Here is a 54,288-nt window from a genome sequence, read left to right on the forward strand (position 1 = left end):
GCCAGGAGCCTGGCTCAGGTGGTCGCCTCGGACGGCTCCGGCGGTTGATCACCCCTTCTCGTGCGGCGGCGTCGCGAGGAGTAGCGTCACGAGGATGACGGACCGCCAGACGATCACCCTCACCGGCGCGCAGGAGACCCTGCTCGCCACCCTGTACGGCAAGGCGCTCGACACCCGCGCCCGCAGGCCCATCCTGGGTGACCAGGAGGCCGTCAGGGTGATGCGGCGGATCGACTACGACTTCCGCAGAACGGGAATGACCGCGACGACGGCGGCGGGGGTGGCGCTGCGCGCCAGGCAGCTCGACGACTGGATCGTGGAGTTCATGACCGCCCGGCCCGAGTCGACCGTGCTGCATCTGGCCTGCGGCCTCGACACCCGGCCGCACCGGCTCGCCAGGCCGGCCACCGTCCGGTGGGTCGACGTCGACTATCCGGAGGTGGTCGCGCTGCGCGAGCGCCTCCTGCCGGTCCCCGAGGGCGACTACCGGCAGATCGGCGCCTCGGTGACCGGCGAGGAGTGGCTCGAGCAGGTACCCGCGGACCGTCCGGTCGTGGCGGTCTTCGAGGGGCTGTCGATGTACCTGCGGGAGGAGGAGGGCAGGCGGCTCATCCAGCGCATCACCGGCCGCTTCCCCGGCGGGCAGCTGCTGTTCGACGTCTACGGCTCGATGGGCATCAGGATGCAGAAGCTGGTGCCCGCCGTCCGCAACTCGGGGTCGACGCTCCACTGGGGCGTCGACGACCCCCGGGTGATCGAGGGGTGGCACGAGGGGCTGGTCTGCCTCGACGCGCTGCGCAGCGTCGACATGCCGGGCCTGGAACTGCTGCCCGCGGTGGGCAGGGCGCAGATGTGGGTGCTCGCGCGCATCCCCCGGCTCAGGGACGTGGGGCGGATTCTTCGCTACCGCTTCTGAGCGTGGCCGTGGCGTAGGCGTAGGAGGTCTGGACGAGGCTCCAGACGACCTCCAGCTCCTCGCGGTCGCGCGGGCCGTACACCATGACGATCGTGGGCGGGATCAGGCCCGTGCCCGCGAGAGGGTGCGGCTCGGCCCAGCCGTGCTCGATCGCGTGGCTGGCTTCGGCCCTCGGCAGCGTGAGGTGCAGGCTGCCGTCGCGCGCGCCGTGCAGGTGGGCGAACTCGGCGCCGATGAGGTACGCGTTCGCGGGCCCCGACGCCTCAGGCAGGTGCAGGGCGCGGGTGTCGGGCAGCGAGATGCCGCTGCGGCCGGTGCGCACGCCCGGCAGGCCGGCCATCCTCAGCCACAGCTCCTCCTGCAGCGGCGCGGGCGCGGTCTGGTCGAGCTGCTGGTGGGGCGTGGCAGGGCGGGTGGCGGGGCGGGGCCCCCGCCGGCGGGTGAGTGTGATCATGTCTGCCACGTTACTATTTTGAGGATAGTAGTTACCAAGGAGATAGTAATGACCTTCGATCCCTGCCCTGTGACGCCGGTGGCCGAGCTGGTGTTCGGCAAGTGGACGACGCAGGTGCTCTGGACCCTCGCCCACCACGGCCGCACCCGCTTCACCGAGCTGCAGCGGCTGGTCCCCGCGATCACTCCCAAGGTGCTGGCCCAGCGGCTGCGCCAGATGGAGCGCGACGGACTGGTCGGCCGCACCTACCACGCCGAGATGCCGCCCAGGGTGGAGTACGAGATGACCCCGCTGGCCCGCACCCTGCTGCCCGTCTTCCACACGCTCGTCGACTGGTCCGACACCCATCTCGGCGAGGTGGAAAGGGCGCGCGAGCGCTACGACGCCGCGCTGTAGCCCGGTCGCGAGCCTCGACGGGCGGCCCGAGTCTCGCGCGGCGGCGGATTTCGTCGGCGGCCTCTCCTAGCATGGCCCGGTGACTTCCCCCGAGCGCGGTCCCCAGGCAAGCGACGTGCTGCGGCGCGTCTTCGGCTACGACTCCTTCAGGGAGGGGCAGCAGGAGATCATCGACCACGTCGTCGCGGGCGGCGACGCGCTGGTGCTCATGCCGACAGGCGGCGGCAAGTCCCTGTGCTACCAGATCCCCGCTCTGGTACGGCAGGGCACGGGCGTGGTGATCTCACCGCTGATCGCGCTCATGCAGGACCAGGTCGACGCCCTGACCACCGCGGGCGTCAGGGCCGGCTTCCTCAACTCCACGCAGGAGCAGGGCGAGCGGGCCGCGGTCGAGGAGGCGTTCGTCTCGGGCGAGCTCGACCTGCTCTACCTCGCCCCCGAGCGGCTGCGGTCGGAGCAGACGCTGCGCCTGCTGGCCAGGGGGGCGATCTCGCTGTTCGCCATCGACGAGGCGCACTGCGTGGCGCAGTGGGGCCACGACTTCAGGCCCGACTACCTCACCCTGTCCACGCTGCACGAGCGCTGGCCCGAGGTGCCGCGCATCGCGCTGACCGCCACCGCCACCCCCGAGACGCACAAGGAGATCACCGCCAGGCTCGGCCTCGAGCGGGCGCGGCACTTCGTGGCCAGCTTCGACAGGCCCAACATCCAGTACCGCATCGAGCCGAAGAACGAGCCGAAGCGGCAGCTGCTGCGACTGATCCGCACCGAGCACGAGGGAGAGGCGGGCATCGTCTACTGCCTCTCGCGCGCCTCGGTGGAGAAGGTCGCCGCGTTCCTGCAGGAGAACGGCGTGGGGGCGCTGCCGTACCACGCGGGTCTCGACGCCCGCACGCGCGCCGCGCACCAGGCCCGCTTCCTGCGCGAGGACGGCATGGTCATGGTGGCCACGATCGCCTTCGGCATGGGCATCGACAAGCCCGATGTGCGCTTCGTCGCCCACCTCGACCTGCCCAAGTCCGTGGAGGGCTACTACCAGGAGACCGGCAGGGCGGGGCGCGACGGGCAGCCGGCCACCGCGTGGCTCGCCTACGGCCTGCAGGACGTCGTGCAGCAGCGCCGCATGATCGACACCTCTGAGGGCGACGACGCCCACCGGCGGCGCCAGGCCGCGCACCTGGAGGCGATGCTCGCGCTGTGCGAGACGGCCTCGTGCCGCAGGGTGCGGCTGCTGGCCTACTTCGGGCAGGAGGGCGCGCCCTGCGGCAACTGCGACACCTGCCTCAACCCGCCGGAGACCTGGGACGGCACGGTCGCCGCGCAGAAGCTGTTGTCGACCGTGCTGCGCCTGCAACGTGAGCGGGGGCAGCGCTTCGGCGCGGGGCAGCTGATCGACATCCTGCTCGGCAGGCAGACCGAGAAGGTGCTGCAGTTCGACCACGCCTCGCTGACGGTGTTCGGCATCGGCACCGAACTGCGCGACACGCAGTGGCGCGGGGTGGTGCGGCAACTGCTCGCCATGGGGCTGCTGGCGGTGGAGGGCGACTACGGCACGCTGGTGCTCACCGAGGCGAGCGCAGGGGTGCTGAGGGGAGAGCGCCCGGTGATGCTGAGGCACGACCCGGTGGCCAAGAAGGCCGACAGGCCGGCGAAGTCCGCCAAGCAGGCGGCGGCGGCCGAGCTGCCCGCGGAGGCGCAGCCGGTGTTCGAGCTGCTGCGCTCGTGGCGGGGAGCGACGGCCAAGGAGCAGGGGGTGCCCGCCTACGTCATCTTCCACGACGCGACGCTGCGCGAGATCGCGGCCAGACGCCCGGCGACGCTGGGGGAGCTGGCGGGGGTGTCGGGGGTGGGGGAGAGCAAGCTGGCCAAGTACGGCGAGCAGGTGCTGGCCGCCCTCGCCGAGGCTCCCGCGTAGGAGCGGGGAGCCTGCAAAGTGCGGAGGCCTCGGTGTCCGGGTCAGTGGGTGCGATCCAGAAGTGAGGTGATCAGCGCGCGGAGGTCACGGGCCTCCGGGAAGGCGGCGTCGAGCGTGTCGAGGGCGCGGGAGGCGTGGTCGGCGGCCATGGACAGGGCCCGGTCGCGGCCGCCCTCCTTCTCGATGAGGTCGGCGGCCAGCCGTACGGCGTCCTCGTCCTCGGCCCCCGAGGAGAGCAGGAGCGCCAGCTCGCGGCTCGCGGAGGTCCCGGCGGTTCCGGAGGATCGCGGCACAGAGGGGGCCAGGGCGGCCAGCACGGGGAGGGTCTTCTTGCGCCGGCGCAGGTCGCCGAAGACCGGCTTGCCCGTGCGCGCAGGGTCCCCCCAGATGCCGAGCACGTCGTCCACCATCTGGAAGGCCAGGCCGAGGTCGCGGCCCATGCCGTACATCCGGGTGGCGAGGACGGCAGGCGCGCCGGCGAACGTCACGCCGAGGGCGGCGGCGCAGCCGATCAGGGAGCCGGTCTTGTCGGCGGCCATCGAGGTGTACTCGGCCACCGTCACCGCCTCGGGGCCCGTCCACGGCCGCTCCTCGAAGGCCATGTCCAGGGTCTGGCCGTGCACCAGCTCCACCAGCGCCGACGACAGCAGACTCGCGGCCGCGGCGGCGTGCGGGCCACTGGCGGCGGACCTGACGGCCAGGGCCAGCAGCGCGTCACCGGCCAGGACGGCGGGCCCGACCCCGTAGGCCTTCCACACCGCGGGCCGGTGCCTGCGCCGCTCGTCGCTGTCGATGATGTCGTCGTGCACGAGCGAGAAGACATGCACCAGCTCCACCGCGACCGCGCCGGGGACCGCCGACTCGAACGTGCCACCCGCGGCCTCGGCGCACAGCATCGCGAGGGCGGGCCGCAGCCCCTTGCCGGTGTCGGCCTCGACGGGTGTGCCGTCGATGTCGGACCAGCCGAGCGTGAAGGCGGCCATCCGCTCGGTCCAGGGATGCAGATCGGCCACGGTCGCGCGCATCGCCGGCTCGAGCAGCTGCCTGCACCTGGCGAGCGCGCCGGCGGGAAAGCCGATGTCAGGCATCGATCCTCCGATGAATCGGCGCGAAGTCAGCCGACGATCCTCCGTTGAACCGGCAAGTCACCATAAATAACCACCAATCCCCAACCTTGATCAGTAACAGCCGATCATGTGATACTCCACGCGAACCATCATGAAGTTTGTGAAGTAGGAGTAAATGTCGACCGGTCGGGTCCGTACGCTGCCCTTCTGCCTCGCTCTCGCCGGACCCGCCCGCCACCCCGTCAAGGCGCTCGAACAGGCCGGATCCGAGGCCGGAGGCGCACACGTCAAGCTTAGTCTCGGCCCCTTGCGCCCCTTCCTCGCCACCCATGGGCGGCACGTCCTGAGTGCCAGTCAGGCGAACCACCTACGTGAGGGTACGTTCTGGGATCCGATGATTCCGCTGTCCGGCGACGGCATCCACGCCGGCGGCCCGGCCCGGCGCGACAGCGGCAAGGCGTCGCGGCCGCTGTTCACCGCCAAGCGCCTCAGGGGCACCTCTCCGCGCACCGCGCTCCATCCGGAGCGGCAGATCGGCTTCACCATCGGCTTCCACGGCAGCGCCGACACCTGGAGAGAGCTGTGAACGACATCGCCTCGGCGGCACGAGAGCTGGTCGACGGGCTGATGGCCAGGCCGTGGGGCCAGGTGACCGCCTCGGTCTACGAGACAGGCCGCCTCGTCACACTGGTGCCGTGGCTCACCGGCCACGCCGAAAGGGTCGACTACCTGCTGCGCACCCAGCGGCCCGACGGCGCCTGGGGCCCGCCCGACGGCTACGACCTGGTGCCCACGCTCAGCGCGGTCGAGGCGCTGATGTCCGAGTGCCGCCGTACCTCCGGCGCGTCCGACACCTCGACCGGCCCGCGCGCGGACCTGTCCGCCGCGGTCCTGCGCGGCCTGGAGATACTCCCCGTACGGCTCGGCGCGGGCCACCCGCTGCCCGACATGCCCGCCGTCGAGCTCATCGTCCCCTTCCTCGTCTCGCTGATCAACGAGCACCTGACAGGGCTGGGCGCGCCGCTGCCGCTGCCTCAGGGGATGGACCACTCCAGGCTGGAGGCGGTGCGGGGCTGGATCGCCTCCGGCGCGAAACTGCCCGAGAAGCTGCTGCACGCCCTGGAGATCGCCGGCTCGGCCGCCAGGGGCGCGCACGCCGTCCGGCCTACCCCGATCGGCACCGTCGGCGCCTCACCCGCCGCGACCGCCGCCTGGCTCGCCGCCATCCAGGACGGACCCGTGCACGCCGACCTCACGGCCGAGGCAAGCGGCGCGGGCGAGGCGACGCTCGGGGCCGCGGCGGCGAGGCTCCATCTGGAGGCGGTGGCCAGGAGGCACGGCGGCCCGGTGCCCGTGGGCCTGCCGATCACGGTGTTCGAGCGAGGCTGGGTGCTGAGCTGGCTGGCCAGAGCGGGCATCGAGCTGGACGTCCCGCCCGAGATGATCGCCGACCTGCGCGCGGCGATCGGCCCCGCGGGAACGCCCGCGGGCGCCGGACTGCCGGCCGACGCCGACACCACCTCGGTCGCCCTCTACGCGCTGGCCATGCTGGGAGCCCCGCACGAGCCGGGCAGCCTGCTCGCCTTCGACCTCGGCACCCACTTCTGCACCTGGCAGGGCGAGGACGGCCACTCGCCGACCGTCAACGCGCACGTGCTCGACGCCCTCGGCAAATACGTGGAGCGCCGTCCCGCCGCGGGCGATCGTTACCGCCCCGTGATGGCGCGTCTGAGTGGCTGGCTGGCGAGCAGGCAGCGGGCCGACGGGGCGTGGGACGACCGCTGGCACGCCTCGCCGTACTACGCGACCGCGAGCTGCGCGCTGGCCCTCGACGATTACGGCAGCCAGGAAAACGCGGGGTCGGTGCGCAGGGCGGTCACCTGGGTGCTGGACACGCAGCGGCCGGACGGCTCGTGGGGCAGATGGGAGGGCACGCCGGAGGAGAGCGCCTACGCGCTGCAGATCCTGTTGCTGACCAGGGCGGGCGACGATCCCCGCCTGGCGCGGGCGGCGGCCGAGGGCTACCGGTTCCTGCGCGGGGCCGACCTCGGCAGCCAGCCCGCGCTCTGGCACGACAAGGATCTCTACAGCCCTCGCGCGGTGGTGCGCGCGGCCGTCCTCGCCTCGCTGCATCTCGCGGAATGCGACCGGAGAGTGTCCATCCTGATACGATCATGAATCAGCGCCTCCGCTAAATGCCATTAAATCCGGCAAAAGCGACATTTACAGTTTGTTGTGTATTGAGTGAAGAATGTGGCGTTGCTAGGGTGTCCGGAGTGATGGGGCGCAAGGGTCCGTGATTGTCCTGTGATGAAAGACTTCCTCAGGTGTGCACATGCGCTTGCGTAACTTGCGGTTACGGACCAAGGTCACGGCTCTGCTCCTCTGCCTGACCGCGCTCTGGGCGTTCGCGGCGTGGGTGACCCTTGGCGAGGGCGCCGACCTGCTCCGGGCCGCCACGCTCAACCGCGGTGTCGCCGACCCGGGTGACGCGCTGACGGTCCAGCTCCAGCAGGAGCGCCGCCTGTCGCTGGTCCACCTGGGACAGCGGGGCGCCGGCGCGAAGGAGGCGCTGCGCATCCAGCGGGCCAGGACCGACGCCGCGGCGCACGCCTTCACCGAACAGGCCGGGTCCACCAGCGTGGGCCTGGCCGCCTCCGACACCCTCGACCTGCGCCTGCGGCAGGTGTTCAGGCGCATCGAGGGGCTGAAGGCGGCGCGTGTCTCGATCGACGCGGGGAAGGTCGATCGGGTCCGCGCCGCCACCACCTACACCGAGGTCATCGACTCGATCTACCGGGCCCACGACGCGCTCGCCGGAGTCGACGACGAGCAGATCGCCAAGGACGCCAGGACCTTCGCCGAGATGAGCAGGGCGACCGAGATCCTCTCGCAGGAGGACGCGCTGATCGCGGGCGCGCTGGCGGCCGGCGGGCTGACCGGGGCCGAGCGCGGCCAGTTCGCGCTGATCGTCGGCGCCCAGCGCTTCGCCAGGGCCGAGGCGGCGAACGAGCTGCCCCAGGCCGACAGGCAGCGCTACGACGAACTCGTCGGCGGCGCCGCCTTCACGCGTTTGCGCCAGCTGGAGGACCAGCTCGTCCAGGGCGGCGCCCCGCCAGGACCCGAGCAGTGGAGGGGCGCCGTCGACCCGGTCATGGCCGGGCTCGACAGCACCGTGCACAAGGGCCGTGACGGCCTCGTCGAGCGGGCCACGCCCGTCGCGGCCGGCGTGATCACCAGGCTCCTGCTGGTGGGCGGCCTCGGCCTCCTCGCCGTCATCGCCTCGATCGTGCTGTCGGTGACCACGACCAGGGCCGTCCTCGCCCAGCTCAAGAAGGTGCGCGACGCCGCGCGCGAGCTGTCGGACGAGCGGCTGCCGCGCGTGGCAGAGCGCATCGGCAGGGGAGAGGAGGTCGACGTGGCCGTCGAGGCGCCGCCGCTGACGTTCGGCGACGACGAGATCGGCGCGGTGGGCCGGGCTTTCAACACCGTCCAGGAGAGCGCCGTCAGGGTCGCGGTCGAGCAGGCCGAGCTGCGCCGCAGCGTCAGCGACATCCTGCTCAGCCTCGCCCGCAGGACCCAGGGCCTGGTGCACAGGCAGCTCACCGTCCTCGACGTGATGGAGCGCCGCGCAAGCGAGCCCGAGGAACTGCGCGACCTGTTCAGGCTCGACCACCTGGCCACCCGCATGCGGCGCAACGCCGAGAACCTCATCGTGCTGTCGGGCGCCTCGCCGGGCCGTACGTGGCGCAGGTCGGTGCCCATGATCGACGTCGTGCGCGGCGCGCTGGCCGAGGTGGAGGACTACACCCGCGTCCAGCTGCAGCTCACGGGCGAGGCGACGCTGGCGGGCAAGGCCGTCGGCGACGTCATCCACCTGCTGGCCGAGCTGATCGAGAACGCCGTCTCCTTCTCCCCGCCCTACACGATGGTGCAGGTCGGCGGGCAGGCCGTGGCCAACGGGTACGTCTTCGAGATCGAGGACTGGGGCCTCGGCATGACGCCCGAGGACCTCCAGGCCGCCAACGAGCGCATCGCCGAGCCGCCCGGGTTCAGGCGCACGGGCACCGCCCGGCTCGGCCTCTACGTGGTCGCCAGGCTGGCCGAACGGCACCAGATCCAGGTCCAGTTGAAGGCCTCGCAGTACGGCGGGACCACGGTGGTCGTCCTCGTACCGCGCGAACTGATCGGCACCGAGCCCGCCCCCGCGCCCGAGCCCGAGCAGGACCGGGACGGCGTTCCATCCATCCCGGCGCCCAGGACCGCGTTCGGCGCCGCTCCTGGCACTGCGCCTGGCACTGCATTGGGCGCCACGGCCACGGCGCTCCGGCCGCCACCCACGGCGCTCAGGCCGCCACCGGCCACCGCGCTGCGTCCACCGCCCGCGACCGGGCGGCCCGCGCGTCCGGTGGCCGAGGGGCCACCGGACCTGGCGGTCGGCGCGGGCCTGCTGAGCGACGGCCCGCTGAGCGACGGCCCGCTGAGCGACGGCTTGCTGAGCGACGGCCCGGTGCGCGACAGGCCGGTGCGCGACGCGGCTGTGAACGACGGGCCCGCGAACGACGGGTGGGGGAGCGGCGGGACGGCGCCTCTGAACGGGCCGGCCGCGGGGGTCGTCAAAGCACCGCTGCCTGTCGGACACGCAGCCGGGGCGGAAGCTCCCGAGACGCGCGTGCCGGCGAGCGTGGGCGTCCAGGACGAGGTGGCCGCCCACGGCGGCCAGTCCGGGGCGACGGGAGCGCGGGAGAGCGGGCAGGACGAGCCGGCCATCCCCGCCTTCACCCCCTCGGGCCTGCCGGTCCGCGTGCCGCAGGCCAGTCTGGCGCCGGGGCTGAAGACGGACGACGCCGCGCCGGCGCAGGAACAGGACGAAGACGAGCGCTCACCTGAGGAGATCCGCGCGATCATGGGTTCGTTCCAGTCGGGTACCCGCCTGGGCAGGGCGCAGGCGGCCAAGCTGACCGAGGGGGAGGCGTGAGATCTGGCTCTTCAACCGACCTGACCTGGCTCCTTGACGACCTGGCAGGCCGCATCAGGGAGGTGGAGCACGCGATCGTGCTCTCCTCCGACGGCCTGCTCATGGCCTCGTCCAAGGAGCTCGACCGAACCGACGGCGAGCACCTGTCCGCGGTCGCCTCCGGCCTGCAGAGCCTGGCCAGAGGCGTCAGCGAGCACGTCGGCGGCGGAGCGGTGCGCCAGACGGTCGTGGAGTGGAAGTCCCGCTACCTCATCGTGACGGTCGCGGGCGAGGGGGCCTGCCTGGCGGTCCTGTGCCTGCAGGACGCCGACATCGGCCTGGTCGCCTACGAGATGGCCATGCTGGTGGCCAGGGTCGGCCAGTACCTCACCTCTCCCGCGCGCAACGAGGCCAAGCGATGACGCACGAGGAATGGGTCGATCCGGAGATCGTCAGGCCGTACGTGGTGACACGCGGCCGTACCGAACCCGTCAGGGGCTCCTTCGACCTGATCTCGCTGGCCGTCGCCGTGGGCGGTCCGCCGGGCCCTGAGGCGGGCCTGGACCCCGAGCACCTGTCGATCGCCAGGCTCTGCCGCGAGCCGATCTCCGTGGCGGAGATCGCCGCCCGACTCGACCTTCCCGCGGGCACGATTCGTGTCCTGCTGGGCGACCTGTTCGACCAGGGGTTCGTCACCGTGCAGGATCCCCAACCCGAGGTGGACATGCAAGACGAGAAGATGTACAGGGCGGTGCTCGATGGTCTTCGGTCGCTCTGATCGGCGGCGGCTGCCGACCGCCATCAAGATCCTCATCGCCGGCGGGTTCGGCGCGGGCAAGACGACCATGGTCGGCTCGGTCTCCGAGACGCGGCCGCTGCGCACCGAGGAGACGCTGACCGACCGGTCCACCGGGGTCGACGACATCTCCGGCGTGGAGGCCAAGCGCACGACGACCGTCGCCATGGACTTCGGCCGCATCACCATGGGCGACGACTACATGCTCTACCTGTTCGGCACGCCCGGGCAGGAGCGCTTCTGGTTCGTGTGGGACGAGCTGGCGCTCGGCGCGCTCGGCGCGGTGATCCTGGCCGACACCCGCCGCCTGGCCGACTGCTTTCCCTCCGTCGACTACTTCGAGCGGCGCGGCACGCCGTTCGTGGTCGCCGTCAACTGCTTCGAGGGCTCGCCCGTCTACGAGCTGGACGAGGTGCGGCTCGCGCTGGGCCTCGACCCTTCGATCCCGCTCGTGCTCTGCGACGCCCGCAAGCGCGACTCCAGCCGCGAGGTGCTCATCCAGCTCGTCGAGCACGCGATGAAGCTGAGGGCGCAGCCGGTCGGGACCACCTCGTGACCATCTGCCGCTACCGTTGATCGGATGGAGGAGATCGACCGCAGGATCGTCACGCTGCTGGCCAAGGACGGCCGGATGAGCTTCACCGACCTGGCCAGGGAGACGGGCCTTTCGGTCTCCGCTGTGCACCAGCGGGTGCGCCGCCTGGAGAAGCGCGGGGTCGTGCGCGGCTATGCCGCGCTCGTCGACCACGACGCCGTCGGGCTGCCGCTGACCGCCTTCGTCTCCATCAAGCCGATCGACCCCGCCGCCCCCGACGACGCGCCGGAACGGCTGGCCCACCTGAGCGCGATCGAGGCCTGCCACAGCGTGGCGGGTGACGAGAGCTACATCCTGAAGGTGCGCGTCGCCTCGCCCCTCGCGCTGGAGGAGCTGCTGCAGCACATCCGCGCCTCGGCGAACGTCTCCACCCGCACGACCGTGGTGCTGAGCACGCCGTACGAACACCGCCCTCCCGAGCTGGGCGACGGCTGAGACCGCGCGGGCGGGGCGGCGGTGGTGCCCCGCCGTCCCGCCCGCGCGGCGCCGCCCGGTGGCCCGGGCGGCTTCACTCCGGCTCCTGGCCTGCTGGAGATGGTCTGCTGGAGAAGAGGTCAGAGCAGGTCGCCGAAGTGCCCGCGCAGGCGGGCCTTGGCCTCCTCGTCGGCGCCGATCCTGTCCAGGCCGTTGAGCGCGGCCCCCGCGATCGGCGGCAGGTCGGCCACGACCAGCTTGGCCTGCGGCGCCCGCGCCGTGAACCGCTCGTCGAGCAGCTCGCTCAGCAGCGGGTCGCGGGCGCGCAGCACGCCGCCGCCGAGCACCACCTCCGTCGGCGTCTCCAGCAGCTCCAGACGGCGCAGGCAGACCTCCGCCAGCAGCACGATCTCCTCGGCCATCCGCTCCACCAGCGACCTGGCGATCGGATCCCCCGCCGCGGCCACCTCGAACAGCCTGGGGGTGAGGCCGTGCAGGCTCGACTGCTCCAGCTCGCCGAAGTGCAGGGCGAGCGAGACCTCCTCGACGGTGGCGGTGCCGAAGTGCTCGGTGACCAGCGCGGCGAGGGCGGTGGGGCCGCCTCTGCCGTCCTCGGCCCTGACGGCGTGCCACAGCGCCTCCTCGGCCAGGCCGAGCCCGCCGCCCCAGTCGCCGCTGACCTTGCCGAGCGCGGGGAACCTGGCCACCCGGCCGCTGGGGGAGACCCCGACGGCGTTGACCCCCGCCCCGCACACCACCGCCACGCCCCAGGGGCCCGAGGCGCCCGCGCGCAGCAGCGCGAAGGTGTCGTTGCCCACCACGACGTCGGAGGCGAAGCCGCGCGCGGCGAACTCCTCGCGCAGCGCCTCCTCCTCCCTCGGCAGGTCCGCGCCGGCCAGGTAGGCCGACAGCAGGTCACCGTACGGCGCGGCGGGCGTGGTGCCGATGGCTCGTGCCAGGGGGCCGAGCGCCTGCCGTACCGCCTCCTCCACGACGTCGGCGGCCGCCGACACGCCCGCGCTCTGCGGCAGGAAACCTCCTCCGCGGCCGGTGGCGAGGACGGTGCCGTCCTCGGCCACCAGCGCCACGTCGGTCTTGCTGTTGCCGCCGTCGACCGCGAGCACGGTCCTCACGCCGACACCACCCACGGCAGGTGCGCCCTGTTGGCCTCGAGCAGCAGGCGCGTCAGCTCGCCCGCGACGGCCTCCTGGCCGATCAGCGGGTGCGCCAGCAGCGCGTTGCGGACCCTGTCGGCCCCGCCGTGCACGGCCGCCTCGAGGGCCAGGCTCTCGTAGGCCGACACGTTCGCGATCAGGCCCGCGTACAGCGGTTCCACGGCGGGCACCGGCAGCGGCGCGGCTCCCGCCGACCCCACGACGGCGGGAACCTCGATGACCGCCTCGTCGGGCAGGAACGGCAGCGTGCCCGCGTTGCGCACGTTCACTACCTGGGTGTCGCCCCTGTCGCCGAGCAGAGAGGCGATGAGCGCGACCGCGGCCTCGGAGTAGAACGCGCCGCCCCGCTTCTCCAGCAGCGCGGGCTTGGTGTCGACGGCAGGGTCGGCGTACAGCTTCAGCAGCTCGGCCTCCATCGCCGCCACCTCCGCCGCGCGCGACGGCTTGGCCCGCTGCTCCTCGACCACCAGGTCGTGGGCGTAGAAGTAGCGCAGGTAGTACGACGGCACCACACCGAGCCTGGTCACCAGCTCGAGAGGCAGCCCGATGTCGTCGGCGATCGCCCGGCCGTGCTCGGCGAGCAGCTGGGGCAGCACGTCCACGCCGTCGACGGTGACGGAGCGCTCCCACGTCAGGTGGTTGAGCCCGACGTGGCCGAGCGAGACGCGCGAGGGGTCGACCCCCAGGTGCCCGGCGAAGCGGCGCTGGAAGCCGATGGCCACGTTGCACAGCCCGATCGCCCTGTGCCCCGCGTCGAGCAGCGCGCGGGTCACGATGCCGACCGGGTTGGTGAAGTCCACGATCCACGCCTCAGGCGCGTGCCTGCGCACCTGCTCGGCCAGCTCCAGCACCACGGGGACGGTCCGCAGCGCCTTGGCCAGGCCGCCGGCGCCCGTGGTCTCCTGCCCGACGCACCCGCACTGCGTCGGTAGCGTCTCGTCCACGTTGCGCGCGGCCTGCCCGCCCACTCTGAGCTGGAACAGCACCGCCTGCGCGCCCTCCACGCCCTCCTGCACGGAGGTGGTGGCGACGACCTTCGCGCCGTGCCCCTCGCGGGCCAGCATCCTGCGCGAGAGGCCCGCCACCAGCTCCAGGCGGGAACGGTCCGGATCCACCAGCGCGATCTCGGTGAGCGGCAGCTCGTCCCTCAGTCGCGCGAACCCGTCGATCAGCTCGGGCGTGTACGTCGAGCCGCCCCCGACAACGGCGAGTTTCAACCTTTTACTCCTGTCAACGTGACGCCCTCGATGAAGACTCTCTGGGCGAAGAAGAACACGATGATCACCGGTGCGGTCACCAGCAGGGTGGCCGCCATGGTGAGGTTCCACTGGACGCTGTGGAAGGCCTTGAACGTCGACAGGCCCAGCGAGAGCGTCCAGTTGTCCTGGTTGATCCAGGTGTAGAGCAGCGGGCCGTAGTAGTCGTTCCAGCAGTAGAAGAACTGGAACAGCGCCACCGCGGCGATCGCCGGCCTGGCCATGGGCAGGATCACCCTGACCAGGGTCCTGAAGTCGGAGCACCCGTCGACCCTGGCCGCGTCGGTGTACTCACGCGGGATGGTCAGCAGGAACTGGCGGAGCAGGAAGATCGAGAACGCGTCGCCCAGCAGCATGGGCAGGATGAGCGGCCACAGCGTCTCGGTGAGCCCGAACCTGGCCCAGATCAGATAGATCGGCACCGCGACGACCTGGGGCGGCAGCATCATCGTCGTGATGACCAGCAGGAAGGCCAGCTTGCGCCCCCTGAAGCGGAACCTCGCCAGCGCGTACGCGACGGGGATCGACGAGACGAGCATGAACAGCGTGCCGAGCCCCGCGTACATCAGCGTGTTCAGCGTCCAGGTCAGCAGGTGCGACTTCGCGAAGACGTCGGCGAAGTTCGACCAGTTCCACGACTCAGGCCACAGGTTGGTGGTCAGCGCCTGCTCGTCGGTCATCAGCGCGGTCAGCCCGACCAGGACCACGGGCCCGGCGAACATGATCGCCAGCGCCACCGCGATGGCGTGGGTGGCGATCCAGTGCAGGACCCTGCGCCGTCTCGCCCCCGTGGCGGGCGCGGGCAGCGCCCTGGAGCGGCGGGGCGCGGTCAGCGTGGTGCTCAAGAGTGGACCTCCTCGGCCTTGCGGAACTGGCGGAGCAGGATCAGCGTGAAGATCATCGAGGTGGCGAACAGCAGCAGCGCCAGCACCGAGCCGTAGCCCATGTTGGAGTCGCGGAAGGCGGCGTGGAAGAACCACTGCGGCAGCGTGAGCAGCGACCCCTCCGGATAGCCGGGGGTGAAGGAGCTGCCCGCCGAGTCGGTGGCGCCAGAGGCGACCCTGGAGGCGATCATCGCCTGCGTGAAGTACTGCAGCGCGTAGATGACGGCCGTGACAAGGGAGAACATCAGCACCGGCGCGATGGTCGGCAGCGTGATGCTCCTGAACTGCCGCCACGCTCCCGCGCCGTCGATGGCCGCGGCCTCGTACATGTGCTTGGGCACGTCGAGCAGGGCCGCCAGGAAGATCACCATGGTGTTGCCGCAGCCCCACACCGCCAGCGCGGTCAGGCTCGGCTTGGACCACGAGGGGTCGCCGAACCAGTCGGGACCCGCGATCCCGGCCCACGACAGGATCTGGTTGACCGGGCCCACCGGGTTGAGCAGGAAGACGAAGGCGACGGTCCCCGCCACCATCGGCACCAGCGTCGGCAGGTAGAACAGGGTGCGGAAGAAGCCCACCCCCGTCTTCAGCTTGGTGAGCAGCTGCGCGACGCCGATGGAGAAGACCACCTGCGCGGGCACCATGAAGACCACCAGCCACAGGGTGTTCTTGGCCGAGACCCAGACCCGGTCGTCCTGCAGCAGGTAGCGCCAGTTGTCCAGGCCGACGAACTCCAGCGTGAACATGTTGTAGTTGGTGAAGGAGAAGTAGACGGTCGACGCCAGCGGGTAGGCGAAGAAGATCGAGAAACCCGCTATCCACGGGGAGAGCCACAGGAGGGCCCGCAGGCCCTCCCGCCGCTTCGGCCTGGCTCTCATCCGCCCGACAGCTTCAGCTTGTCGTTGATGCGCTTGTCGACGCCCTTCAGCCCCGCGTCGAGGTCCTTGACCGCGCCCTTCTCCCAGGTGACCAGGAAGGTCGAGAGGGAGTCCTGGTTGAAGACGCTGTTGACCGACGCGGGCAGCGTGCTCGTCTTCGGGTGGGCGAAGATGTCGAGGAAGGTCTTGAAGTTGGCGTCGGCGGCCAGCCGGGGAGACTCCATCGCCGCCTTGGTGGTGGGCACGTTGCGCAGCGCGTTGGACAGCGTCACCAGGCTGTCGGTGTCGGTGGTCAGGTGCTTGATCAGCTCCCACGCGTGCTGCGGGTTCTTGGCGCCCTTCGGCACGCCGATGACGGTGCCCGCGGTGAAGCCGCTGCCGTACAGGTCGGGCTTGTCGTCGGCGACGGGCAGCGGGGCGGTGCCGTAGTCGAGCGACTTGGCCTTGGAGTCGTTGGCGATCATGGCGTTGCGCCACTCGCCGTCGACGATCATCGCGACCTTGCCCTTGAAGAACGGGTGCGCCGAGCCCCACTCGTCGCCGAGGCTGCGGCGGAACTTCTCCAGGTTGGCGTAGCCGTACCAGTCGACGAGCTCCTTCTGCCAGGTCAGCAGCTGCTTCCAGGCGGGGTCGGAGCCGATGGCGGAGGTGCCGTCGTCGTTGTACCACTTGGCGCCGACCATGGGGGCCAGGTGGGAGGGGGAGTTCTCGTAGTACTGGAAGCTGGGGATGAAGCCGGCCACCTTGATCGTGCCGTCGGGGTCCCTGACCGTCAGCTCCTTGGTCAGCCTGGTCAGCTCCGAGAGCGTCTTGGGCGGCTCGTTCCCCTTCATCAGGGCCTTGTTGTAGAACATGCCGTAGGCGTCGGCCAGCAGCGGCATCATGCAGCGCTTGCCCTCGAACTCGGTGTAGGAGCGCGAGGCCGCAGGCAGCACCGACAGGTCGATGCCGTCCTGCTTGACGACCGCCGTGAGGTCTTGGAACGCTCCCGTCTTGCACCACAGCGCGACGTTGTCGGTGGTGAAGGAGGCCGCCACGTCGGGCGCCTTGCCGCTGCGGATGGCCTGGGTGATCTGGTCGTCCTGGACGGCCTTGGTGGTCTTGACGGTGATCTGCGGGAACTTCTCGTTGAAGCCCGCGATCGCCTCCTCGAAGGCCTTGACCTCGGCGTCGGTCTGGAAGCCGTGCCAGAGCTCGATGGTGGCGGCGGGCAGGGCCTGCGAGGCCGAGCCCGAGGGCTTGGGCTGGGCGCCGAGCGAGGGCGGCGCCTCCTTGCCCGCCGTACACGCGGTCAGCGCAAGAACGGTGAGTCCTGCGACCGCAAGGGGGACGAAACGCACGGGGGGTGCCTCCTGCAATCTAAGCGGTGGGGACGGTGGAGCTGAAGACCTCTTCACGGACGGCGTCGAGGGCGAGGTCGAGGGCGCCGGCCAGCACCGGGTTGCCCTCGACGGTCGACAGCCGCACGTGCGGCCTGGGGATGGTGAGCGCGTGGAGTTCGTGCTCGATGAGCTCGCGCAGGCTCTCGCCGCCGGACAGCACGATGCCGCCGGTGAGCACGACGAGGCCGGGGTCGAGCACGGAGGTGATGGCCGCGAGGCCCACGGCGATCCTGGCGGCGATGTCGCGCAGGCCCGCGCGGGCGTCGTCGGCCTTCTTGCCGCTGCCCGCCGCGGTTCGCACGGCGGCGGCGACGGCCTGGCCGAAGTCGCGGGCGCGCACGCCGTACGAGCGCAGCAGCTTGAGCACGGCAGGGCCGCCGGTGAGCGCCTGGTAGCCGTGGTTGGCGTAGAGACCAGCCTCGCGCGCGGTCGGCGCGCCAGGGGTGGGCATGTAGCCGACCTCGCCCGCGCCGCCCGTTGCGCCGCGGTGCATGCGCCCGCCGAGGACGACGGCCGAGCCGATGCCCTCGTCGGCCCACAGCAGGACGAAGTCCTGGTGGTCACGGGCGGCGCCGTGGGCCTGCTCGGCCACCGCCACGAGGTTGACGTTGTTCTCGACGTCGACGGGTACGCCGAGTCCCTCGCTCAGCGTGGGTACGAGGTTGGGGATCTGCCAGCCGGGCATGTCCTTGGCCGTGGCGTAGCCGAGGCGGCCCGTCGTGGGGTCGATCGCGGCCTGCACGCCGATCACCACCCTGCGCAGCGGGCCTGGCGAGCCCGCGCCGTCCAGGGCGCCGCGCAGCCTGTCGATCAGCCCGTCGCTGGGGCGGCGGGAGGTGGGGCGGGTGTACGTGCCGACGATCTGACCGGTGATGTCGGCGACGCACGCCTCGATGCGGTCGGGGGTGACGTCGAGCGCGGCGACGTAGGCGGCGTCGGGATTGATCCGGTAGAGCTCGGCCGTACGGCCGGGCAGACCCTCCCTGATGCCGTCGAGCACCACGAGACCCGCCTCCTGCAGCCTGGACAGCAGCTGCGAGGCCGTGGGCTTGGACAGCCCGGTGAGAGTGCCGATCTCGGGCCGGGTCAGCGGCCCCCGGTCCAGCAGCACCTGCAGAGCGGCGCGGTCGTTGATCGCGCGCAGCAGGCTGGGTGTTCCAGGAACCGGACCGTTCACTCGTGACTCCCACTGAGTTAGGAAACTTTCCTAACTCACAATGGACGGCAAAGCGCCATAGAGTCAAGCGGTGAAATGAAGACGTGATGTCAGCGGCTCGACGGACCTGATAAGGTTGCGATTTGTTGCCACAACAGTCAGAAAGGCCCGGAGCGTCCCATTACTACCAACACTAACGGTTCGACGGAGGCTCGTCAAACCGAGCTGGCCAGAGAGCAACGCTACGTCTCCCGGCTCTACGAGCGGCTCGACGTGCTGCGCGAGCGCACGCAGAAGCAGCTCAAGGAGGTGCTGGCCGCCGGCGCGGTCGGCACACAGCAGAACAGGTCCGAGCGCGACTCCTTCGCCGGCATGTACGCCGCCAGGCTGGCCAGATTGTGGGCCGTCGAGCGCGGCCTGGTCTTCGGCCGCCTCGACCACACCGAGGAGGGCCGACTCTACATCGGCAAGCTCGGCCTGAGCGACGACGAGCAGGACAGGCTGCTGATCGACTGGCGCGCGCCCGTCGCCCAGCCCTTCTACCGCGCCACGCCGACCGCCCCCATGGGGGTCACCCGCCGCCGCCACCTGCAGACGCGCGGCCGCGAGGTGATCGGCGTCGACGACGACCTGCTCGACCTCGACGGGCTCAGCGACGACGACAGGGCCACGCTGAACGGCGAGGCCGCGCTGCTGGCCGCCCTCGACGAGAAGCGCACCGGCAGGATGCGCGACATCGTGGCGACCATCCAGTCGGAGCAGGACCGCGTCATCCGCGCCGACCTCAACGGCGTGCTGGTGGTCCAGGGCGGCCCCGGCACCGGCAAGACCGTCGTCGCCCTGCACCGCGCCGCCTATCTCCTCTACACCCACAGGGAGCGGCTCGAGCGCCGCGGCGTGCTCATCCTCGGCCCCGGCCTCACCTTCCTGCGCTACATCGAGCAGGTCCTGCCCTCGCTCGGCGAGACCGACGTCATGCTGTCCACGGTCGGCGAGCTCTACCCGGGCGTCAGCGCCACCCGCAGGGACCGCCCCGAGGTCGCCGCGGTCAAGGGCGACGTGCGCATGGTGGAGGTGATCGCGCGAGCGGTGAGGGACAGGCAGCGCGTGCCGCGCCAGCCGATCGAGCTCCCGCTCGGCCGCCAGCGGCTCACCATCGACCGCTCGATGATGGAGAACGCCAAGAACAAGGCCGCCCGCTCGAGGCGCAGCCACAACCAGGCGCGCTCGGTCTTCGTGCGCTCCCTGCTCAACGCCCTCGCCAGGCAGCTGGCCAAGAAGCTCGGCAAAGGCCTCATCGACGACGACGAGCTCGCCGACCTGCGCGAGGAGCTGCGCACCGAGCCGGTCGTCAAGAGCGCGCTCAACAGGCTGTGGCCCTACCTGACGCCGCAGCGGCTGCTGATCGGCCTGTACGGCTCGCCCGAGCGTCTCGACTACGCGGCGGGCAACCTCAGCCGCGAGGAGCGCGCCCTGCTGCTGCGCACGTCCACCGAGTGGACGGAGGCCGACGTGCCGCTGCTCGACGAGGCCGCCGAACTGCTCGGCGACATCGACGAGCAGGTGCTGAGGGCCACCGCGATGCAGGCGGAGGAGGAGCTGGCCGCCGCCCGCGCCGCGGAGGAGCGGGAGAAGGAGTCGGAGCTCGCCTACGCCCGCGAGGTGCTGGAGCTGACGGGCCTGTCGGACATCATGGACGCCGAACGCCTCGCCGAGCGGCAGCGCGGCGACCAGCCGTACCTGACGACGGCGGAGAGGGCCGCGGCCGACCGCACGTGGGCCTTCGGCCACGTGATCGTCGACGAGGCGCAGGAGCTGTCGCCCATGGCGTGGCGGGCGGTGATGAGGCGCTGCCCGACCAGGTCCATGACGATCGTCGGCGACATCGCCCAGACCGGCTCCAGCGCCGGCGCCCGCTCATGGGGGCAGGCGCTCGACCCCTACGTGGCGGGGCGCTGGCGCGAGGAGACCCTCACCATCAACTACCGCACCCCGGTCGAGCTGATGGAGCTGGCGCAGCGGGTGCTGGCCTCCATCGACCCCGCGCTGCAGGCCCCCACCTCGGTGCGCGAGAGCGGCGCGGTGCCGTGGGCCGAGCCGCTGGACCGGCTGCCCGAGCTGGTGCTGAGGGAGACCGAGCACGGCGGGCGGGTCGCCGTCCTCGGGCCCGACGTGCTGCTCGACAAGCTCGCCGACCAGGTCGGCGGCGTCACGGGACGAGGCGTGCTCGAGGCCTCCGTCGCGGTGCTCGGCGTCGCCGAGGCGAAGGGGCTGGAGTTCGACTCGGTGATCGTCGCCGAGCCCGCCATGATCCTCGAGCAGTCGCCGCGCGGCGCGAGCGATCTCTACGTGGCGCTCACCCGCGCCACCCAGCGACTGGGCGTCGTCCATGATATGGAGCTGCCCGAGTCACTGGGCGGACTCGCGGGGAGTTAGGGCATTAGACTGGCCTCGCCGAGCATGTCCTACCTGCGAAAACTTGAGGTTTCCGCTGATCGGGACACGGTTGACATCTGAGTTGGAGTCGGTAGTTTGCTGCCCAGTCCAGCACGGGACTTGGCCGGTTGGCCGTCTCTGACATCGTCGGATCCTGCGTCCGTGACGGAGCGTGACTTCGTCCATACAGCCAGGTGCAGGGCCGTCGGTCCGTCGAGTCGGGGCACCCCAACCGGGCGGGGGGTTGGACCCGGGACGGGCCCGGTCGCCCAGTAGACAACGGAACCCCGCGCTCGCCGCCGACGAGACGGATCCGGTCCGAAGGGTTTCCGGGCCCTCTTCCCGCTCCCGTGCGCTCGGATCACACCGCTAGCGGGTGATCCCCTGGCCTCCGTCTGCCAAGGGATCACCCCGCCGGCGTGTGCCCTTTGGGGGTCGGCCACCTCGGGCGGTAGCGTTTCCGCAAGCAGCAGCTGATCGCGAGGAGAACCCCGGCCGTGGTGCAGGAGAAGCAGGGCGCCGTGACGCCGCCCCCCGCGCCGGACGGCGCGTCAGGCGGGCGGCTGTGGGCCAGGGCCGCTGCGGCCGTCGCCGGCGGGCTGCTGCTGTTTCTCGCCTTCCCGCCGCTCGGCTGGTGGCTGTGCGCGCCTGCCGGCATCACCCTGATCGTCCTCAGCCTGTACGGCACGCGCCCCCGCCGCGCCGCCTGGCTCGGCTACCTCGCCGCCCTCGTCTTCCTGCTGCCCGCGCTGGCCTGGGTCCGCCCGATCGGCGTGGACGCCTGGCTGGCCCTGGTCGCCGTCGAGAGCCTCTTCTACGCCGCCATGGCCGCGCTGGCCGCTCTGGTGTTCACGCTGCCCGCCTGGCCGCTGTGGTTCGGCGCGCTGTGGGTGGCCATGGAGTGGGCGCGCGGCCTGTTCCCCGTCGGCGGCTTCCCCTGGGCCAGGGTGGCCTTCAGCCAGGGCGAGAGCCTGTTCACCGGCTACGCCGCGCTCGGCGGCGTGCCGCTGGTCTCCTTCGCCGTCACCCTGTGCGGGGCGCTGGTCGCCTTCGCCGTGCTGCGGCCGCGCAGGGTCGTGCCGCTGGCGCTCGCGCTGGCGCTGCCGCTGCTGACCTTCGCCGTCCCGCGACCCGGCGACGAGGGCAGGACGGTCAACGTCGGCATCGTGCAGGGCGACGTGCCGGGGGAGGGGATGTACGCGCTGGGCGACGAGCCCGCGATCGTGCTGCGCAACCACGCCAACGGCACCCACGCGCTGGCCAAGGCCGCCCGCGAGGGCACGCTGCCCAAGCCCGACCTGGTGGTGCTCCCCGAGAACTCCACCGACATCGACCCCTACCGCGACGCGACCGCCAGGCAGATCATCGACGACTCCGTCAAGGACGTCGGGGTGCCCACGCTGGTCGGCGCGGTAGTGGCGATCGGCGAGGCCAACCGCGCCACCCGCAGCCTGGTGTGGGACCCGGTCACCGGCCCCGGCGCCTACTACGACAAGCAGCAGCTGGTGCCCTTCGGCGAGTACACCCCGTTCAAGGAGATCTTCCTGGCCCTGTTCGAGCGGGCCAACCTGGTCGGCAGGCAGTCGGTGGCGGGCGACAAGCCGGGCGCCCTCCGCATGGGGCCGGTCACCATCGGCGCGGTCAACTGCTACGAGGTGGCCTTCGACTGGGTCGTACGGCAGGCCGTCCGCGCGGGCGGCACGCCGCTGGTCGTGCAGACCAACAACGCCACCTACGCGTTGTCGAATCTGCCCCCGCAGCAGCTGGCCATGTCGCAGCTGCGGGCCGTCGAGCACAACAGGGCGGTCGTCACCGCCGCGACAACGGGGATCTCCGCCTATGTCACGCCAGAAGGTAGGGTCGCCTGGCAGACAAAGGAGCGCGTCGCCGACATGAACGTGGTTCAGGTCCCGGTGCGCACCCGGACGACGATCGCCACGCGACTGGGCGCGGCGCCGGAGTGGGCTTTGATGGTGTTGGGAGTGGCCGCGATCGGCGCGGCCGTGTGGCGTCGCAGGGGAGCGAACCGATGATGGAGCACACGCTCGGCCGGGTCCTCGTCGTCGTCCCCACCTACAACGAGCGGCAGAACCTGCCGCTGATCACCGAGCGGGTCCGCAAGGCCCTGCCGGGCGCGCACCTGCTGATCGCCGACGACAACAGCCCCGACGGCACGGGCGAGCTCGCCGACTCGCTGGCCGCCGCCGACGACCACGTCCACGTGCTGCACAGGCCGGGCAAGGAGGGGCTGGGGGCCGCCTACATCGCCGCCTTCCGCTGGGGCATGGCCGAGGGCTTCGACGTCCTGGTGGAGATGGACGCCGACGGCTCGCACCAGCCAGAGGAGCTGCCCAAGCTGCTCGACGCGCTGTCCGAGGGGGCAGACCTGGTCATCGGCTCGCGCTGGGTGCCAGGCGGCAAGATCGTCAACTGGCCCGCCCACCGCCAGTTCCTCTCGCGCGGCGCCAACGTCTACACCCGGCTGATGCTCGGGCTGCCCGTCCGCGACGCCACCGCGGGATTCCGCGTCTACCGCGCGGCCGCCCTGGAGAAGATCGGGCTGGCCAACGTCGAGTCACAGGGCTACTGCTTCCAGGTCGACCTCACGCTGCGCACCACCAGGCACGGGCTGCGCGTGACCGAGGTGCCGATCACCTTCGTCGAGCGGGCCCACGGGGCCAGCAAGATGAGCAGGAAGGTCATCTCCGAGGCGCTCTGGCGGGTGAGCGTGTGGGGCGTCACGGGGCTGCCCTCCAGGCTGCGCCGCCGCAGGGGCTAGGAACGTCCGAGCCCCGCCGGGCGTTGTTATCTTTGGCAATGCGGTCCGCCTGCGCGAATGAGGAAAACGATGGTCCGGCTCCTGCTCTTTCTGGCCTTCCTGGTCGTCCCCGTCCTGGAGATCTGGCTGCTCATCCAGGTCGGCTCGGTGATCGGAGGCTGGGCCACGGTCGGGCTGCTGCTCGCCGACAGCCTGCTCGGCGCCTGGATCGTCCGCCGCGAGGGCCGCAGAGCCTGGCGCAGCCTGCAGAGCGCCCTGCAGACCGGCAGGATGCCCGACAGGGAGCTGGCCGACGGCGGGCTCATCCTGGTGGGCGGCGCGCTGCTGCTGACTCCTGGCTTCGTCACCGACATCCTCGGCTTCCTGTGCGTGCTGCCGTTCACGCGGCCGTTCATGCGGCGGCTGGGATCGTGGTTCTTCGCCAAGCGGGTCAAGGCGATGGCGGCGGCTTCGCCGTACGCGCATCTCGGGGTGCCCTTCCAGCGCGCTGACGACGCCGGTGCGGCGCCCGCGCCGGGCACCAGCAAGGTGGTGCACGGCGAGGTCCTGCGCGAGGACTGAGCCTCCTCGCGGCCTCCTCGCGGCCTCCTCGCGGCCTCCTCACAGTCTCGCCCCGAGGCGGCGCGTGACGCCTCGCCCCGAGGCAACGCAAAACGCCCCGGACCGGGCAGGTCCGGGGCGCTCCAGCGTCACCGTGTGGAGGTCAGGCGCTCTTGCGTCGCTGTGCGCGAAGGATCGCCAGCCTCTCGTTGAGCACCTCTTCCAGGTCCTCGATGGACCGCCGCTCGAGCAGCATGTCCCAGTGCGTCCGCGGGGGCTTCGCCTTCTTGGCCTCCGGCAGCTCACCGTCCACGCGAACCGCGGTCGCGCCGCACATGCGGCACTCCCACGTAGCGGGGATCTCTGCCTCGGCTGCAAGCGGAACCTCGAAGCGATGCCCCTTCGAACAGGTGTAAGACACCTCCTGGCGCGGGGCCAGATCCGTGTTACGGTCGTTCTCGTAGCTGGTTGCCCCGAGCCTGGTGCCACGAAGTGCGCGCTCGCCCATGTTTAATAGCCTCCTACAGGGCCCCCATCGTGGGGGGTCTGTCTCCCACGGTGTCTAACGCTTGATACCGTGAGTGGATTCCCACCCAAGGCGTGATCCAATCGCGCTTTTTGCGATGAGAGCTCACGCCGGTGGTGTTCCTGGCCCACGAGCCCCCGCGCACACCCCTGTCCAGCAGGGCCGATCGGGTCTCACGCCCCTGTTTTCCCGCCCTCCTGAGAACTCGCGCGCCCTCGCGCGCTCGCGCGGCCCGTTAGATCCGTCCAGGACGGGACAGGAGAGAGGCGTTCTGACGGAAGACGTACGGGAGGGGTGGCGATGTTCACGCGAGGCAGGCGGAGAGTGGCGCTCGGCGTGGCGGCGCTGGCGGCGCTGACCGGGTTGGTCACGGGCTGCGGAGGCGACGGCGGCGACGACGACGGGGACGACCGTCCTGACGTGGTGAACACCGGCGACAACGACGGCGACGACGACTGAACCACGCGAAGCGGCTCCGCCGGTGCTCGTCCGAGCGCCGGCGGAGCCGCTTTCTCACATCTGTCAGCCCTTGGGTGGCACAGGGTCGTTGCCGGGGGCGATCGTCCGCTGGTCGCGGACCTTGCCGTCGGTGCCGTGGACGCGCAGCTCGCCGCCGCCGTCGCGCTGCAGGAGCTCGCTGGCCCGCTTGACCGCCTCCGCCTGGGTCTCCGCTGTGAACAGCGCCCGTTCGCCGTCCGGCCTGGTGACCGCCCAGCTGCCGTCGGGACGCTGGACGACGTCTCTGGAGTTGGCCTGACCTGCCATGGGGGATTCACCCTTTCTGGGTCGTAACGGTGGGATGCCTCGCCTGCCCCGGTTTTCGGGGTTCAGTCCCGGACCGTCATGACGCGTCGGCGGACCCTGGGGGTGTCTCAGGCGGTGACGGTGACCTTGCCCCCGGCCTCGGCGCGGGTGGCGACGTGGGACCGGGTCAGGGCGAAGGCCAGCCACAGCCCGCCGATCGCGATCAGCGCGCCATGGGCGACGCGCAGGCCGTAGAGGGGCGCGAAGAACTGCGGGATGAACAGGGCGAACCCCACCGCCAGCGGCACGGCGCTCCACCTGGAGACGGTGCCTGAGCGCCAGACGGCGACCGCGGTCATGATCGCGCCGATGCCCAGCAGTCCGAGGCCGATCGCGAACATCGTGGCCGCCAGCGCGTCGTAGCGGAACTCACCCGCCAGCTCCATCAGCTCGGGCGTGCCGTCGCGCAGGGCCCGCTCGGCGATGACGTTCAGGCCGAAGTCCTCCGCGCCGTAGTAGGGGAGTGTCAGGCCCGCGCCGATCCAGGTCACCACGGCGGCGCGCAGGGACAGTCGATCCTTCAGCAGCTGGTGGACGCCGAGGGCGGCCAGGCCGAGCAGGACGAAGCCGATCATCGCGGCCAGGTGACCGAGGACCCAGGCGGTGGAGGAGATGGCCGCGGCGTCGTCACCGGAGGGACGGACGGCGGGATAGATGAGGAAGAGCAGGCCGGTCACGGCGTAGGTCGCGGGGGTGAGCTTCACGGGGGAGCACTCCAAGGGGGGTCGTTGCTCTTGTATGTGAGCAATGCTCTCTGACGAGAGCGCCGGTGTCAAGAGCGGTGCTCTCGAGAGGAGGCGGGTGCTCACAGGATCGCGGAGCGAGTCCGTGTCGGAGAAGTGCCAGAATCACCCGCGGTGGTGCGCGGTGAGGATCAGTGAGCGGCACGAGGGCAGGCGCTCGCGCAGCAGCGCGGCGGCGCTGATGCCGTCGAGTGACGGCAGGTCGATGTCGATGACCGCGACGTCGGGCCGCCACGCCAGCGCCGCGGGCACGATCTCGTCGCCGGCCGGGACGCTCGCCACCACCTCGAGGTCGTCCTCCTGGGAGAGCAGTTCGGCCAGGGCCTCGCGCAGGATCCGCATGTCCTCGGCGAGAAGGACCTTCAGCGGCATGCTCTCATTGAGGCCTGCGCGCGGAGAGGCGCGGAACGCTTCGAGTTCACTTTAACAACTGACTATGCTGGGGTCATGAACAGGTTCGGGGAGATGCACTGCTCGATCGCTCAGGCGGTGGGGGTGATCGGCGAGCCGTGGACACCGTTGATCCTTCGCGACCTGTTCCTGGGCGTGCGCAGGTTCGACGAACTGGCGCAGGATCTCGGGATCTCCCGCAACCTGCTGACCGCACGGCTCGAACGGCTGGTCGAGGCCGGGGTGGTCGAGCGCAGGCCCTACCAGGAGCGGCCGGTCCGCTACGAGTACCACCTGGCAGAGGCGGGGCGCGAGATCGTGCCCGCGCTGATCACGCTGATGGCGTGGGGCGACAAGTGGTCGACCCCGCCCGGCGGCCCTCCCGCGCTGCTGGTGCACTCCTGCGGGCAGCTGTTCACGCCCGTCGTGACCTGCCCGCACTGCGGCGGGGAGGCCGACGCCGACACCATCACCGTCGTCGGGGGACCCGGCGCAGCCCAGGGCCCCGGCACCATGGTGCTGGCGGCTCCCCGGGAAAGCTGACCCGCTCACCCGTGCGGCGCGGGCCGTACGGCCGCGGCCACGATGTGCTCGAGGCGGTGGGCATGGGCGCCGCGCCAGTAGACACGGCCGCACGCCGCGCAGCGCGCGAAGACGTCGTAGCTGTGGCGGGTGCCGGGTTCGAGCAGGGCTTCGACGTCCGCCTTGTCCACGGGTGACAGGTGACCGTTGCACGCCGTGCATCTGGTCCATGGCGCCAGCGGCGGCGCGAACCGATCGAGCACGTCGGCGAGCTGCTCGTCGGCGCGCTCCCCTCGCACGTAGGCGCCGAGCCACAGCGCCCTGCGGCGCAGCAGGCCGCGGTCTCTGGTCAGCAGCAGCCTTCGCTCGGCGTTGGCCCACCTGACCAGGGCGTCGTCGTCACGGTCGTTGTGGTAGGCCGTGTCCACGCCGAGCAGGCGCAGCCGCCTGGCGAGCGTGCCGAGATGCACGTCGAGGAGGAAGCGCGGCGGTGCGATCGGCAGCGCCTGCGGCCGCGCCGCCGGCAGCACCCCGACGACGTCGCCGTCGCGCGGCCGATGGGAGGGCGGCACCGGCCTGCCGTCGACGACGAGCCTGCCGACCTCGGGCAGCGGGACACCGAGTGACTCGACCACGTGGCCGAGCGAGGAGGTGCCGTCGTAGGCCACGGGCACGCGCTCGCGCCGGTGCCGTGGCGCCAGGAACAGCCACAGGTCGGCGTCGAAGCGGATGCTCAGCTCCGGCCCTTCCATCCTCTCAGCATGCCCTCACAGGCGTTCGGGCACCTCGTTGCCCGCCGCGCGGATCGCCTTGGGCAAGTTCACGGCCGCCAGCAGCGCCCCGCCGAGCACGAAGAAGACGACCAGCGAGATGATCGCCAGCCGGTAGCTGCCCGACAACTGGTAGGCGAGGGCGAGCGTCATCGAGCCGAGGAAGGTCGAGCCCTTGTCGCTGATCTCGTAGAGGCTGTAGTACTCGGCCTCCTTGCCGCGCGGGATCACGTGTGAGAACAGCGAGCGCGACAGCGCCTGCGTGCCGCCCATGACGATCGCGATCGCGAAGGCCAGCGCGAAGAAGGCCGTCGCCGAGCCCTTGGGCAGGAAGTAGGCGACGCAGACCACGCCGGTCCAGGCCACCAGAGCCGCCAGTACCACCTGCTTGGCGCCGAAACGGACGGCCAGGCGGCTGAGCAGCAGCGCGCCGCCGAAGGCGACGAACTGCACCATGAGGATCGCGGAGATCTGAGTGGTCTTGTCCAGCCCCAGCTCCTCCTCGGCGAAGGTGGCGGAGAAGGAGATCACCGTCTGCACGCCGTCGTTGTAGAGGAGGTAGGCCACCAGGAAAGCCAGCGTCAGGGGGTAGCGGCGCAGGCTCATCGCGGTTCTGCCCAACTGGCGGAAGCTGCCGCTGATCGCCTGGCCCGCCGACTCGGCGCGCGGAGCCAACGCGTGCCTGTTACGCAGGCGCAGGAGCGGGATGATCGTGAACCCGCCCCACCACAGTCCTGCCGAGCTCAGCGCGATGCGCACCGCGGTGCTGGTGTCCAGGCCGAAACCTTCGGCGTTAAGGAACAGCGCCAGGTGGATGGCGAGCAGCAGACCGCCGCCCAGGTAGCCGAAGCCCCATCCCATCCCCGAGACCCTGTCGCGCTCGCCGGGCGTGGCGATCTCGGGCAGGAAGGAGTTGTAGATGACGAAAGCGCACGCGAAGCCGATGTTGGCCACCAGGAACAGCGCGCCGCCCAGGAGATAGCGCCCGTCGTTGACGAACCAGAAGCAGACGGTCGCCAGCGCGCCCAGCAGGGCGAAGAAGCCCATCAGCTCCTTCTTGCGCCCGGTGTGGTCGGCCAGCGCTCCCGCGATCGGCATGAAGATGATCTGCAGGACGGCCGCGACCCCCACCACGAAGGAGAAGTAGGCACCCGGCCGTACGGCCATACCTAGCACGTCCACGTAGGGAGCGCCCGCCGCGGCCGTCTTGGCGATGTCGATGAGATAGGGCCCCAGGAAGACCGTGAGCACCGTGGTCGGGAAGGCCGAGTTGGCCCAGTCGTACCAGTACCAGCCGCGCTGCTCACGGCGGCGCGCGGTGGGGGAGTCGTCGAAGACGGCAGGGGGGGTGGGAACTGCCAAGGGAGGGCTCCTAGGCTGCGAGCTGGCCGGGATGCCAGAGGCCGCGCCGGTCGAGGACGTCGCGCAGGCCGGAGATGTTGTCGGTCATGATGCCGTCGACCCCGAGGTCGAGCAGGTAGTCCATGCGCAGGGTGTCGTTGATGGTCCACACGTGGACCTGCATGCCGAGGGCGTGCGCCGTACGCACCAGGGCGCGGGTGGTGACCCGCAGCCCGCGAAAGCCGACCGGCACCTGCGCGCAGGGCACGCCCGAGCGGACCAGCCTGGTCAGCACGCGGCCGTAGCCCGAGGTGGCGGCGGCCGCGCGCAGGGAGGCGACGCCGCGAGGGCCGAGCGCCGAGCAGACCTCCCGGCCCATGGCCGCGCGCGCCCTGGCCAGGCGCTCGTCGGAGAAGGAGGTCAGGCAGATCCGGTCGTAGGCGTTGGTGCGCCTGACCATCTCGGCCAGCGGCCTGATCGCGCCCGCCTCCTTGACGTCGATGTTGAACTTCGCCGAGGGGAAGGAGCCGAGGAGGTCCTCCATCAGCGGGATCTCGTCGGCGCCGCCGATCCGGGCCTGCCTGACGGCGCTGTAGGGCAGCTCGGCGATCCTGCCCCTGCGATCGGTGACCCTGTCGAGCGTGTGGTCGTGAAAGGCCAGCAGCACGCCGTCGGAGGTCGCGTGCGCGTCGGTCTCGAGGTATTCGTAGCCCAACCGCACCGCCCGCTCGAAGGCCGCGGCGGTGTTCTCGTGCCCCTCCAGGGCTCCACCGCGGTGAGCGAAGGCCAGCGGGCCAGGATGGTCGAGGAAGGCGAAACGACGGCTGAGCACACGGCGAGTATGCCGCTTGTGAGCTCGGCGCGTCATGTCGGCGTGGTTACGACTCGGGCAATTTACTCCATTCCTGACGTCGCGTCTCCGAGAGCGCGATGGCCGCCGCCACACCGACGTTGAACGAGCCGACCCGCCCGACCTGCGGGATGTAGGCGGCCAGGTCGGCGGCCTCCAGCAGAGCGGGGGAGCAGCCATGGTCCTCGCTGCCGACCACCAGGCACACGTCGCGATCGAGGTTGGTGCGGTGGAGTGGCTGGGCCTCGCCGGTGAGCTCGATCGCGATCACCGTGTAGCCGTCGTCCCTGGCCTCGCGCACCGCGTCGAGCACGGGGACGGCCTCCTTCCACGCCACGAGCCTGTCGGTGCCGAGCGCCACCTTGGCGGCCTTGGGGTTGGTCGGCGGCGTGGCGTTGCCCGCCAGCCAGATCTGGTCGACGCCGAAGGCGGCCGCGCTGCGGAAGATGGAGCCCACGTTGAAGGGGCCCGTCACCGACTCCAGGATCATCGAGAGCCGGTTTCCCGTGCTCCTGCGCCAGGTGCGGTTGAGCCGCTTGACGTCGGTCGGGCGCAGTTGCTTTCTCATCGGGTCACCTTCAGGATTCGGTACGCGGCGCGGGAGGCCTCGCGGGTGGCCTGCCAGCCCTGGTCGGACAGCCAGCGCTGCAGGGAGTCGGAGCCGAGGTGCTTCTGCACCACGAGGTAGGCCACCCCTTCGGGGGTCAGCCTGGTCAGCCAGCGGGTCAGCATCTCGTGCATGGCCTGCTTGCCGATGCGGATCGCCGGGTTGGACCAGATCGCGGCGAACCGCACGTCCTCGGGAACCTCGTCGACGTGCGCGGGTCTGACCCTGCCAAGGGCGGCGGCCCTGGCGTTGCGCTCGGTCAGCTCGAGCGAGCGCCTGTTGACGTCGACGGCCCACACGGTGGCCGAGGGGGCACGCGAGGCCATGGTCAGCGCGATGGGGCCGTAGCCGCAGCCCAGGTCGAGCAGGTGGCCCTCCTGCGGGGGCGTGGGCACGCTCTCCAGCAGGACGCGGGTGCCGAGGTCGATCCTTTCGGGGGAGAAGACGCCCCTGTCGGTCTCGAGCCTCAGGTGCAGGTCGGGCAGGACCAGGTCGACGCTCGACGGTCTGCTCGCAGCCTGGGGCTGCTCCTCGAAATAGTGGGCCACGTGCGAAAAGCTTAGGGGATGCGGTGGCCGAGCAGGATGGCCGCCGCCGCGACGAGCAGGCCCGCGACGATCGCCGCGATGATGAAGTACTGGCTGATCTCCTGGCTGACGGTCTTGAACCCCAGCGACGTGCCGATCTGCTCGTAGACCTGGCGCAGCTCGTTGCCCGACTCGGCGGCGTAGGCGCGGCCGGAGGTGCCCTCCGACAGCGTCTGCAGGGTCGCCTTGTTCACCGGTACGGTCACCGGGCGCCCGTCGATCATGACGGTGCCCTCCTGCGTGCCGTACGCGATGGTCGAGACGGGCACCCTCGCCTGTTTGGCGGCGTCGACGGCCTCGCTCACCGAGCGTCCTGAGGTGTTGTCCCCGTCGGACAGCAGCACGATGGCGGCGGGCGGCGGGTCGGTGACCGCGCGCTGGTCGAAGGAGCGGATGGAGTCGAGGGAGTTGAAGACCGCCTCGCCGATGGCGGTGCCGGGACGGGTGTTGAGGTTGCCGAGCGCGGTGACGACCGCCTGCCTGTCGGTGGTGGGGGAGATGACCACGTTGGCGGAGCGGGCGAAGGAGACGAGGCCGACGTTGAAGCGTTCGGGCAGGCCGCGCACGAACGTCTGCGCCGCGATCCTGGCCGCGGCGATCCTGCTGGGCGGCACGTCGTCGGCGTCCATCGACAGCGACACGTCGAGCGCGACCATGATGGTGGCCCGGTCGCGCGGGACGCGCACCTGGTCGGCGGGCCTGGCCGCGCCGATGACCAGCAGGCTCATCATCACCAGGAACAGCAGGGGCGCGAGGTGGCGCCGCCAGCCGGGGCCGTGGGGGGCGACCATGTTCAGCAGGGCCAGGTTGGTGAAGCGCACGGTGTAGCGGCGCCGCCTGAACTGCGCCACCACGTAGGCCGCGACCACCAGCGCCACGAGCGCGAACAGCCACAGATATCCCGGCGCCAAGAACGTCACGGACTCTCCTGTCCCTGGTCGGCTTCCTCGCTCACGTTCCAGCCCTCCGGTGTGCCAGGTGCGCCATGCGCCGCTGGCGTAGCGCGAACTGCGCGATGTCGAACACCCAGTCCCTGTCGGTGCGCAGCACCAGGTGGGCCACCCCGGCCCTGCGCAGCGCGGCCCGGGTGCCCTCCCGCTGCAGGGCCGCCGCCTCTGCGTAGGCGGCGCGTACCCGCGGCGAAAGGTGTACCTCGCTTACGTGCCCAGTCTCAGGGTCGGTGAACGCCACCGTGCCGACGTCGGGAAGCTCCAGTTCGCGGGGGTCCATCACCTCGACCGCCAGCACCTGGTGGCGCGCCGCCAGGCGCCTGATCGGCCGCTCCCACGCCCGCTCCGCGCCGGGGTCGAGGCTCGGCCGCGCCTCGAGGAAGTCGGAGACCACCACCCGCAGCCCGTGCCGCCTGCGCATGGCGGCCAGCACGTCGATCCCCTCGGCCAGGTCGGGGGCGTCCTGCACGGGCCGCCCCCTCGGGGCGTCGAGCAGCGAGTGCAGCAGGCCGTACAGCGCGGGCCTGCCCGTCCTCGCGGGCATCCTGTGCAGCGCGTCGTCGTGCAGCACCAGCGCGCCGAAGCGGTCGCCCATCCTGCTGGTCAGGAAGCCGATCGCGCCGATCGCCGAGACCACCAGGTCGCGCTTGTCGGTGTCGGTGGTGCCGAAGTCCATGCTCGGCGAGAGATCGGCCAGCGCCCAGGTCTCCAGCTCCCTGTCGGAGACCAGGTCGCGCACGTGCGGGACCGTCGTGCGCGCGGTCACCGCCCAGTCCATCCGCCGCACGTCGTCCTCGCCGGGCACGTACACCCTGCTGTCGCCCGCCTCGCTGCCGGGGCCGGGCAGCAGGCCCTGGTGCTGGCCGTGCATCAGGCCGTCGAGCCTGCGGCTGATCGTCAGCTCGAGCCTGCGCAGCGCCTGCTCGGCCTGGTTGGTCATCGGCCCTGGTTCCAGACGACGAGCGGCGGCGGTACGGAGTGCAGGACCTGCCTGACCACGTTCTCGGGGTCGACGCCGTCGGCCAGCGCGTCGAAGGTGAGCATCAGCCGGTGGCCCATCACGTCGACGGCCACGTCGCGCACGTCGTCGGGCAGCAGGTAGTCGCGCCCGCGCAGCACCGCGAGCGCCCTTCCCGCCGCGACCAGGCCGAGCGTGGCGCGGGGGCTCACGCCGATCTCGATCGTGTCGGCCAGGTCGGGCATGCCGTACTCGGCGGGGGAGCGGGTGGACATCACCAGGCGCACCACGTAGTCGGCGACCAGCTGGTGCACCGAGACCTGCTCGGCCTGCCGCTGCAGGGCCATCAGCCGCTCGGGGTCGAGGATCGGCTCGGGCACCGGAGGCGTGACGCTCATCCTGTGCAGGATCTCCAGCTCCTCCTGCGCGGTCGGGTGCGGCACCCTGACCCTGAACAGGAAGCGGTCGCGCTGCACCTCGGGCAGCGGGTAGACGCCCTCGGACTCGATCGGGTTCTGGGTGGCCAGCACGATGAAGGGCTTGGGCAGCGGGTGGGTGACGCCCGCCAGCGTGACCTGGCGCTCGGCCATGACCTCCAGCAGGGCGGACTGCACCTTGGCGGGGGCGCGGTTGATCTCGTCGGCGAGCAGGAAGTTGACGAAGACCGGGCCGAGCTCGACGTCGAACTGCTCGCTGGAGGGATGGTAGACGCGGGTGCCGACGATGTCGCTCGGCACCAGGTCGGGGGTGAACTGAATGCGGGCGAACGTGCCGCCCACCACCGTGGCGAGCGTCGAGGCGGCCAGCGTCTTCGCCACGCCGGGCACACCCTCCAGCAGGCAGTGGCCGCGCGCCAGGAGCGCGACCACCAGCCGCTCCACCATGTGCTCCTGTCCGACGATGACGCGCCGGACCTCCTCAAGGGTCTGACGCAGCACGGCCGCGTCCGTACCTGTCGACAGCTCTTCGGCAGCGCTCATGTGTGCTATTCCACCAAACAAGGCTTATGGGTGCACGACCCGCCGCGCCGGGTATACCTGCTTTGATGACTCGCATGGCCGCTCCGCTCCAGTACGGTGACCCGCCAAGGCTCGGGGGGTTCGCCGTGCAGGCCCGCCTGTCCACGGTGCCGGCGGGGCTGGTCTACCTCGGACAGGGGCCCGACGGCAGGGCGGTGTCCATCGCGCTGCTCACCAGGGGCGCGGCGCTCGACCCCTCGGCCCGCGAACGGTTCGTCACGGCCATCCGCTCCTCCTCGGGGGTCAGGGGCTGGATGGCGAGGGCCAGAGGCAGGACCACCACGCTCGACGGGCCGCCCGTCGTGGCCGCGGAGCTGGGCGACGCACCGTGGGTGGCGGTGCCCTACACGCCTGGACGGCCGGGCGCCGAGCGCTTCCTCGAGCCCGTCATGGTGGGCGGCACGCTGATCGGCGAGGCGCACGGGCCCGACTTCGTGCCGTACTGGCTGGCCGACAGAGCGCCCGCGCTGCCGGCGCCGCCGAGGCCCAGGCCCCCGCTGACCGAGACGAGGACCAGAGTGCTCGTCGCCGGCGCGGTGCTGGCGCTGCTCGTGCTGCTCGGCGCGGTGATCGCCCTTCTGCTGTTCGGCGGCGAGGACGACAGCGCCCCGATGCCGCGGCCGATGCCGCCCACGCAGTACGTGCCGAGCCCGCCGCCGGTGCCCGCCTCACCCGAGCCGCAGGAGCCCCAGCCCTCGCCGTCGCCGGGGGAGACGGGCAGGAGCACGCCTGGACAGTCGCCCGGCGAGGACACCGACGAGGGCAACCCGATCTAGGCCTTGACGCCGGGCGGCCGGGTGTCAGCCGAACTGCTGCCAGCCGAGCCTGGCCACCATCGCCACCACGACGCACAGCAGCACGACGCGGACGAAGCCGGTGCCGCGCCTGAGCGCCATCCTCGCGCCGACCTGGGCGCCCGCGATGTTGCAGACCGCCATGCCGAGGCCGAGCGCCCACAGGATGTGCCCCTGGTAGCCGAAGACCAGCAGCGCGCCGAGGTTCGTGCCGGTGTTGATGATCTTCGAGGTGGCCGAGGCGTGGACGAAGTCGAGGCCGAGGATCGTGGTGAACGCGATGATCAGGAAGGTGCCCGTGCCGGGGCCCATGATGCCGTCGTAGAAGGCGATCAGCACCCCCGAGACCAGGATCGCCGCCCCCACTCGCGCGCGGGTGCGCAGGTGCGCCCGGGGGAGCGCGCCGAAGGAGGGCCGCAGGGTCACGAAGGCGGCCACGCCCAGCAGGATGACCATCACCAGCGGGCGCAGAACCTCGGAGGAGATCGCCGCGGCGGCGGAGGCGCCGAGCCCCGAGCACAGGACGGCGAGCACCCCCGCGGGGACGGCCACCTGCGGGTCGAGCTTGGTGGTGCGGACGTAGGTGACGGCCGCCGAGGCGGTGCCGAAGACGGACGACAGCTTGTTGGTGGCGATGGCCTGGATGGTCGGCACGCCCGCGACCATGAGGGCGGGCAGCTGCAGCAGACCGCCGCCGCCCACGACGGCGTCGATCCAGCCCGCTCCCGCGGCCGCCGCCAGCAGTACGACGACCTGTTCCAGCGACACCCCGGCACTCCCCGCAGCGACCCGTCCAATCCCTCAGCAGGGTATAGGCCGATATTTCGTGATACGCCCCTGGGGTGGGTGCCTCCGGGGATGTGCGCGCGCCTGGGGTGCGCGGGGTGGCTGATGTGCGCGGGCCTGGGGTGCGTGGGATGGCTGGGCTGGGCGGGTGGCCGGTGGCGCGGTGTGGGCCGCGCGGGATCCGGTCCCCGCGCGGCCCATCGTCGCGCGGGGACCGGAGAGGGCGCCCACCGTGACCTGCGGGCGCCCCCGTCATGGGAGGTGCGGGGAAGAGGGGCCGCTCAGTGGGCGGCGGCCAGCGGCCGCTTCCTGCTGGCGAACACGTCGTCGATCAACCGGTACGTGCGGGCCTGCTCGGCCGTCATGAACCGGTCGCGCTCGATGTCCTTCCTGACCTCCGCGGCCGGCCGCCCCGTGTGCTTGGCCAGGATCTCCTCCTGCTGGTCGCGCATCCGAAGGATCTCGCGCGCGTGGATCTCCAGGTCGCTCGACTGGCCCCTGCTCCCCTCGGTGGCGGGCTGGTGGAGCAGGATGCGCGCGTGCGGGAGCGCGGCCCGCTTGCCCGGCGTGCCCGCGGCCAGCAGCACCGCGGCGGCCGAACTGGCCTCACCGATGCACACCGTCTGGATCTCGGGCCTGACGAACTGCATCGTGTCGTAGATGGCCGTCATCGCGGTGAACGAGCCGCCAGGAGAGTTGATGTAGAGCTGGATGTCGCGGTCGGGGTCGAGACTCTCCAGGGTGAGCAGCTGCGCCATCACGTCGTTGGCCGCGGTGTCGTCGATCGGCGTGCCGATGAAGACGATGCGGTCCTCGAACAGCTTGTTGTAGGGGTTCATCTCCTTCACGCCGTAGCTGGTGCGCTCGACGAAGGAGGGCAGCACGTACCTGGCGTTCATCGCTGGACCACCCCGTCGGCGTGGGCGACGACATGGTCGACGAACCCGTACTCCTTGGCCTCCTGCGCGGTGAACCAGCGGTCCCTGTCGGAGTCGGCCTGGATGCGCTCGAGCGGCTGCCCGGTGTGCTGCGCGATGAGCTCGGCCATCAGCCGCTTGGTGTAGATCATGTTCTCGGCCTGGATCTGGATGTCGGTGGCGGTGCCGCCGATGCCGCCGAGCGGCTGGTGCATGACGATCCTGGCGTGCGGGAGGGCGTAGCGCTTGCCCCGCGTGCCGCCGCTGAGCAGGAACTGACCCATGGACGCGGCAAAGCCCATCGCGACGGTCGAAACGTCGCAGGGAACGAACTGCATCATGTCGTAGAGCGCCATCCCCGCGGACACCGATCCGCCGGGGGAATTGATGTAAAGAGTGATGTCGCGGTGTGGGTCCTCGGCCGCCAGCAAAAGCAGCTCACCGCACAGCCGATTGCATATCTCGTCGTCGACCTCCTGGCCGAGAACGACAATGCGCTCCTTCAACAAGCGCTGGCCCAGCTGTTCCGGCCAGGCGGTGCGAGTGGCCTCCGTCATGTGTGCGCCTTTCTCTCGGTACTAATGCGACGTTATCCAGATGCGCCTCGAATTGGTCGTGACTTTCTCCGTGAGCAGATTTCACCACAAGCGCATTTCGCTCGGAGTGAATAAACGTCGACATAGAATGGCTTCTGTGAGATGGACCCTTGTCGCCCGCAGATGGGCCTGCCTCGTCCTCGGTGGGGCGCTGCTGATGCCGTACATGATGCTCGGGGCACTGGTCAGCGGCACGCTCGGCAGAGTGGGCGCCGACCTGCTCCTCCCCATCGACGTGCTGGTCTTCGTCGCGGTGCTGCCCGTGGTGGCGCTGACGGGTCTGTTCCTGCCGCTGCGCGCCTTCGAGGTGTCGGCGGCCGAGGGGCTGCTCGGCGTGCGGATCGACCCGCTGCCCCGCCGCGCCCGCACCTGGGCCGAGCGGAGGCGCATGGCGGCGTGGTTCACACTGCACCTGGGCGTGGGCGGGGTCGTCAGCGGCGTCACGCTGGCGATCGTGCCGTTCGCGGTGTGGTCGATGGCGGTGCCCTTCACCGGTGACAGGTTCGGCATCCTCGGCCAGGGCACCCCGCTCGGCTGGTGGCCGCTGGGCGGGCTCGCCTTCCTGGTCCTGCTGGTGGCGCTGGTCCATGGGGCGGGCGCGCTGCTGGCCAGGCTCGCGCCGGTGCTGCTCGGCCCCTCGCCCTCCGACCGGCTCGCCCTCGCCGAGGAGCAGGCCCGCACGCTCGCCGAGCGCAACAGGCTGGCCCGCGAGCTGCACGACTCCGTCGGTCACGCGCTGAGCGTGGTCACCCTGCAGGCCGCGGCGGCCGGCAGGGTGCTCGACCGCGACCCCGCGACCGCCAGGATCGCGCTGGAGGCCATCGAGCAGTCGGCCAGGGCCGCGCTGGAGGACCTCGACCACGTGCTGGGCGTCCTGAGGGAGGATCCGCAGGCCAGGGCGCCGCAGGCGACCCTCGCCGACCTCGACGAGCTGATCCGCACCTCGGGCGCCGACGTCACGCGCGAGGTGGGTGACCTCTCGGCGGTGCCCGCGGTGATCTCGAGGGAGGCCTACAGGATCGTCCAGGAAGCGCTGACCAACGCCATCAAGCACGGCCACGGCACCGTACGGCTGGCCGCCGCCGTGCGGGAGGACCAGCTGAGCATCGAGGTCACCAACGCCGCGGGCGCCGGAGGGCACGGCGGCGGCAGAGGCGTCGCCGGCATGAGGGAGCGGGTCGGGCTGCTGCGCGGCACGCTGCACGCCGGCCCCGTGGAGGCGGGCGAGTGGCAGGTGTCGGTGCGACTGCCGCTACGGTCGGGGGTGTGATGCTCAAGGTCGTGATCGCCGACGACGAGGCCCTCATCCGCACCGGCCTGCGGATCATCGTCGACTCCGAACCGGACCTGAGCGTCGTCGGCGAGGCGGCCGACGGCGCCGAGGTCGTCCCCGTGGTGCGCGCGCAGCGTCCCGACGTGGTGCTGATGGACGTCAGGATGCCGCGCGTCGACGGCATCCAGGCCACCAGGCAGCTGGTCGCGCTCGACGACCCGCCCAAGGTGCTCGTCGTGACGACGTTCGAGAACGACGACTACGTCTACGACGCGCTGAGAGCGGGGGCGAGCGGCTTCCTGCTGAAGCGCACCAAGCCCGACGACCTGGTGCGGGCCGTACGGGTGGTGGCCGCGGGCGAGGCGCTGCTGTTCCCCGCCGCGATCCGCGCGCTGGCGGCCACGCGCAGTCACACGGCGCAGGTGCCCGGCATCGCCAGGCTCACGGGGCGCGAGGGCGACGTGCTGCGCCTGATGGCCAGGGGTCTTTCCAACGGGGAGATCGCCGCCGAGCTGGTGGTCAGCCAGGAGACGGTCAAGACCCACGTCGGCAACGTGCTGGCCAAGCTCGACGCCCGCGACCGCACCCAGGCCGTCATCGCCGCCTACGAGTCGGGCTTCGTCGCCCCCGGATGAACCCGATGAACCCGATGAACCCGATGAACCCCCGCCCGGATGAAACCGCGCCCGGATGAACCCGCGCCCCAGCTCCCTGGATGAGCCGGCCTACCGGGACCGCGCCCGCCAGGCCTTGAGGATCTCCTCGGCGGGCAGCGCGGTGCACTCCGTCGCCGACATGCCGGTGGCCTCCAGGTGCGCCTCGACCAGGCGCAGGCCCGCGGGGTAGCCCGCCATGTCGGAGATGCCGCGCGGCTCCTGGCCGAACCTGCTCATCGCCGAGTCGCCGAGCACGTACGCGGGCGTGTTCTGCATGCCGGCCAGGTCGAGATCGGCTTCGATCCTGGCGAAGACCTCGTCGGCGAGCGGGCGGGTCGTCCACGGACCCATCGCCTCCGGGCCCGCCATCTCGCGGACGAACGCCTCGGCCAGGCCCTCGGCGACGACGTGTTCGCCGACGGTGACGGTCTCGGGGTTCCACTCGACGTTGCGGAAGCGGACGTTGTGGTGGAACTCGTGCACGGCGCAGTGCGCGATCCTGTCGATGACGTCCTCGCGGGGCCAGGCGATGACGTAGAGCCAGTCGCCGTAGGAGCCCATGCCGTAGTAGCCGCCCGCGGCGTCCATGAGATAGTCGTCGTCGGGGTCGCCGAGAACGAACATCACGTTCAGGTGGTCGGGGCCGTCGAAGCCGCTGAGGCGGTCGGCGGCGTCGGCCAGCGCCCGCTCGATGCGGCCCTTGACATCCCTGTCGATGAGGTCTCGCACGGCGGGCAGGTAGCGCTCGTCCTCGCGGTCGACGCGGAAGCCCGAGCCCATGTGATGGAGGTCGACGCTGTCGCCCGGCACGGGGATGGAGGCCCGCATGAGCGCCAGCATCGCCGTCAGCAGGGCGGGGCGCTCCTCGAGAGGACGCTCCAGCAGGTCGGCCATCGCGGTGAAGGTGTCGTGAACGGTGAACTTCATGCCGAGGACGCTAGAGGCTCCCGTTACGTGAGGCTCAACCTCTTTTTCCTGAGGACACAATGGGGACATGCGCGCCAGCCGTCTGCTCTCCCTCCTGCTGCTGCTCCAGACGCGCGGCCGCATGACCGCCACCGAGCTGGCCGAGGAGCTCGAGGTGTCGGTCAGGACCGTCTACCGCGACGTCGAGGCCCTGTCCTCCTCCGGTGTGCCGGTCTACGCCGACCGCGGCCCGACGGGCGGCTACCAGCTGCTCGACGGCTACCGCACCAGGCTCAACGGGCTCACCGCCGCCGAGGCCTCCTCGCTGTTCCTGGCCGGGATGCCCGGCCCCGCGGCCGAGCTGGGCCTCGGGGACGTGGCTGCCAACGCCGAGCTGAAGCTGCTGGCCGCCCTGCCGCCCGAGCCGCGCTCCCAGGCGACCATGATGCGCGAGCGCTTCCACCTCGACGTGCCTGGCTGGTACCGGGGCGCCGACGACGTGCCGCACCTGGCCGAGGTGGCCGAGGCGGTGTGGGACCAGCGTCCGCTGCGCATGAGGTACCGGCGGTGGGGGCGCCAGGAGGTGGACAGGGTGATCCATCCGTACGGGCTGGTCCTCAAGGGCGGCTCGTGGTACATGGTCGCCGCCCCGCCCGGCGGCGACCCGCGCACCTACCGCGTCTCGCGCATCCTGGCGATGGAGACCCTGCAGGGCCGCTTCGAGCGGCCGCCCGGCTTCGAGCTGGCGGAGTTCTGGCAGGCCTACGCCAAGGACTTCAAGCAGAAGATGTACACCGCCGAGGCCGTCATCAGATTCGAGCCAGGTGCGGAGAGCCTGCTGGAATACACCCTCAGCATGCCCGTGCCGATGTCGGAGCCCGACCCCGACGGGTGGCGGACGGTGACCGTGCCCATCGAGTCGGTCAGGCACGCCCGCTGGCTGCTGCTGCGGATGGGCGCGAGCGTCGAGGTGCTGGCCCCCGCCGAGCTGCGCGACCTGATGCGGCAGTCGGTCGCGGAACTGTGCAAGATATACCAATCATGAGCAAAGTACATGTGGGTCTCGTCGGCGTGGGCAACTGCGCCTCCTCGCTGGTGCAGGGTGTGGAGTTCTACAGGGGCAGCGACTACCCCGACAGCGCGGGCTTCGCCGTGGGCGACGTGGTCTTCACCGCCGCCTTCGACGTCACGCCCTCCAAGATCGGCAAGGACCTGTCCGAGGCGATCTGGGCCGCGCCCAACAACGCCGCCGTCTTCGCCGAGGTGCCGCAGCTGGGAGTGCGCGTGGAGGAGGGCGTTCTCGGCGAGGACTTCGGCGACCTGGAGGACGCCAGAGGCTCGGCCACCCCCCAGGCGGTCGCCGAGCGGCTGCGCGCCACCGGCACGCACGTCCTGGTCAGCTTCCTGCCGGTCGGGCACCAGCGGACCACCGAGCTGTACGCCGAGGCCGCGCTGCTGGCCGGCTGCGCGTTCGTCAACTGCATGCCCGCGGTCCTGGCCCGCTCGGCCGAGTGGGCGGGCAGGTTCGAGGCGGCGGGACTGCCGCTGGTGGGCGACGACCTCAAGAGCCAGTTCGGCTCGACGCTCGTGCACCGCGCGCTCGTCGACACCCTGACCAGGGCAGGGGTACGGCTGCGCGACACCTACCAGCTCAACGCCGGCGGCAACATGGACTTCAGGGCCATGCGCGACCCCGCCAGGATGGCGGGCAAGAAGGCGACCAAGGCCAAGGGCATGTCGGCCGAGGGCAACGTCCACGTCGGCGCCGAGTACATCCCCTTCCTGGCCGACAGGAAGATCGCCTACATTAGGCTGGAGGGCGAGGCGTTCGGCGGTACCACGATGGAGATCGAGCTGCGCATGAGCGTCGAGGACTCCCCGAGCGCCGCGGGCAACGTCCTGGAGGCGGTACGGCAGGCCCGGCGCGCCATGCTGGACGGCCGTTCAGGCGTGCTCGACGCAGGCGTCATGAAGGCGTGAATACCGCGTGGGGTGGATGCCCCCGGCGGAGGAGGCGGCCTACGTTGGCGATGTGACCAGATACGTCCTCGTCCCCTGCGCGGCCGTCGTCGTCGTCATCTCCACGATCATGGCTCAGGGCAACCAGCACGGCGCCCGCCCGCTCGACGCGCTCGGCTACGCGCTGCTGGGCGCCACCGCGCTCGGCCTGGCCTGGCTGCGTGGCAGGCCGGAGGTGAGCGTGGCGGTCTGCTGCCTGGCCGCTGCCGTGGTGCTCGCCCTCGGCTACGCCTACGCGCTGTGGGCCGTCCCCGCTCTGATCGCGATGTTCACCGCCATCGCGGAGGGCCGCAGGCGCGAGGGCTGGGCGGGCGCCGCCTTCCTCGTCGCCTTCCCCGCGGCGGGGGCCCTGCTCGCCTACGACGCGGGCAACCTGGGCGCGCTGCTGGTCTGGGCGCTGGTGGTGGCGCTGACCGGGCAGCTGGCGGAGGTGTCGAGGGCCAGGCGCGGCTACATCGCCCAGCTGGAGCGCACCCGCGAGGAGGAGGCGCGCAGGCGCGCCCGCGACGAACGACTCAAGATCGCGAGGGAGCTGCACGACGTCACCTCGCACACGATCTCGCTCATCGCGCTGCAGGCCGCCGTCGCGGCCGAGGCCGTCGAGCGCGCAGGCGGGCCGCCAGAGGCGCGCGCGGCCCTGGGCGTCATCCGCACGGCCAGCCGTGAGGCGGTGTCCGAGATGAAGGGGCTGCTCGGGGTGTTGCGTCACGCCGACGGCGAGCAGGCGGGCCGGTCGCCGATGCCGGGGCTCGACAGGCTCGGCGAGCTCGTCGCCTCCTCCGCGCTGCAGGTGCGGCTCGCCTTCGAGGGCGACAGACGGCCGCTCCCTCCGGTGGTCGAGCTGACCGCCTACCGGATCGTGCAGGAGGCGCTGACCAACACCGTGCGGCACGCCAGGGCAGCCGCGGCGCAGGTGACGCTGCGCTACGAGAGCGGAGGGCTGGTCGTGGAGATCGTCGACGACGGAAGGGGAGTGCGCGGCGGCGGAGGCGCGGGACACGGCCTCGCGGGCATGGCCGAGCGGGTGGCCGCCGTCGGCGGCTCACTCAGCACCGGCGACAGGCCGGAGGGCGGCTTCGGCGTGGCCGCGTGGCTGCCGGCATGATCACCGTCCTGCTCGCCGACGACCAGCCCATGGTCAGGGCGGGCCTGCGCGCGCTGCTCGACACCGAGCGGGACCTGTCGGTGCTGGGGGAGGCCTCCGACGGGCGCGAGGCCGTACGGCAGGCCGCCGCGCTCAGGCCCGACGTGGTGCTGATGGACATCAGGATGCCCGAGCTGGACGGCCTGGAGGCCACCCGCAGGATCGTCGCGGCCCGCACCTCGCGCGTGGTCGTGGTGACCACCTTCGACCTCGACGAGTACGTCTACGAGGCGCTGCGAGCGGGGGCCAGCGGCTTCCTGGTGAAGGACGCCGAACCGGCCGAGCTGCGGCGGGCCGTCAGGGTGGCGGCCAGGGGCGACGCGCTGCTGTCGCCGGGGGTGACGCGCAGGCTCATCGAGGAGTTCGCGGCCAGGCCGGCGGCGCGCCGCGACGAGAGCAGGCTGACGGCGCTGACGGCGCGCGAACGGGAGGTGCTGGGCAGGATCGCGCAGGGACAGAGCAACGGGCAGATCGCCGAGACGCTGTTCATGAGCCCCGCGACGGTGAAGACGCACGTCAACCGGATCATGTCGAAGCTGGGGCTGCACGACAGGGCGCAGCTCGTGGTGCTGGCCTACGAGAGCGGGCTGGTGCGCCCCGGCGGCGGCGTATGATCCAAGCAATGTCTGGACAGGACGTGGCAGTCGTCGTCGACCCGAGCGTGCCCGAAGAGGTGGCCTGGAGCCTGAGGTCGAACGCCCAGCTGCTGGCCAGGGTCAGGCGAGGCCTCACGCCCGATCGCGAACTCGACGACGACTCCCTGCCGCGGGGGCTGGTCTCGGCGGGCGTCGCCGGCCTGGTGCTGCTCGATCTCGTCTTCTTCCAGGCCGGCCTGGCCCCCCTGGTCATCCTCACCACGGGCGCGATCCTGCTGCTCCTGCTCAGCAGGGGCCTGTCGGCCATCAAGCCCGGCGACGAGGATCCGGAGGGACAGGGAGACCTCATCCAGCAGGCCCGCTGGTACGACGGGCGCTACTACCTGCGTGAGGACTTCGACGCCGAGGCGCTCCCGCTGCTGGCGCGCACGCAGCGGGCGATCAACTCCGTCCTCGGTTCGCACGTCAACGCCGAGGGGCTCCTCGACGACGTGCGCAACTCCGTCATGCTGCCCCAGCAGGAGTGGGAGATCGCCCGCCTGCTGGCCAAGCTGTCGGCCCTGCGCGCCGAGCACAACGAGCTCATCGCCGACGGCGTCGCCCCTGAGGTGGCCAAGGCCGTGCAGCCGCTCGAACGGGCGCTGCTCAACAGCGAGGCGGCCGTGGCCGCCAGAGTCGAGGCGCTGGAGCGCTACGCGGGGCACGTGGCCGAGGCCGAGCGGGCCTACCACGCGCACGGCCAGATCGAGGAGCTGCGCGCCAGGCTGCCGCGCTACGAGGAGCTGGTGGCCGAGTCGGGAGCGGACGGCTTCGCCGTACCGGAGATCTCCAGGCTGTCGGAGGACGCCGACCGGCTGGAGAGGGCGCTGAGGCGGAGCGTGAGCTCCGCCCACGAGGCCTTCCGCTACCTCGACGGCTGAGAGCGCCGCGTCACTGGGGCGGCCTGGCCGACTGCAGCAGCACGTCGGCCAGCATCTCGGCCGCGTCCACCCTGCCCAGCTTGTGCGCGGCCTCGGCCATCGACGCGCGCAGGGCGGGGTCGGCCAGCAGCGGCATCAGCTCGGCCAGCAGCAGCTCGGCCGAGGGACCCGGCTCCAGCAGCGCCCTGGCGGCGCCGGCCGAGGCCAGGTAGCCGGCGTTCTTGCGCTGCTCGTCGCCGCCGCTCGGGATCAGCGGGATCAGCACCGAGGGCTTGCCGATCGCGGTGAGCTCCGAGACGGTGCCCGCGCCGCTGCGCGAGATGACCACGTCGGCCGCGGCGAACAGGTCGGGCAGCTCGGGACCCACGTAGGGCACAGGGTGGTAGCGCTCGGCCAGGTGGGGCGGCAGCGCGATGGCGCGCATCTGGTCGATCCACGCGGGCCCGCACTGGTGGATGATCTGCGCGTACGGCAGCAGCCGCGGCAGGATCTCCGTGATGAGGGTGTTGATCTGCTTGCTGCCCTGGGCGCCGCCGGTCACGTAGATGAGCGGCACCTCGAAGGTCAGCCCGAACTGGTCGTAGGCGGCGGCCCTGTCGCCGTGCAGCAGTTCGGGCCGCACCGGATTGCCCGTCACGACCGCCCTGTCGCGCACCGAGGCCGGCAGGTACTCCAGCGACGACTCGTGCGAGAGCGCGATGCGGGTGGCCATCCTGGCCAGGATGCGGTTGGCCAAACCCACGACCGTGGTCTGCTCGTGCATGACCAGCGGACGGCGCAGCAGCCTGGCCGCCACGCCGATCGGCACCGCCACGTAGCCGCCCGTCGACAGGACCACGTCGGGCTTGTAGCGGGCCGCGTGCGCGATCGCCTGCGCCACCCCGAGCGGGATGCGGAACAGGTCCGCCAGGTTGGTGCCGAGCTCGCGCAGGTTGGGACGGCGGCGCAGCTTGCCCGTGGTGATCGCCTGGAACGGGATGCCGTGCTCGGCGGTGATCCTGGCCTCGAGGCCGCTGGCCGTGCCGACCCACAGGACGTCGTGGGGCACGCGACGCCGCTGCAGCGCGGCGAGGGTGGTGAGGGCGGGATAGGTATGGCCGCCGGTGCCGCCACCGGTCACCAGCAGGCGAAGAGTTCGTGTCACTGCCTCAGGGTATTGCCGCCCGGCGCAGGCCGGTGTGGCCGGTCGGGGGGCGGGGCGTGTCGGCGGTGCGCGGCGCGGCCGCGCGTGAGCCCCTCCGAGTGTCATGACCACCAGGAAGGGTAAGCGCCCTTGCATGCCGACAATCACCCAGGGCGAGCTGTACACCGCGACGCTGGAGGTCGTGGAGCACCCGCCGCTCGGCGTGCCCGCCCTCGACGGCGGTCCGCGCGAAGCCGTCGTACGGCTGGCGGGCGAGCGGTCGCTGGTGCGGATCCTCGACGGGGGCGACGGCCGCGACCTCGACCTGGTGCTGCCGGGCGGCTACCGGCACCGCCAAGGGAAGGTGCGGCTGACCGCCCACCGCCTGGCCGAGGGCGTGTTCGCGATCAAGGCGGGCGAGCGCAGGATCGCGCTGCTGCGCCTGCGCGATCCCGCGCTGGGCATGCCGGCCTTCGACCCCTCGGGCAACCACCATCCCGCGCTGCGCCCGACCAGGCCGATGTGGTGGCGGCGCGCCAGGGTGCAGGGAATGGTGTCGCCGTGGGAGACGCTGCGGCTCGGCGCGGAGGTCGCCCTGCCGATCCTGCTCCAGGGCGTGATCCTGCGGCGGCGGCTGGGCGTGCGGCTGGCCGCGCTCATCGGGGCCGACAGCCGCGCCAACCGGCTGCTGGCCCGGCTGCGCGACAGGCACGACGGTGGGCCGCTGCTGATCAGGATCCCGCTGCGCGGCTGGGCGGTGATCCCGCTGAAGGGCGCCGACGTGCGGCGGGTGCTGCACGGCGCCGAGTTCACCCCCGCCAACAGGGAGAAGCGGGGCGCGCTCAGCCACTTCCAGCCCGACGCGGTGCTCATCACCAGAGACCCAGAACTGCGCGCCCGGCGCAGGACCTTCAACGAGGAGGTGCTGCGCCCCGAGCCGCTCGCGCAGGAGATCAGGCGGAAGGTCGCCCAGGAGATGGCGACGCTCCCCACCGAGGGCGTGCTGACCTGGAGCCGCTTCCACGCCGCGCACCGGAGGTTGACGCGCCGCATCGTGCTGGGCGACTCGGCCCGTGACGACGAGGCGGTCACCCGGCTGCTCGACCGGCTGCGCGCCGACGCCAACTGGTTCTACCTGCGCGCCCGCAAGACCGACGTGCGGGTGGCCTTCCAGCGGCGCATCGAGGCGCATCTGCGCAGGGCCGAGCGGGGCAGCCTGGCACGCGTGCTGGCCCAGACCCGCACCGACCCCGCGGTGCACCCCGAGGGGCAGGTGCCGCACTGGCTGTTCGCCTACGACGCGGCGGGCATGACGGCCTGGCGGGCGCTGACGCTGCCGGCCGTCCACGCGGGCCCGCACGATCCTGCGCACCTGCGCGCCGCGGTGCTCGAAGCGCTGCGGCGGTGGCCCACCACGCTTGCCATCCTGCGCGACACCACCGCGCCGACCCGCTGGCGTGGGGTCACTCTGCCCGAGGGCAGCATCGCGGCGGTCATCACCTCCTTCACCGACGAGGTGCCCTTCAGCGACGGGCCCGCCGCCTGCCCCGGCGAGGACCTGGCGCTGCTCACGGCCACGGAGATGCTCGCCGCGATCCTGCGCGACAGGGAGGTCGTCGCGCTGTCGCGGCGCTCGCCCCTCGACCACTTCGGGGTCCGCTTCGCCGTACGGCCTCGCGAGCGATAGCGTTCGCCCATGCGACTAGGCGTTCTGGACATAGGGTCCAATACCGTCCATCTCCTGGTGGTGGACGCGCATAGAGGGGCAAGGCCGATCCCCGCCTCCTCCCACAAGGAGGAGCTGCGCCTGTCGGAGCACCTGGAGGACGACAACCGCCTGTCGGTGCGAGGCATCGCACGGCTGGGGGAGTTCGTCACCGAGGCGCTGGAGATCGCCGAGGACAAGGGCGTGGAGGACTTCATGGCCTTCGCCACCTCCGCGGTGCGCGACGCGGCCAACGGCGTGCAGGTGCTCGCCGAGATCAACGCCCGCTGCGGGGTGGACATCCAGGTGCTGTCGGGCAGGGACGAGGCCAGGCTGACCTTCCTGGCCGCGCGCCGCTGGTTCGGCTGGTCGTCGGGGCGGATGCTGACCCTCGACATAGGAGGCGGCTCGCTGGAGATCGCCGCGGGCATGGACGAGGAGCCCGATGTGGCCGTCTCCCTCCCGCTGGGCGCGGGCAGGCTCACCCGCGACTGGCTGACCGCCGACCCGCCCACCGCCGACGAGGTGCGCAAGCTGCGCAAGCACGTGCGCGCCGAGATCGGCCGCATGGTCGGCGACGTGGTCAGGTACGGCGAGCCGCACTGCGCGGTCGCCACCTCCAAGACCTTCAAGCAGCTGGCCAGGATCGCGGGGGCCAGGCCCTCCAACGAGGGCCTCTACGTCTCGCGCTCGCTCACCAGGGGCGCGATGGCCGAATGGGCCGTCAAGCTGACCAGGATGACCGCCCAGGAGCGGGCCGCGCTGCCGGGCGTGTCCGAGGGGCGCGCGGCCCAGCTGGCCGCCGGCGCGATCGTGGCCGACGCGGTCATGGACCTGTTCGAGATCCGCGAGCTCGACCTGTGCCCGTGGGCGCTGCGGGAGGGGGTCATCCTGCGCCGACTCGACCTGATGCCTGGCCTTCAGGGCTGAGAGGGCTCGCTTGGAAGAGACATCTCACTTGAAAGGCGCATGAGGTACCAGGAACCGGGCAGCGCACGATCCATGATCTGGACGCTGCTCAGCCTGGCCATCTCGCTGACGATCGTCTTCGGGCTCGTCGCGCTCGCCCTGATCATCATCTCCCTGATCGTCCTGGGGGCGCTGGCCGTCATGGCCGCTCTGTCGGCGAGGGAGCCTCGACGAAGCGCAGCCTCTTCTCCAGGCTGACGATCGTGCCGCGCTCCCTGCGGTGGGTGAAACGGATGTCGTCGGCCAGGGCCCGCATGATCTGCAGCCCACGCCCGTGCTCCGAGCCGGGCGTGGGCTCGCGCACCTGGTGCGGATCGAACCCCGCGCCGGTGTCGATCACCCTGATCACGCACCGGTCGTTGTAGACGCCGGCGCTCACGGTGTAGTCGTCACTCGGCGTCGCGTGTTTGATCACGTTGGCGCAGGCCTCGGAGAGCATGAGCTCGATGTCGTCCCTGATCGTCGGCATGACGCCGAGCGAGCGCAGGGTGCCGTCGAGCGTCTGCCTGATCACCGGGACGCTCGCCGCGTCCCTGGGCAGCCGCAGTGCGATGGTCGCCTCCACTGGGGGGACCCCTCTCCTAGATCTCGGGGATCTGTCCGACCGCACGCTCCTCGCCCCTGTCCAGAATCATCTGGTTCAGGGTCTCGACGAGCTCTTCCTGTTCGTAGTCGCCGTCCGGCAGACGGTCGAAGTACGCCATGAGGTCGGCGGGCAGGTCCGCTGCCGTCATGCGCTCGTTGATCTCCAGGCGGCTCAGCCGTTCCTGACCCGTGTAGAGGGCGTCGATGAGCTCCTTGACGTGTTCTGTCTCCTTCTTCTCGGTCATGGCATGCCCGTGCCCAAGACAGAGCGCCTCAATCGTCGCAGGGGCCTTCGAGGATCTCCAGCGCCACCTTCTTGGCGGCCGCCCGGCGCTCGTCGTCGGTGACGTCGTAGTGGTGGGTCAGCCACATGGCGGCGTGGAGGGTGAACAGCGCCATGGAGCCGCGCAGCCTCACGTGGAGGGGGTCGTCGGGCGAGCTGAGCTCGGAGCTGAGCTCGATCATCCGCTCGCGCATCCGGTGAATGGTCGGATGGTCGCGCAGCGCGGTCTGGTTGCGCTCGAGAAAACGGGTGATCTCCTGGTGGCGCGACTGCGAAAGCTGTGCGGCGTAGCGGACGACGAGCTCTCTGCGGGTCTCGGCGCTCCTGGGCTGCGAGCGGGCCCACCTCACGAGCTCCTCGGTCTCGGCCACCCTCATCTCGGCCAGGCTGGCGACGATGTCGTCCTTGGTCTTGAAGTGGTAGTAGAGGGCCGCCTTCGTGACGCCGAGCTCCTCGGCGATCTCGCGCAGGGACGTGGCCTCGTAACCCTGTTCGATGAAGAGCCTGAGCGCGATCTCCTGGATCTTCGCCCGGGTGTCGTCGCGCATAACGGTCCTAATCGCTTGACGGCCGGCAAGTAAGACCTTAGCTTAGCCGTTGCTTGCCGGTCGGCAAGTAAGGCGATCGGCGAGATCGGGGAGTGAATCGGTGGAGCGACGGCGCGAGGTCATGGCGGTCCTGCCGGGCCTGATGGCCGCCATGGTGCTGGCGATGCTCGACAACATGATCGTGGGCACCGCCATGCCGCGCATCGTCGAGGAGCTGGGCGGCCTGACCCATCTGTCCTGGGTCGTCACCGCGTACGTCCTGGGGACGACGGTCTCGACCCCCATCTGGGGCAAGATCGGTGACCTGTACGGGCGCAAGAACATCTTCATGGGCTCGATCGTGCTCTTCATGCTCGGCTCGGTGCTGTGCGGCATGGCGGGCTCGTCCATGCTGGGCGGTCCCGAGGACGGCATGACCCAGCTCATCGCCTTCCGCGCGCTGCAGGGCCTGGGCGCGGGCGGTCTCATGGTCAACGCGATGGCCATCATCGGCGACCTGGTCCCGCCGCGCGAGCGCGGCCAGTACCAGGGCGTGATGGCGGGCGTCATGTCCCTGGCGATGATCGCAGGGCCGCTGGTCGGCGGTTTCATCACCGACCACCTCGACTGGCGCTGGGCCTTCTACGTGAACCTGCCCGTCGGCGCCGTCGCCCTGGCGCTGCTGGCGGTGAAGCTGAAGCTGCCCAAGCTGCGCAGCCAGGCGCGCATCGACTGGCTCGGCGCGGCCCTGCTGTCGATCGGCATCACCGCGCTGGTCCTCATCACCACCTGGGGCGGCAACGACTACGACTGGGCCTCGCCGCAGATCCTCGGCCTGGCCGCGCTGGCCGTGGTCAGCATCGCCGTCTTCATCCCGGTCGAACGCCGCGCCGCCGAGCCGATCATGCCGCTGCAGCTGTTCCGCAACCGCAACTTCACGCTGATCTCGGCCGTCGGCTTCCTGCTCGGCTTCGCGATGTTCGGCGCCATCAACTTCCTGCCGCTCTACCAGCAGACCGTGCAGGGCGCCACGGCGACCAACTCGGGCCTGCTGCTGCTGCCGATGATGGCCGCGGCGATGGTCGTGTCGCTGTTCGTCGGCAAGGCGATCACCAAGACCGGCAGGTACAAGCTCTATCCCGTGCTCGGCGGCGTGATCATGGCGGTGGGGATGTTCCTGCTGTCGCTCATGGGCGTGCAGACCCCCTCGTGGCAGACAGGCGTGTTCATCGCCGTCCTGGGCCTCGGCATGGGCTTCCTGATGCAGACCACGATGCTGATCGCGCAGAACAGCGTCGAGCAGAAGGACCTCGGCGTCGCCAGCAGCGCCTCCACCTTCTTCCGCTCCATCGGCGGCTCGTTCGGCGTCTCGCTGTTCGGCGCGATCTTCAACAACCAGCTGCTGTCGGGCCTGACCGACAGGTTCGGCGCGCGGGCGGCCGACGAGGTCGTCGCCTCGGGCGGCAGGATGGACGCCTCCTCGCTCGGCCAGCTGACGCCGCAGGTGCGCACCGGCTTCCTGACGGCGCTGGCCGACGCGATCTCGGGCATCTTCTGGTGGGCGATCCTCTTCGCGGTCGTGGTGCCGCTGCTGGCCGCCTTCATCAAGGAGATCCCGCTGCGCGGCGGCCCCGGCGAGGAGGAGGAGCTGAAGGCCGCGCTCACCGACTGAGGTGAGCCGTCACCCGGTGAGGTCGAGCTGCATCAGCTCGGTGTCGACCCAGCGGCCCAGCTTGAAGCCGACCCCCTTCAGGCGGCCCGCGGGCTCGAATCCGAACGAGCGGTGCAGCGCGGCCGAGCCCTGCTCGCCCGTGTCGGCGATCACCGCCACCACCTGGCGCACCCCGGCCTTGGCACAGCGCGGCAGCAGCTCGCCCAGCAGCGCCCTGCCAAGCCCCCTCCCCGTACGGCCGGGAGCCAGGTAGATCGAGTCCTCCACCGAGTGGCGGTAGGCGGGCTTGGGCCGCCACTGGCTCGCGTAGGCGTAACCGGCCACCTCGCCCTCGACGTCGGCCACCAGGAACGGCAGGCCGCGCCCGTCCAGCTCCCTCAGGCGCTCCTCCCAGAAGGCCGCCTCCGGCGCGACCTCGTCGAAGGTGATGACGCTGGTGGCGACGTAGTGGGCGTAGATGGCGGCGACCTCGGCCAGGTCCGCGGCGGTGGCGGGACGGATCGTCATCCGCCCAGCCTAGAACCACGGGCGCGCGGCGCCGATACCGTCACCAGGGCCTCGCCTGCCAGGACGTGACAGGCCCCCTTCTCTCCGTCACGGCTCCCGGCGGACAATGAGGAGATGAGCAGGCGTGTCCGCGCCGTGGTCCTGGTCGAAGGCGTCGTGCAGGGGGTCGGATTCCGGCCCTTCGTGTACGGCCTGGCCACCGGGCTCGGCCTCGACGGGCTGGTGGGCAACGACGAGCGCGGCGTCTTCATCGAGGTCGAGGGCGCCCCCTCCACCGTCGAGGAGTTCCTGACGACACTCAGGAAGAGCCCGCCCCCGCTGGCACTGGTCGAGCGGATCAGCTCGGGGCTGGTTCCCACCACGGGCGAGGTCGGATTCGTCATCTCCGGCAGCGCCACGGGCGGACCGCGGCGCGCGCTCGTCTCCCCTGACGTGGCCACCTGCGCCGACTGCCTGCGTGAGATGGGCGACCCGGCCGATCGCAGGTACGGCTACGCCTTCACCAACTGCACCAACTGCGGTCCCCGCTTCACGATCGTCCACGGCGTGCCGTACGACAGGCCGAACACCACGATGGCCGCCTTCGCGATGTGCGCCGACTGCGCGCGGGAGTACCACGATCCGGCCGACCGGCGCTTCCACGCCCAGCCGGTGTGCTGCCCCGCCTGCGGGCCCCGCCTGCGCCTGCTCGACAGCGGCGGCGAGGAGATCGCGGGCGATCCCGTGGAGGGAACGGCGCGCCTGCTGCGCCGTGGCGGCGTCCTGGCCGTCAAAGGGCTCGGTGGCTACCATCTGGCCGCGCTCGCGGCCCGCGCGGACGCCGTCACGGCGCTGCGCGAACGCAAGCACAGGGAGGACAAGCCGTTCGCCGTCATGGTGCCCGACCTGGACGCGGCCCGCCGGCTGTGCGACGTGGACGCGGCCGAGGAGGCCCTGCTCACCTCGCGGGCCCGCCCGATCGTGCTGCTGCGCCGGCGCGCCGACGCGGAGGTGGCGCCGCTGGTGGCGCCCGGTAACCGGTGGCTCGGGCTGATGCTGCCCTACACCCCGCTGCACCACCTCCTGCTCGGCAGGCTCGGCACGCCGATCGTGCTGACCAGCGGCAACGTCTCCGACGAGCCGATCGTGTACCTCGACGAGGACGCCGTACCCCGCCTCGGCGGCATCGCCGACGCCTTCCTCACCCACGACCGCCCCATCCACATGCGCACCGACGACTCCGTGGTCCGCGCCTTCCGCGGCGAGGACCTGCCGATCCGGCGCTCCAGGGGGTACGTCCCCCACCCGCTCACCCTGGCCCGGCCCGTTCCCCGGACCGTCCTCGGCTGCGGCGCCGAGCTGAAGCACACCTTCTGCCTGGCGAGGGACGGCCACGCCTTCGTCTCCCACCACATCGGCGACCTGGAGAACTACGAGACGCTGCGCTCCTTCACCGAGGGGGTCGACCACTTCGCGCGGGTGTTCGACCTCGCTCCCGAGGTGGTCGCCCACGACCTGCACCCGGAGTACCTGTCCACCAAGTACGCGCTTGCCAGGCAAGGGGTCGACCTGGTCGGGGTGCAGCACCGTCCATGAAGACCACGTGCTTGTCCGGGTTCTGCCTGGCCACCTTGAGCGCGTCCAGCGGGGAGTAGACCATGCGGATAGCGGCTGGGAATCTCGTAGAGACAGGACCGGAGGCTGTGGCTCCGCGAGCGGGCCCCGAATATCCGGTTGTCCGGGCTGGGCGCCCATGGCCACAATCGTCCCCATGAATCGCCACACCGTCCGCCGTCCGGGCCAGGCGGACGCCGCCCACGTCTACGACCTCGTCGCCGCCTACGACACCTTCACCATCGGCACGCCCGACGTGACGCCCGCCGACATCGCCGACGAACTCGCCGAGCTCGACACCGACAAGGACGCCTGGCTGGTCGAGGACGCCGAGGGAAGGCTCGACGGCTGGGCGTACGCCATGGCCAAGGGCGACAGCGACCACGTCGACGTGGAGGTGGTCGTCAGGCCCGGCGTCGGCGACGGCGTCAGCCAGTGGCTCTGGACGGCGGTGCTCGAACGCTCACGCGAGCTCGCCGCCGAGCGCGGCCACGACGGAGCCACGCTCGACATCGGCGTCTACCGCGCCGACGAGGCCGGGCAGGCCGTGGTCACGGCGCTCGGATTCGAGCCCGCCACCAGCTTCCACCGGCTCGGCATCGACTTCGAAGGGCCCGTCGAGGCGCCGCGGCCGCCCGAGGGCGTCACCCTGCA

At 71.3% G+C, this 54,288-nt stretch carries 60 protein-coding genes (2 of these 60 only partly in view); 30 read left to right on the top strand and 30 right to left on the bottom strand.

Features of this window, described 5'->3' with window-relative positions; translation table 11 throughout:
• Positions 1–48: the 3' portion of a DUF7825 domain-containing protein gene (locus ABFX50_RS23250; RefSeq protein ID WP_346149473.1), read on the top strand. Its footprint begins 2,577 nt before the window's first position; only the last 48 of its 2,625 coding nucleotides appear in the window; its start codon lies off the left edge, out of view; it ends in the stop codon at positions 46–48.
• Positions 49–94: 46 nt separating this feature from the next.
• On the top strand, positions 95–916 hold the full coding sequence (locus ABFX50_RS23255) for a class I SAM-dependent methyltransferase (protein ID WP_346149474.1): 822 nt from the start codon (positions 95–97) through the stop codon (positions 914–916).
• On the opposite strand, the gene ABFX50_RS23260 is transcribed toward ABFX50_RS23255, so the two are convergent.
• Complete coding sequence (locus tag ABFX50_RS23260; protein WP_346149475.1) at positions 879–1,370, bottom strand: luciferase domain-containing protein; 492 nt, start codon at positions 1,368–1,370, stop codon at positions 879–881. The genes ABFX50_RS23255 and ABFX50_RS23260 overlap by 38 nt on opposite strands.
• 48 nt (positions 1,371–1,418) lie before the next feature.
• On the opposite strand from ABFX50_RS23260, the gene ABFX50_RS23265 reads away from it, so the two are divergent.
• Together ABFX50_RS23265 and recQ are read left to right on the top strand one after the other, a co-directional pair.
• On the top strand, positions 1,419–1,766 hold the full coding sequence (locus tag ABFX50_RS23265; protein ID WP_183661588.1) for a winged helix-turn-helix transcriptional regulator: 348 nt from the start codon (positions 1,419–1,421) through the stop codon (positions 1,764–1,766).
• Between the two features lie 79 nt (positions 1,767–1,845).
• On the top strand, positions 1,846–3,681 hold the full coding sequence (gene recQ, locus ABFX50_RS23270; protein WP_346149476.1) for a DNA helicase RecQ: 1,836 nt from the start codon (positions 1,846–1,848) through the stop codon (positions 3,679–3,681).
• A 41-nt stretch (positions 3,682–3,722) separates the two neighbouring features.
• Here recQ and ABFX50_RS23275 read toward each other — a convergent pair whose 3' ends face one another.
• Entirely contained in the window at positions 3,723–4,769 is a 1,047-nt protein-coding gene (locus ABFX50_RS23275) for a polyprenyl synthetase family protein (protein ID WP_346149477.1), read from the bottom strand.
• A 373-nt stretch (positions 4,770–5,142) separates the two neighbouring features.
• Here ABFX50_RS23275 and ABFX50_RS23280 point away from each other — a divergent pair, with 373 nt between their 5' ends.
• The 7 genes from ABFX50_RS23280 to ABFX50_RS23310 all read left to right on the top strand — a co-directional run bounded on the left by ABFX50_RS23280 (position 5,143) and on the right by ABFX50_RS23310 (position 11,531).
• Positions 5,143–5,334 (top strand): hypothetical protein, encoded by a 192-nt coding sequence (locus ABFX50_RS23280; RefSeq protein WP_346149478.1) that lies wholly within the window; start codon positions 5,143–5,145, stop codon positions 5,332–5,334.
• Complete coding sequence (locus tag ABFX50_RS23285; RefSeq protein ID WP_346149479.1) at positions 5,331–6,926, top strand: prenyltransferase/squalene oxidase repeat-containing protein; 1,596 nt, start codon at positions 5,331–5,333, stop codon at positions 6,924–6,926. Before ABFX50_RS23280 ends, ABFX50_RS23285 begins: the two co-directional genes overlap by 4 nt.
• A gap of 157 nt (positions 6,927–7,083) precedes the next feature.
• Complete coding sequence (locus tag ABFX50_RS23290) at positions 7,084–9,726, top strand: nitrate- and nitrite sensing domain-containing protein (protein ID WP_346149480.1); 2,643 nt, start codon at positions 7,084–7,086, stop codon at positions 9,724–9,726.
• On the top strand, positions 9,723–10,127 hold the full coding sequence (locus tag ABFX50_RS23295; RefSeq protein ID WP_183661579.1) for a roadblock/LC7 domain-containing protein: 405 nt from the start codon (positions 9,723–9,725) through the stop codon (positions 10,125–10,127). The genes ABFX50_RS23290 and ABFX50_RS23295 overlap by 4 nt, the downstream gene beginning before the upstream one ends.
• Positions 10,124–10,483: a DUF742 domain-containing protein gene (locus ABFX50_RS23300; protein WP_183661577.1), complete on the top strand. Its 360-nt coding sequence runs from the start codon at positions 10,124–10,126 to the stop codon at positions 10,481–10,483. Before ABFX50_RS23295 ends, ABFX50_RS23300 begins: the two co-directional genes overlap by 4 nt.
• On the top strand, positions 10,464–11,057 hold the full coding sequence (locus tag ABFX50_RS23305; protein ID WP_183661576.1) for a GTP-binding protein: 594 nt from the start codon (positions 10,464–10,466) through the stop codon (positions 11,055–11,057). Before ABFX50_RS23300 ends, ABFX50_RS23305 begins: the two co-directional genes overlap by 20 nt.
• Positions 11,058–11,081: 24 nt before the next feature.
• Complete coding sequence (locus ABFX50_RS23310) at positions 11,082–11,531, top strand: Lrp/AsnC family transcriptional regulator (RefSeq protein ID WP_183661574.1); 450 nt, start codon at positions 11,082–11,084, stop codon at positions 11,529–11,531.
• Between the two features lie 119 nt (positions 11,532–11,650).
• Here ABFX50_RS23310 and ABFX50_RS23315 read toward each other — a convergent pair whose 3' ends face one another.
• The 6 genes from ABFX50_RS23315 to ABFX50_RS23340 are packed head-to-tail and all read right to left on the bottom strand — an operon-like array spanning position 11,651 to position 18,262.
• A complete protein-coding gene (locus tag ABFX50_RS23315; RefSeq protein ID WP_346149481.1) occupies positions 11,651–12,643 on the bottom strand; it encodes an N-acetylglucosamine kinase in 993 nt (330 codons plus the stop codon).
• Positions 12,640–13,902 (bottom strand): 6-phospho-beta-glucosidase, encoded by a 1,263-nt coding sequence (locus ABFX50_RS23320; protein WP_346149482.1) that lies wholly within the window; start codon positions 13,900–13,902, stop codon positions 12,640–12,642. The genes ABFX50_RS23315 and ABFX50_RS23320 overlap by 4 nt, the downstream gene beginning before the upstream one ends.
• Positions 13,899–14,786, bottom strand: a complete 888-nt coding sequence (locus tag ABFX50_RS23325; protein ID WP_183661568.1) for a carbohydrate ABC transporter permease — start codon at positions 14,784–14,786, stop codon at positions 13,899–13,901. Before ABFX50_RS23325 ends, ABFX50_RS23320 begins: the two co-directional genes overlap by 4 nt.
• Positions 14,783–15,703 carry a carbohydrate ABC transporter permease gene (locus tag ABFX50_RS23330; RefSeq protein WP_346149483.1) on the bottom strand — a complete coding sequence of 307 codons (921 nt, stop codon included), beginning with the start codon at positions 15,701–15,703 and terminating at the stop codon, positions 14,783–14,785. Before ABFX50_RS23330 ends, ABFX50_RS23325 begins: the two co-directional genes overlap by 4 nt.
• Entirely contained in the window at positions 15,700–17,043 is a 1,344-nt protein-coding gene (locus ABFX50_RS23335) for an extracellular solute-binding protein (protein WP_346149484.1), read from the bottom strand. Before ABFX50_RS23335 ends, ABFX50_RS23330 begins: the two co-directional genes overlap by 4 nt.
• Positions 17,044–17,062: 19 nt before the next feature.
• Positions 17,063–18,262 (bottom strand): ROK family transcriptional regulator, encoded by a 1,200-nt coding sequence (locus ABFX50_RS23340; protein WP_346149485.1) that lies wholly within the window; start codon positions 18,260–18,262, stop codon positions 17,063–17,065.
• A 252-nt stretch (positions 18,263–18,514) separates the two neighbouring features.
• Here ABFX50_RS23340 and ABFX50_RS23345 point away from each other — a divergent pair, with 252 nt between their 5' ends.
• The 4 genes from ABFX50_RS23345 to ABFX50_RS23360 all read left to right on the top strand — a co-directional run bounded on the left by ABFX50_RS23345 (position 18,515) and on the right by ABFX50_RS23360 (position 24,017).
• Positions 18,515–20,677, top strand: coding sequence for a HelD family protein (locus tag ABFX50_RS23345; RefSeq protein WP_346149486.1), 2,163 nt, complete (start codon positions 18,515–18,517; stop codon positions 20,675–20,677).
• 497 nt (positions 20,678–21,174) lie between these two features.
• A complete protein-coding gene (gene lnt, locus ABFX50_RS23350) occupies positions 21,175–22,710 on the top strand; it encodes an apolipoprotein N-acyltransferase (protein WP_346149487.1) in 1,536 nt (511 codons plus the stop codon).
• On the top strand, positions 22,710–23,456 hold the full coding sequence (locus ABFX50_RS23355; RefSeq protein ID WP_183662295.1) for a polyprenol monophosphomannose synthase: 747 nt from the start codon (positions 22,710–22,712) through the stop codon (positions 23,454–23,456). The genes lnt and ABFX50_RS23355 overlap by 1 nt, the downstream gene beginning before the upstream one ends.
• 69 nt (positions 23,457–23,525) lie before the next feature.
• Positions 23,526–24,017 (top strand): FxsA family protein, encoded by a 492-nt coding sequence (locus tag ABFX50_RS23360; RefSeq protein ID WP_346149488.1) that lies wholly within the window; start codon positions 23,526–23,528, stop codon positions 24,015–24,017.
• A gap of 142 nt (positions 24,018–24,159) precedes the next feature.
• On the opposite strand, the gene ABFX50_RS23365 is transcribed toward ABFX50_RS23360, so the two are convergent.
• Positions 24,160–24,504, bottom strand: a complete 345-nt coding sequence (locus ABFX50_RS23365; RefSeq protein ID WP_183661557.1) for an RNA polymerase-binding protein RbpA — start codon at positions 24,502–24,504, stop codon at positions 24,160–24,162.
• A gap of 318 nt (positions 24,505–24,822) precedes the next feature.
• Between ABFX50_RS23365 and ABFX50_RS23370 the strand changes: the two genes are divergently transcribed.
• Positions 24,823–24,981, top strand: coding sequence for a hypothetical protein (locus tag ABFX50_RS23370; protein WP_346149489.1), 159 nt, complete (start codon positions 24,823–24,825; stop codon positions 24,979–24,981).
• A gap of 63 nt (positions 24,982–25,044) precedes the next feature.
• Here ABFX50_RS23370 and ABFX50_RS23375 read toward each other — a convergent pair whose 3' ends face one another.
• From ABFX50_RS23375 to ABFX50_RS23385, 3 genes are all read right to left on the bottom strand, one after another.
• Positions 25,045–25,287: a DUF2188 domain-containing protein gene (locus ABFX50_RS23375; RefSeq protein WP_183661555.1), complete on the bottom strand. Its 243-nt coding sequence runs from the start codon at positions 25,285–25,287 to the stop codon at positions 25,045–25,047.
• 107 nt (positions 25,288–25,394) lie between these two features.
• Positions 25,395–26,030, bottom strand: a complete 636-nt coding sequence (locus ABFX50_RS23380) for a hypothetical protein (RefSeq protein ID WP_346149490.1) — start codon at positions 26,028–26,030, stop codon at positions 25,395–25,397.
• Between the two features lie 144 nt (positions 26,031–26,174).
• Positions 26,175–26,441, bottom strand: a complete 267-nt coding sequence (locus ABFX50_RS23385) for a response regulator (protein WP_346149491.1) — start codon at positions 26,439–26,441, stop codon at positions 26,175–26,177.
• 75 nt (positions 26,442–26,516) lie between these two features.
• Here ABFX50_RS23385 and ABFX50_RS23390 point away from each other — a divergent pair, with 75 nt between their 5' ends.
• Positions 26,517–27,002, top strand: a complete 486-nt coding sequence (locus ABFX50_RS23390) for a winged helix-turn-helix transcriptional regulator (RefSeq protein ID WP_221242559.1) — start codon at positions 26,517–26,519, stop codon at positions 27,000–27,002.
• A 5-nt stretch (positions 27,003–27,007) separates the two neighbouring features.
• On the opposite strand, the gene ABFX50_RS23395 is transcribed toward ABFX50_RS23390, so the two are convergent.
• From ABFX50_RS23395 to ABFX50_RS23430, 8 genes are read right to left on the bottom strand one after another with little or no spacing between them, the layout of a single operon-like run.
• Positions 27,008–27,733 carry a Mut7-C RNAse domain-containing protein gene (locus tag ABFX50_RS23395; protein WP_346149492.1) on the bottom strand — a complete coding sequence of 242 codons (726 nt, stop codon included), beginning with the start codon at positions 27,731–27,733 and terminating at the stop codon, positions 27,008–27,010.
• Between the two features lie 15 nt (positions 27,734–27,748).
• A complete protein-coding gene (locus tag ABFX50_RS23400; RefSeq protein WP_346149493.1) occupies positions 27,749–29,113 on the bottom strand; it encodes an MFS transporter in 1,365 nt (454 codons plus the stop codon).
• Positions 29,114–29,123: 10 nt separating this feature from the next.
• Positions 29,124–29,924, bottom strand: coding sequence for a glycerophosphodiester phosphodiesterase family protein (locus tag ABFX50_RS23405; protein ID WP_346149494.1), 801 nt, complete (start codon positions 29,922–29,924; stop codon positions 29,124–29,126).
• Positions 29,925–29,970: 46 nt separating this feature from the next.
• Positions 29,971–30,510, bottom strand: a complete 540-nt coding sequence (locus ABFX50_RS23410) for a TrmH family RNA methyltransferase (protein WP_346149495.1) — start codon at positions 30,508–30,510, stop codon at positions 29,971–29,973.
• Positions 30,507–31,097 carry a class I SAM-dependent methyltransferase gene (locus tag ABFX50_RS23415; RefSeq protein ID WP_346149496.1) on the bottom strand — a complete coding sequence of 197 codons (591 nt, stop codon included), beginning with the start codon at positions 31,095–31,097 and terminating at the stop codon, positions 30,507–30,509. Before ABFX50_RS23415 ends, ABFX50_RS23410 begins: the two co-directional genes overlap by 4 nt.
• Before the next feature lie 11 nt (positions 31,098–31,108).
• Positions 31,109–32,056: a VWA domain-containing protein gene (locus ABFX50_RS23420; RefSeq protein ID WP_183661546.1), complete on the bottom strand. Its 948-nt coding sequence runs from the start codon at positions 32,054–32,056 to the stop codon at positions 31,109–31,111.
• Positions 32,057–32,087: 31 nt separating this feature from the next.
• On the bottom strand, positions 32,088–33,026 hold the full coding sequence (locus ABFX50_RS23425; protein ID WP_183661545.1) for a DUF58 domain-containing protein: 939 nt from the start codon (positions 33,024–33,026) through the stop codon (positions 32,088–32,090).
• Positions 33,023–34,024, bottom strand: coding sequence for an AAA family ATPase (locus tag ABFX50_RS23430; protein WP_183661543.1), 1,002 nt, complete (start codon positions 34,022–34,024; stop codon positions 33,023–33,025). The genes ABFX50_RS23425 and ABFX50_RS23430 overlap by 4 nt, the downstream gene beginning before the upstream one ends.
• A 74-nt stretch (positions 34,025–34,098) precedes the next feature.
• Between ABFX50_RS23430 and ABFX50_RS23435 the strand changes: the two genes are divergently transcribed.
• A complete protein-coding gene (locus ABFX50_RS23435) occupies positions 34,099–34,839 on the top strand; it encodes a hypothetical protein (RefSeq protein ID WP_246453712.1) in 741 nt (246 codons plus the stop codon).
• A gap of 24 nt (positions 34,840–34,863) precedes the next feature.
• Here ABFX50_RS23435 and ABFX50_RS23440 read toward each other — a convergent pair whose 3' ends face one another.
• The 3 genes from ABFX50_RS23440 to ABFX50_RS23450 form a co-directional block, all read right to left on the bottom strand.
• The gene (locus ABFX50_RS23440; protein WP_346149497.1) at positions 34,864–35,625 is read right to left on the bottom strand and encodes a TSUP family transporter; all 762 of its coding nucleotides are present in this window, start codon (positions 35,623–35,625) and stop codon (positions 34,864–34,866) included.
• Positions 35,626–35,924: 299 nt separating this feature from the next.
• The gene (locus ABFX50_RS23445) at positions 35,925–36,542 is read right to left on the bottom strand and encodes an ATP-dependent Clp protease proteolytic subunit (RefSeq protein ID WP_346149498.1); all 618 of its coding nucleotides are present in this window, start codon (positions 36,540–36,542) and stop codon (positions 35,925–35,927) included.
• Complete coding sequence (locus ABFX50_RS23450; protein ID WP_183661535.1) at positions 36,539–37,117, bottom strand: ClpP family protease; 579 nt, start codon at positions 37,115–37,117, stop codon at positions 36,539–36,541. Before ABFX50_RS23450 ends, ABFX50_RS23445 begins: the two co-directional genes overlap by 4 nt.
• 136 nt (positions 37,118–37,253) lie before the next feature.
• On the opposite strand from ABFX50_RS23450, the gene ABFX50_RS23455 reads away from it, so the two are divergent.
• Together ABFX50_RS23455 and ABFX50_RS23460 are read left to right on the top strand one after the other, a co-directional pair.
• Positions 37,254–38,426 carry a sensor histidine kinase gene (locus ABFX50_RS23455; protein WP_346149499.1) on the top strand — a complete coding sequence of 391 codons (1,173 nt, stop codon included), beginning with the start codon at positions 37,254–37,256 and terminating at the stop codon, positions 38,424–38,426.
• Positions 38,426–39,064, top strand: a complete 639-nt coding sequence (locus ABFX50_RS23460; protein WP_346149622.1) for a response regulator transcription factor — start codon at positions 38,426–38,428, stop codon at positions 39,062–39,064. The genes ABFX50_RS23455 and ABFX50_RS23460 overlap by 1 nt, the downstream gene beginning before the upstream one ends.
• A 90-nt stretch (positions 39,065–39,154) precedes the next feature.
• Here ABFX50_RS23460 and ABFX50_RS23465 read toward each other — a convergent pair whose 3' ends face one another.
• Positions 39,155–40,012 (bottom strand): DUF2268 domain-containing putative Zn-dependent protease, encoded by an 858-nt coding sequence (locus ABFX50_RS23465; RefSeq protein WP_346149500.1) that lies wholly within the window; start codon positions 40,010–40,012, stop codon positions 39,155–39,157.
• A gap of 67 nt (positions 40,013–40,079) precedes the next feature.
• Here ABFX50_RS23465 and ABFX50_RS23470 point away from each other — a divergent pair, with 67 nt between their 5' ends.
• Genes ABFX50_RS23470 through ABFX50_RS23490 form a run of 5 tightly spaced genes read left to right on the top strand, consistent with a single transcriptional unit; the run spans position 40,080 to position 44,670 of the window.
• Entirely contained in the window at positions 40,080–41,036 is a 957-nt protein-coding gene (locus ABFX50_RS23470) for a helix-turn-helix transcriptional regulator (protein WP_346149501.1), read from the top strand.
• Entirely contained in the window at positions 41,033–41,971 is a 939-nt protein-coding gene (locus ABFX50_RS23475; protein WP_346149502.1) for an inositol-3-phosphate synthase, read from the top strand. Before ABFX50_RS23470 ends, ABFX50_RS23475 begins: the two co-directional genes overlap by 4 nt.
• A gap of 52 nt (positions 41,972–42,023) precedes the next feature.
• On the top strand, positions 42,024–43,115 hold the full coding sequence (locus ABFX50_RS23480; protein ID WP_346149503.1) for a sensor histidine kinase: 1,092 nt from the start codon (positions 42,024–42,026) through the stop codon (positions 43,113–43,115).
• Positions 43,112–43,768 carry a response regulator gene (locus tag ABFX50_RS23485; protein ID WP_183661521.1) on the top strand — a complete coding sequence of 219 codons (657 nt, stop codon included), beginning with the start codon at positions 43,112–43,114 and terminating at the stop codon, positions 43,766–43,768. Before ABFX50_RS23480 ends, ABFX50_RS23485 begins: the two co-directional genes overlap by 4 nt.
• A gap of 8 nt (positions 43,769–43,776) precedes the next feature.
• Positions 43,777–44,670, top strand: a complete 894-nt coding sequence (locus ABFX50_RS23490; protein ID WP_346149504.1) for a hypothetical protein — start codon at positions 43,777–43,779, stop codon at positions 44,668–44,670.
• 10 nt (positions 44,671–44,680) lie between these two features.
• Here the strand turns inward: ABFX50_RS23490 and murG are convergent, their stop codons facing one another.
• Entirely contained in the window at positions 44,681–45,814 is a 1,134-nt protein-coding gene (murG, locus tag ABFX50_RS23495; RefSeq protein ID WP_346149505.1) for an undecaprenyldiphospho-muramoylpentapeptide beta-N-acetylglucosaminyltransferase, read from the bottom strand.
• 133 nt (positions 45,815–45,947) lie between these two features.
• On the opposite strand from murG, the gene ABFX50_RS23500 reads away from it, so the two are divergent.
• Positions 45,948–47,480 (top strand): cytochrome P450 family protein, encoded by a 1,533-nt coding sequence (locus ABFX50_RS23500; protein WP_346149506.1) that lies wholly within the window; start codon positions 45,948–45,950, stop codon positions 47,478–47,480.
• 9 nt (positions 47,481–47,489) lie between these two features.
• On the top strand, positions 47,490–48,428 hold the full coding sequence (locus ABFX50_RS23505; RefSeq protein WP_346149507.1) for a Ppx/GppA family phosphatase: 939 nt from the start codon (positions 47,490–47,492) through the stop codon (positions 48,426–48,428).
• On the opposite strand, the gene ABFX50_RS23510 is transcribed toward ABFX50_RS23505, so the two are convergent.
• The 4 genes from ABFX50_RS23510 to ABFX50_RS23525 are packed head-to-tail and all read right to left on the bottom strand — an operon-like array spanning position 48,419 to position 49,883.
• A complete protein-coding gene (locus ABFX50_RS23510) occupies positions 48,419–48,610 on the bottom strand; it encodes a hypothetical protein (protein ID WP_346149508.1) in 192 nt (63 codons plus the stop codon). The two genes, ABFX50_RS23505 and ABFX50_RS23510, sit on opposite strands and share 10 nt — an antisense overlap.
• Positions 48,607–49,032: an ATP-binding protein gene (locus ABFX50_RS23515; RefSeq protein WP_183661515.1), complete on the bottom strand. Its 426-nt coding sequence runs from the start codon at positions 49,030–49,032 to the stop codon at positions 48,607–48,609. Before ABFX50_RS23515 ends, ABFX50_RS23510 begins: the two co-directional genes overlap by 4 nt.
• A gap of 16 nt (positions 49,033–49,048) precedes the next feature.
• Positions 49,049–49,297 (bottom strand): hypothetical protein, encoded by a 249-nt coding sequence (locus ABFX50_RS23520; protein WP_192775618.1) that lies wholly within the window; start codon positions 49,295–49,297, stop codon positions 49,049–49,051.
• A 28-nt stretch (positions 49,298–49,325) separates the two neighbouring features.
• Entirely contained in the window at positions 49,326–49,883 is a 558-nt protein-coding gene (locus ABFX50_RS23525) for a TetR family transcriptional regulator (RefSeq protein ID WP_183661513.1), read from the bottom strand.
• Between the two features lie 100 nt (positions 49,884–49,983).
• On the opposite strand from ABFX50_RS23525, the gene ABFX50_RS23530 reads away from it, so the two are divergent.
• Complete coding sequence (locus tag ABFX50_RS23530) at positions 49,984–51,534, top strand: MDR family MFS transporter (RefSeq protein ID WP_346149509.1); 1,551 nt, start codon at positions 49,984–49,986, stop codon at positions 51,532–51,534.
• A 9-nt stretch (positions 51,535–51,543) separates the two neighbouring features.
• Here the strand turns inward: ABFX50_RS23530 and ABFX50_RS23535 are convergent, their stop codons facing one another.
• Complete coding sequence (locus ABFX50_RS23535; RefSeq protein WP_183661512.1) at positions 51,544–52,041, bottom strand: GNAT family N-acetyltransferase; 498 nt, start codon at positions 52,039–52,041, stop codon at positions 51,544–51,546.
• A gap of 114 nt (positions 52,042–52,155) precedes the next feature.
• On the opposite strand from ABFX50_RS23535, the gene hypF reads away from it, so the two are divergent.
• Both hypF and ABFX50_RS23545 read left to right on the top strand, forming a co-directional pair.
• Positions 52,156–53,616 (top strand): carbamoyltransferase HypF, encoded by a 1,461-nt coding sequence (gene hypF, locus ABFX50_RS23540; protein WP_346149510.1) that lies wholly within the window; start codon positions 52,156–52,158, stop codon positions 53,614–53,616.
• Positions 53,617–53,791: 175 nt separating this feature from the next.
• On the top strand, positions 53,792–54,288 hold the 5' portion of the coding sequence (locus ABFX50_RS23545; RefSeq protein WP_346149511.1) for a GNAT family N-acetyltransferase. Its footprint extends 436 nt past the window's final position; only the first 497 of its 933 coding nucleotides appear in the window; the start codon lies at positions 53,792–53,794; its stop codon lies beyond the right edge, outside the window.

The sequence above is a fragment of the Nonomuraea recticatena genome (genome assembly GCF_039533245.1).
Taxonomy (GTDB): Bacteria; Actinomycetota; Actinomycetes; order Streptosporangiales; family Streptosporangiaceae; genus Nonomuraea; species Nonomuraea roseola.

Coding starts and splice junctions, on each gene's coding strand:
- ABFX50_RS23460 (WP_346149622.1), top strand. CDS start 38,426: ATGCTCAAGGTCGTGATCGCCGACGACGAGGCCCTCATCCGCACCGGC.
- ABFX50_RS23430 (WP_183661543.1), bottom strand. CDS start 34,024: ATGAGCGCTGCCGAAGAGCTGTCGACAGGTACGGACGCGGCCGTGCTG.
- ABFX50_RS23305 (WP_183661576.1), top strand. CDS start 10,464: ATGGTCTTCGGTCGCTCTGATCGGCGGCGGCTGCCGACCGCCATCAAG.
- ABFX50_RS23370 (WP_346149489.1), top strand. CDS start 24,823: ATGTTCACGCGAGGCAGGCGGAGAGTGGCGCTCGGCGTGGCGGCGCTG.
- ABFX50_RS23280 (WP_346149478.1), top strand. CDS start 5,143: ATGATTCCGCTGTCCGGCGACGGCATCCACGCCGGCGGCCCGGCCCGG.
- ABFX50_RS23410 (WP_346149495.1), bottom strand. CDS start 30,510: ATGAGAAAGCAACTGCGCCCGACCGACGTCAAGCGGCTCAACCGCACC.
- ABFX50_RS23330 (WP_346149483.1), bottom strand. CDS start 15,703: ATGAGAGCCAGGCCGAAGCGGCGGGAGGGCCTGCGGGCCCTCCTGTGG.
- ABFX50_RS23290 (WP_346149480.1), top strand. CDS start 7,084: ATGCGCTTGCGTAACTTGCGGTTACGGACCAAGGTCACGGCTCTGCTC.
- hypF (WP_346149510.1), top strand. CDS start 52,156: ATGAGCAGGCGTGTCCGCGCCGTGGTCCTGGTCGAAGGCGTCGTGCAG.
- ABFX50_RS23505 (WP_346149507.1), top strand. CDS start 47,490: ATGCGACTAGGCGTTCTGGACATAGGGTCCAATACCGTCCATCTCCTG.
- ABFX50_RS23390 (WP_221242559.1), top strand. CDS start 26,517: ATGAACAGGTTCGGGGAGATGCACTGCTCGATCGCTCAGGCGGTGGGG.
- ABFX50_RS23470 (WP_346149501.1), top strand. CDS start 40,080: ATGCGCGCCAGCCGTCTGCTCTCCCTCCTGCTGCTGCTCCAGACGCGC.
- ABFX50_RS23520 (WP_192775618.1), bottom strand. CDS start 49,297: ATGACCGAGAAGAAGGAGACAGAACACGTCAAGGAGCTCATCGACGCC.
- ABFX50_RS23510 (WP_346149508.1), bottom strand. CDS start 48,610: ATGACGGCCAGCGCCCCCAGGACGATCAGGGAGATGATGATCAGGGCG.
- ABFX50_RS23535 (WP_183661512.1), bottom strand. CDS start 52,041: ATGACGATCCGTCCCGCCACCGCCGCGGACCTGGCCGAGGTCGCCGCC.
- ABFX50_RS23385 (WP_346149491.1), bottom strand. CDS start 26,441: ATGCCGCTGAAGGTCCTTCTCGCCGAGGACATGCGGATCCTGCGCGAG.
- ABFX50_RS23465 (WP_346149500.1), bottom strand. CDS start 40,012: ATGAAGTTCACCGTTCACGACACCTTCACCGCGATGGCCGACCTGCTG.
- ABFX50_RS23445 (WP_346149498.1), bottom strand. CDS start 36,542: ATGAACGCCAGGTACGTGCTGCCCTCCTTCGTCGAGCGCACCAGCTAC.
- ABFX50_RS23310 (WP_183661574.1), top strand. CDS start 11,082: ATGGAGGAGATCGACCGCAGGATCGTCACGCTGCTGGCCAAGGACGGC.
- ABFX50_RS23375 (WP_183661555.1), bottom strand. CDS start 25,287: ATGGCAGGTCAGGCCAACTCCAGAGACGTCGTCCAGCGTCCCGACGGC.
- ABFX50_RS23525 (WP_183661513.1), bottom strand. CDS start 49,883: ATGCGCGACGACACCCGGGCGAAGATCCAGGAGATCGCGCTCAGGCTC.
- ABFX50_RS23260 (WP_346149475.1), bottom strand. CDS start 1,370: ATGATCACACTCACCCGCCGGCGGGGGCCCCGCCCCGCCACCCGCCCT.
- ABFX50_RS23395 (WP_346149492.1), bottom strand. CDS start 27,733: ATGGAAGGGCCGGAGCTGAGCATCCGCTTCGACGCCGACCTGTGGCTG.
- ABFX50_RS23265 (WP_183661588.1), top strand. CDS start 1,419: ATGACCTTCGATCCCTGCCCTGTGACGCCGGTGGCCGAGCTGGTGTTC.
- ABFX50_RS23490 (WP_346149504.1), top strand. CDS start 43,777: ATGTCTGGACAGGACGTGGCAGTCGTCGTCGACCCGAGCGTGCCCGAA.
- ABFX50_RS23435 (WP_246453712.1), top strand. CDS start 34,099: ATGGCCGCTCCGCTCCAGTACGGTGACCCGCCAAGGCTCGGGGGGTTC.
- ABFX50_RS23275 (WP_346149477.1), bottom strand. CDS start 4,769: ATGCCTGACATCGGCTTTCCCGCCGGCGCGCTCGCCAGGTGCAGGCAG.
- ABFX50_RS23365 (WP_183661557.1), bottom strand. CDS start 24,504: ATGGGCGAGCGCGCACTTCGTGGCACCAGGCTCGGGGCAACCAGCTAC.
- ABFX50_RS23360 (WP_346149488.1), top strand. CDS start 23,526: ATGGTCCGGCTCCTGCTCTTTCTGGCCTTCCTGGTCGTCCCCGTCCTG.
- ABFX50_RS23450 (WP_183661535.1), bottom strand. CDS start 37,117: ATGACGGAGGCCACTCGCACCGCCTGGCCGGAACAGCTGGGCCAGCGC.
- ABFX50_RS23300 (WP_183661577.1), top strand. CDS start 10,124: ATGACGCACGAGGAATGGGTCGATCCGGAGATCGTCAGGCCGTACGTG.
- ABFX50_RS23475 (WP_346149502.1), top strand. CDS start 41,033: ATGAGCAAAGTACATGTGGGTCTCGTCGGCGTGGGCAACTGCGCCTCC.
- ABFX50_RS23425 (WP_183661545.1), bottom strand. CDS start 33,026: ATGACCAACCAGGCCGAGCAGGCGCTGCGCAGGCTCGAGCTGACGATC.
- ABFX50_RS23355 (WP_183662295.1), top strand. CDS start 22,710: ATGGAGCACACGCTCGGCCGGGTCCTCGTCGTCGTCCCCACCTACAAC.
- ABFX50_RS23255 (WP_346149474.1), top strand. CDS start 95: ATGACGGACCGCCAGACGATCACCCTCACCGGCGCGCAGGAGACCCTG.
- ABFX50_RS23485 (WP_183661521.1), top strand. CDS start 43,112: ATGATCACCGTCCTGCTCGCCGACGACCAGCCCATGGTCAGGGCGGGC.
- ABFX50_RS23500 (WP_346149506.1), top strand. CDS start 45,948: ATGCCGACAATCACCCAGGGCGAGCTGTACACCGCGACGCTGGAGGTC.